Raw genomic sequence first — 43,216 nt, 5'->3', positions numbered from 1 at the left:
TGAATTATGTGTGCATACATTTTTGTAGTTCGATGCCAAATCATTGTAGAGACGTAGCAATGCTACGTCTCTACATACCCGTGAATTGTAAATTCATATCTTGATTCAGCAACGCCCTTAAGAATTATTCACCAATGCCATCAAGGTTTTTGCCTGCTGAGATATTGCCTGCCAATTACTAGTTTCTACAAACTGTTTGGGAAATAATTGACCACTCAAACCCACTGCGATCGCTCCTGCTTCCAAGAATTCCCGAGCATTTTCCAGGGTAACGCCGCCAGTGGGAATTAAGGGAATATGACCTAGTGGCCCTTGTAAACTTTTTATATAATTTGCTCCTCCCACCGCTTGCACGGGAAACACTTTCACGCAAGTTGCACCGCGATGCCAAGCGGTAACAATTTCTGTAGGAGAAAGCGCTCCTGGGATGATAGGTATATTTTCAGCAACCGCTGTTTGAATCATGTCTGAGTCAACGTGGGGTGTAAACAGAAATTGTGCCCCAGCGGCAATTGCTTGATGTAGATGTTGCAAATTTAACAGTGTGCCAGTGCCGATCGCACAACTGGGTAGTTCCGAACGGAGTTTAGCGATCAATTCTGGAGCATTAGCGCTGTTCCAGGTAATTTCAATGATCTGGATTCCCCCAGATGCCACAGCCAAAGCCATTTGGCGTCCCAGTTCTAGCTCAGGTGCGCGGATAACTGCGATCGCTCGGTGTTTTTTCACCAGTGTTAACCAAGAATGATTGGACATAATTCATAATCTATAACTAATAGTTAACCAAATTTTCTTTAATGTTTAAAATAACTAATCATTCTCTTTAAAAATTGACATTTTACAAATATAGTGCATCTGGATAAACATTAAGAAGTAAGAAGAACCACGTCAAAAGATTGTTGGAGACAGCAGCGTATGGTTGCACTCACTTCGTTGCTTGAAAATACCAAATCGCAAGGTCGCTTGACCATGCAAACAGTCGAGATTGGGACTGAAACAATAGCCATTTGCTCTCTTGATTGGGATCGCGATCGCTTTGATATCGAGTTTGGATTGCAAAACGGCACAACCTATAATTCGTTTCTGATTCAAGGTGAAAAGACTGCCCTCGTTGACACCTCTCACCGTAAGTTTCAGCAGTTGTATTTAGATGTGTTAAACGGGTTAATTGACCTCTCCACACTAGACTATTTAATTATTAGTCACACCGAACCCGATCATAGTGGATTGGTTAAAGAGGTGTTGCAGTTAGCTCCCCAAGTGACGGTAGTAGGGGCAAAAGTTGCTATCCAATTTCTAGAAAATATGGTGCATCAGCCATTTCAATCTCTAATAGTTAAAAATGGCGATCGCTTGGATTTAGGCAACGGGCATCAGTTGGAATTTGTTTCCGCCCCCAATCTTCACTGGCCCGATACTATTTTTACTTATGATGCCAAAACCCGCATCCTCTTCACTTGCGATGCGTTCGGGATGCACTATTGTGACGATCACACCTTTGATGAAGACCTAGATCTAATTGAAGCTGATTTTAAATATTACTACGACTGCCTGATGGCTCCCAATGCCCGTTCCGTGCTGTCTGCGATTAAGCGGATGGAAAAACTAGATGTTGGCACAATCGCTACAGGACACGGCCCTTTATTGCAACATCACCTGTCAGACTGGGTGAATCGCTACCAGCAATGGAGTCAGGAACAAGCAAAGGCAGATACTCTTGTTGCCCTCTTCTACTCTGAAGATTACGGATACAGCGACCAATTGGCAAGGGCGATCGCTCATGGCATCACGAGAAATGGGGTAGCGGTAGAATTAGTAGATTTAAGTACTGCTGAACCCCATGAAGTGCGGGAATTGGTAAACCAAGCGGCGGGTTTGGTAATTGGCATGCCATCCCAATCTCATCAAAACGCCCATGCAGCTTTAAGTACTATTCTCGCAGCCGCACACAATAAGCAAGCACCCCAAGCCAAGATTGTCTGTTCTAAACCCGCTGCTAATGTTGTGAAAACGACTTTCCCTGACTGGGAGTCGAACAGGCGATCAATTTGTTCTCAACATTCTCAAGGAAGGACGCAACCTGAGGCGACACTTTTCCTATCGCAGCATCCCAGGAGAGAATCCTTTTGCTCAATTAACAACCCAAACCGCTAACAATGGTTGCCTAATTCTTAGCGATGCCCTCGCCTATCTAGAATGTACTGTTCAAAAACGGATGGAATGTGGCGATCGCTGGTTAATCTATGCAACTGTAGATGAGGGGGAAGTTTTAGAACCAACAGGCATTACCGCAATCCAGCACCGCAAATCAGGTAGCCATTACTAACCAATGAAGGGAACTGGGTACTAGGGCATAAAAATTATGAATTATGAATTATGAATTATGAAATTTTTAGCATTCAGTATTCATCATTCATAATGTTCACCTAATTCTCAATTCCCAGTCCCCAATCCCCAGTCACCAATACCCATTTTCTATTCCTCATTCCCTATTGCCAACATTCACGAGTAATACCTATTTTGTCCAGCGACTTCATAGAATTAAGTCGCTAGTAGGATGGAAAGAAATAAATGAATTTTTATGCTGATAACATAGATGTTTTTAAAAATTTGGTAATAGCTATTATGCCTCTCTACAAACTTGCAGATTTTGATCCTAACTACCGAGATACTTTTGGTGGCGATGATATCAAAGGTTTGCCTCTCTATACTCAAGGACAAAATAGAGTTGGTACTGTGATAGATGCACTAGTAGATCCTGATGGACGTTTTCGCTATTTAGTCATTGATACTGAATTTGATGCTAATAGGAAAAAAATATTACTTCCAATTGGTCTTACTCGCATAGATTATAATGTTCAGCGCGTTTATGTTGATGGACTAAGTAGAGAACAATTGCAAAATTTGCCTGAATATAGAGATGACATAACTGTGGATTACGATTATGAAGAACAAGTACGCAGAGCGTATCGTACTCCAGGCAGCAATGTTACCTACGATCGCAATACATATAGTTACCAACAAGATGCAAATCTGTACAATTTGAACGAGCAAAACCATCAAAATTTGAAGTTATATGAAGAAAGGTTAATTGCTAACAAAAACCGCATCAAAACAGGAGAAGTAGCAGTTGGTAAGCACATTGAAACCGAAACAGCAAGGGTTTCAGTACCAATTGAAAAAGAGCGAGTTGTGATTGAGCGCGTTCCTGTTACAGAGGAAGGAATGGTAGTTGATTCTAATGAAGTTCAATTCCAAGAAGGGGAAGTAGCACGCATAGAAATCTACGAAGAAACGCCTGAAATTCATAAAGAAGCTTTTGTACGCGAGGAAGTGCATGTCAAGAAAGTTGTGGAACAAGATGTTGTTGAAGCTCAAGACACGATTCGTCGTGAAGAGTTAGACATTAAAACTGAAGGTGATTTACCTTTAAGTCAAAATGACATAAATGAAATTGATCGCACTTAATTTGCATCAATTTGTCCCAAATATTTCTACTGAATAAAAAATATCAGGCAGAGAGGATGCTCATCTCTGCCTGTATTTATTTTACTTGGATATAATAATTGGGAATTAATACTTCTAGACAATTAAGCAATACTCAATTAACTAAGTTGAGCCTGAAAGCAAATAGAAAAAATACACCTATTGATTCCATTCAAACTCGGCTAAATCATTCGTGAGAAAGAGAGAACGAATTAAAACTTTTACTAGTCTAGGATTGAAAACAAAAAAATAATTGTAGAGGAATTAGCATGGCTCTTTACAAATTGACAGATTTCGACCCTAACTATCGCGATAGCCTTGGTGGAAATGACATCAAAGGAATGAGTGTCTACGCAGAAGGCACTGATGAAAAGATTGGTACAGTATCCGACGTTTTAGTAGACGAAGAAGGTCGTTTTCGCTATTTCGTAGTAGATCTGGGCTTTTGGATTTTTGGTAAGAAAGTCTTGTTACCAGTTGGTCGTTCCCGCATAGATCAGCAGAGCGATCGCATCTATGTCGTAGGTATGACTAAACAGCAAGCAGAAAACTTACCTGAATACGACGAGCGCCAAACTGTTGATTACGACTATGAAGAACGGGTACGCGGTGTATACCGTACTCCTCCAGTAGAAGCATCAGCACCCCTAGAAGCATCAGCTCCTCTGGAAAGTGCTACAGGTGTAACTTCTACAGGATATACTCCCGCTACTCCTGCGGCTACTCCCACCTATGACCGCAACACCTATACCTACGATCGCGAACCGTCTTTGTTCGGGATGAATGAGCAGAATCATCAAACTCTCAGACTGTACGAAGAACGCTTGATCGCCAGCAAGCAGCGTCGGAAAGTCGGCGAAGTAGCAGTTGGCAAACATGTTGAAACAGAAACTGCACGGGTTGAAGTTCCGGTTGAAAAAGAGCGAGTAGTTGTTGAGCGAGTAACCCCACAAGACGCAGGTAGACCAGTTGCTCCAGGCGAAGCAACCTTCCGTGAAGGCGAAGTTGCTCGTATGGATATCTATGAAGAAACTCCTGACATTCACAAAGAAACTGTGGTGCGTGAAGAAGTCAGAGTTAGAAAAGAAGTAGACAGAGATACTGTTGAGGCTCAAGACACAATTCGTCGCGAAGAATTGGATGTAGACGCTCCTAATCGTCCAATTGATAGACGGGATGTGTAGGCCAATCCCTTGATTTAGCCTATGGTCAATAGATCGCGGCAAAACTTCCTCAACTTCTGCCGCAACTAAGTTGGGTGCAAATCGCCACTACAGGACCGGGGAATAGTGATTGGAGACTAGGTGAATTTTAGAAATTGTTTTCCCAGTACCTAATACTCGGTACCCAGTCTCCTTAAAAGGGTTACAGGTAAAGCTTCTTTATCAGCTTTGCCTGTACTAAATCATATAGACATCAAAAACAGCAAAGCAACCGCCTATGAAAATATTTATTTATTCTTGCTTTTGTTCAAATTTGAAATAATAATATTTTTATATATGAAAACTCATTTCAATGCACAATATCAAAGAAATCATAACAGTTTGCTGGAGAATTTGAGGAGAAAAATAAGAAACTTTGCTGTATTTGATCAGCAAGGTCAATTAATAGGAAGGGTGAAAGATTTGCTTATAGATGCTCATCACCAACTTAACATGATGGTTTCTCAGATTGGAGAACAGCAAAATCAGCAAGTCGAAGATAGCCATCGCTACTTTTTATTGCCAAGCAAATTAATTGGCAAAATCAACATAGCAACAAAATCGGTTTTACTAAATATAGACAAACTACTTACAGAGTATATGCCTGAATATCCACAATCAGAAATAACAGTCGGTAGCAAAAACCTAGAAATGCCTAACGAACAAGTAAATCTCAATAATCAAAACACTGCTGTAGAACAGTCTACTTCAGGAGCACATCCTCAAGAAGAAATCATTCGTTTACTAGGAGAAAGATTAAAAGTTGACCGGAACAAACGGAAAGTTGGTGATGTAATTATTCGCAAACAAATCGAAACCCGGATGGTACAAATTCCAGTCCGACGTGAAAAACTGATTGTTGAACAGGTTAGTCCAGAACGCAAACAGCTTGCAGAAATTAATTTAGGTCAAGAAGAACTGCCTGAGGAACTTAGTAGTGTCGAATTAACTACACCAGAAAGACTGGAACACGAGATTTATGATGGTGCACTAACTGTCAGCGGTGAGTTCAATTCGCCTAAAATTGCTAGTTTACTTTTAAATGCGATCGCCCTAGAGAAAAATCACGGATGTCAGAAGGTGCAAGTCACTATTACGGTTGAAGATGAGGAACAAAAGAAAAAATACCAAGAATGGTTTGAACGTACATCAATTAGTCCAAAACACAATTAAAGGGGAATAGGGACTGGTGACTGGGTACTGGTATTGAAGAAGAATCTAACGAGAGCATCCCAATTTTTGAAAATATGTTTGTCATTCTGAGCGTAACAAAGTGGAGCGTAGACGCGTAGCGGCTTCTCGCAGAGTAGAATCTCAAGCCTAGTTCACGACTTGAGATGCTTCATTTCGCTATTGCTCCATTCAGCATGACAGTCAATTTAAACATTTGGGATGCTCCCGAATCTAACTCAGTAATCTGTCCTTGCTGCTTTCTGCCTTCTGCCTTTCTTCAAAAAATCCCTTTCACCTTTCACCTTTCCCCTTTCCCCTCTACTCACAACAAAGGCAACAAGATTTCAAACTCAGTACCTAGACCTACCTTTGAAATCAAATTAAATTTGCCTCCATGTCTTGCCGTAATAATTCGATAACTTACTGCTAGGCTAGTTTCTTTATTAGCCCTTTTTTCTACAGAAAAAGATTCAATAATTTTTTGTTGTAATTCCTGAGGCATTCCTGGGCCATTATCAGTAATACGAATTGAAACCCAACGAGAATCCGGAGCGTGTGGAGTAGTAGCTGCTTGAGAAACTACTGATGTAGTAATTTCTATTTGTGGTTTTTCAAGTTTATTTATAGAATCTGAATTAAACTGTTGTCGCACTGCTTCATCGAGCAAAAAATCGATAGATTGACTAAAAATATTCATAAATACTTGATGTAATTGTCCAATAAAACAATAGACTGGAGGGAGATTACCGTAGTTTTTAATAATCTCAATTTCTCCTTTGATTCGGCTATTTATTAGTAATAAAATATTATTTATACAGGCGTGTAAATCTGCGGGTTTTGGATAAACTTCATCAATATGACAAAAATTTTGCAAACTAATTACCATTTTTTTTAAACGTTCTGTGCCAGTACGGATACTAGCAAGAGTTCTTGATAAGTCTTGTTCTAAAAAATCAAACTCTATCTCTTCTTTAAGAGAAACGATTTCTTCAGATAGGACTGGCAATTTTTTTTCGTAAGCTGCGATTAGCTTAAGCAAGTCTTGGCTGTAATTAGAAACATAAGTTAAGTTACCCCAGATAAAACTTACTGGGTCTAAAATTTCATGGGCAATTCCGTCTACCAAACGCCCTAAACTCGCCATTTTATCATTCTGAATCATTTGGGCTTGGCTGCGTTCATAACGCACTTGAGTTTCTATACCGCGAATTTGCCAAGAAGCAATATTTAATTGCTGCACATCTAACAATTGGTAGGTATTGTATGCAGTTTGCACAACTAGCGGTTCTGCCACCAATTCAGGCGATCGCCTCAATGTCAGTTGCATAGCTGTCAAAATTGGTGTTGTCTCAGGAAGCACCAAAATCGACGTACGAGCATAACTGTAGAGAATACTTAAAGCCTGGTTAAAAAATAACTCTTGTCCGTAAGGGCGAATTAAAAATTCCAGCAGTCGTCGCCGCGAAATCATACCAGCATATTTTCCTTGTTCTACCAAGATTGCTCCTGGCAGTAGCGGATATTTTTCAAAAACTTTCGCCACTTCCACGCCTGTACAGCTTGTTTCTACCTGGAAGTTGTAAAGCTGTAACTCCTGAAGAGTGGACTCTAAATAGAGATCGCGATCGCTACCAGCAGACAATAATGGTGGTGATATTTCCGAACGAAATTCCTGTACCACTGGACACCCTAGCTTTTACAAAACACGCAAATCGATCAGCTAACATTCTAGCCTCTGTAACCTCTTCTCGGGGAGATTGGATAAAAAGGACACAGGATATACGGTAAAAAGGTTAACTCTTAACCTGAGATTTATTTTATAGTACTAATGTACTAACACAAATTTACCTTCAATCAATGTCAACAGGCGATCGCTCTGCCTTCATCTTTGTTGCTCCACTGTTGGACTTTACGATCGCGATTTTTGAGACAGTACGCACTCAAGCGATCGCCCCTGCAAGCCTGCTAGCTCAAAGTTAGTAACTCACTAGCCCTCATATAGATGGCGTAGTGGTCTATCGCATTAGTTTTGATAAGTTGCGAAAGTTCGTAGTTAGGGCTTTAGCCCTTGAAATTGAGCGATTTATCGCTCACTACAAACCTCTGATAATTAGTGCGATGAATCAGTAGTCAGGCAATTCGATGAGTACAGGAATTACGAAGGGTTAAAGGGATTATTTCCCCTTTCCCCCTTAACCCTATTATTGAGTACGGCAGAATTTCCGTTCGTTATCATGTTCCGGGTCTTGCCAAGAATAAGCAAAATGGCTCACTCCCCTTAGTTGGGATGCAAATGGACGCATTGCTTGCATTTGTGCTTCTAGTGGTGGACGACCATTTATACTCTTACCCCACTGGCCAGCTATGGCAGGAATAACTTGAGTCCCTGGTTTTGCTTGGGACAACACTTGCTGTACTTGCGTCGCAATACAACTGACATTACCGCAACTAGCATAGGACATGGGATGCCACTCTAGCGAACTTGGGAACCTATCCCAAGGCTGCAAGCGGGAATCGTAACCTTGTCCAACAGTTTGATTGCCATCTGGGAAAAACACTACCCCTGCGGGAATACCAAGCTGCTGGGCTGGATAAGCAGCCAAATTGACAAAATCTAGAATACCTTGCATGGCGTGAGCTACAGAGAGTTGCCATAACTCCGATTGCAGTTGTGGTTGTCTTTGTTGTGGAGGAATAATTGCCTTTTGTTGTGTCGGCGGCTTTTGCCCTGTAGATGCTGCTTGTGCTTGCCCCGGTGCTGGCGTTTGCGCTACTGGTGGCATGCGACCCTGCCACATGGGTTCTCCTTCTTGGGGATAAAGTTTATCAACTTCACCGATATCTCCCGCTGTTACGTATCCCTTGCTTAAAAAGCGGCGAATTAATTCTAGCCCTTTGTTATTCTGTGCTCTTTGAAATAATGCTTGTTGGGTGCCTTCACTATAAAGCCACAAATCTGTAACTTTGGTGGCGATCGAATCACTTCCCGCTTGTCGTGGATAGCGCACGTAGTCAAATAGCACTCCATCCGGACGACGGCGCATTATCTCCTGTACCATCTGATAGTAGTCGCTTTTTGCTTGCAAGTTGTAGGGGTCGATAAATACTTGCGAGCCATCTTCTACAACATATAAGCTTGTTTGACCCTTGCCATTGCGGGCGATCGCTCCTTCTCTGTCCTGACGCTGAGCGTAAGTATAACCAAAATTGGTCGTAAACATCCAGGCGTAAACCTTTAAACCTCGTTCTTGCCCTTTTTGAATTGCTTTTAAGAGCAAATCGTTGTTCTCCGCCCCTGGTGTACGAATTACAGAAGGCCAAGCCGTAGGGTTATTCGCTGCTGGCAACAGTACTTGTCCGTCGTAAAAAGCTTCTAAATAAACTTGGTTATAACCTCGGTTGACAATCCGATCCATAATTCTCTCGATTTCTCCTGCCTGAGTATCGCAGGGATACAAACGCAACCAGATTGCTTGGACTTGAGGCCAATTGCGACTTCTGCATTCTTGCAAAGTTTGTGCGTTTTGTCGCAACATTTGCTGATAACGGTTTTGTGCCTCCTGTTCGCCTTTTAGGGCTGACAAACGTAATTTATCTTTTTCTTGTGCCTCTGCTGCTGATATCTGGCAAGACTGGTTAACTTCTTGCGCCTGTGCGGGTTGACTCCCAATGTATGGCATCAGGAAAGCACTGTTGAAAACAGCCGCGAAAAGGCATCGCCAACAGAATATTAGTTTTGCAACATTCAAGGGACAGTTGGACATACGTAGAATTAGAATGACAAAGGATCATCAATTCCAACCCCAATTCAGATGATTTTGGGAGATGTATAGATTGCTGCTTTAGTAATAGGGGCTTTGAAGCCTATTTTTCTTACAGACTCCCAAAACCCCATTTCTGTTGCCGCATTTTGTTATTCAGTTTGGTGACAGTAGCTTATCACACAACGTCCCGATGTGCTGCTTGTTTGCTTGATCGCCAATCAAGACACAGTGATATCCCACAGATAGCTGTGGTATCAAGCTTAACAATATTTAATAGTCATTAGTCAATAGTCATTAGTCACTACTTTTGACTATTGACCATTGACTCTTGACTTTGGACTTTTGACTCTGCGTAGCAGAGGTTAAGCGCCACGCTTAAGCGCCGCCTCAACCTGATCGAACTCCAACTCTAAACGTTCCTTAAGCTTTTTTGGAACAGGACGATTGGGGTAAGAACTGTAATGTCCGGCTAGGGAGTTTAAAGCGGTTCGCATGGTAGTAAAGGAAGCTAAACCAGCAACAGAACTATCCCGTTGGTAACGAGCTGCAAAAGTATTAATTTGTTGACGCGCTTGTGCTTGCGCTGCTGTTTTGTTTGGCGAATTGTCTGGTAACTCTAGAGCTTGCCTCAAAGTATTTACTACACTCAAGGTATCTTGGCGATAATCACCAGACAAACCATCCGGACTGCCGGAACAACCCATTAAGCCGATAGTAACAACTAAAAGCAAGGCTAGCAGACGTGACCAATAGCGCTTCATATGCATTTATGTGAAACAATACCTAAATCAACGTCCATCCTATCCTGGATTGGTATCTTGGGGATCATTTTAAGGGGGGTAGTAGTTAGTGGATAGTGGTCAACTACCAACTACTAACTACTAACTACTAACTACTAACTACTAACTACTAACTACCAACCACTAACCACTAACTTTTTGATAAAGAGTATCCCGTTGTTGGTAAGCTCTTCCCAGAGAAGCGATCGCATTTTGCAAGCTTTCTACTTCCATACAGGTGCCACCAACTGCACCTGCCATTGTGGTGATATGTTCTTCCATTAATGTGCCACCGATATCGTTACAGCCCCAATTTAGAGCTTCAGTGGCTCCCGCTAGCCCCAGTTTTACCCAACTTGGTTGATGGTTTGGTATCCAGTTTCCTAAGTAAATCCTAGCCACTGCGGTGAGTAAAAGTGCATCAGCTAACACAGGTTGATCCCGTCCGACACGGCGACGTAAGGGTTTGGGCGCTTCTTGTCCAACAAATGGTAATAAAATAAACTCAGTAATGCGGGCTGAATATTCCCGATGAATGGCGGTTTGTTGGAGCGATCGCAATTTTTCTAAATGCCAAATTTGTTGTTTTGGTGTCTCTATGTGTCCTGATAACATAGTGCTTGTGGTACACAAACCTGATTTATGGGCCGTACTCACAATTTCTAACCAAGTTGCCGCATCAATTTTTTCGGGACATAGAATCCGCCGCACTTCATCATCTAACACCTCAGCTGCTGTTCCTGGCATCGAATCCACACCAGCATCTCGCAAGGCAGTTATTACCTCCGCATAACTCAGCCCATCAACTCTAGCGATGAATTGCACTTCTTGCGGAGAAAAAGCGTGTAGATGCAGTTGGGGAAATTCCTGTTTAATAGTTTCTACTAGCTTGAGATAATAAGGCAAAGATTTGCCGTTAATTTTTGCTGCTGGATTCAATCCCCCTTGCATACAGATTTCTGTTGCACCCCGCTGCACAGCATCTTTGGCTTTCTCCAAAATTTGCGCCCAATCCAACCAGTAAGCACCAGCCTCACCTTCATCTCGCCGGAAGGCACAAAAACTACAGTGCTGTTCGCAGATATTTGTAAAGTTGATATTACGGTTAATTACGTAGGTAACAGTTTCGCCTGTTTGTCGCTGACGCAGTTTGTCAGCTGTAGCACGAATGGCAGTAATTAAACTTGCGTCTGTTTGTTGTAACAATGTTACTCCCTGTTCGGGAGACAAATCGTAACCCATGAGGGCACGCTCAAGAATAGCATCAACAGTTGCAGTCACCACAGATTTTTAAAAGCTAACCAATATTATTATTTTTGCAATCATATGGGAGAGCCAGAGGAGCTAGTTCTCGTTACCAGGTTGAATCTGGTAACGAGGATGGTGGGCTGCTGCCTCCAGGCTGTTGCATAAGCGTGTAAGATATGAATTACTCTTTTTTTCCGATTATGCTACTAAATACTTTGTATAGATTAAACCTAATAATTGCTTGATATTTCTTTCAAGTTCATAGCTACCTTGTAGTAAATATTACAATAACGTCGAAAATAAGGTAACGAAACATCAACGTACAAGAATTATAGCTGGTGGCTGACGATCGCAGTCAAACTAATCTGAGTAACTATTAGAAAATAAATACTTTGACTCCGGCAGAGCAATCTGCGATCGGAAAAATGCAGAAAAACTGTTCCCTCTAATCTTTGGTAAATGAGCATTATTGAACCAAATTCACTTTTGTCAGTACCAACTGGTCAGTTACAAATTTCTGAATTGCCGCCTAGTACTGTCGGTGTAGATAGTTCGCCAATCTTTTTTTCTCTAGTAATTCCGACTTACAACGAAGCTGGAAATATCAAAGCCATCATCAGGATATTGAGTACCTTGCTAGATGAGTCCATCCCAGGAGAGTACGAACTGATTGTTGTAGACGATGATAGTCCTGATGGTACTTGGGAAGTTGCACAGTCTTTGATGTTGGAGTACCCACAGTTGCGAGTGATGCGACGTCAGGACGAAAGAGGTCTTTCCTCAGCTGTGATTCGCGGTTGGCAGGTAGCGAGGGGAGATGTTTTAGGGGTAATTGATGGCGATTTGCAGCATCCACCACACGTACTGCTGCAACTTTTACATGCAATTCAAAAGGGAGCGGATTTGGTAGTTGCCAGCCGTCACGTCGAGGGTGGTGGAGTCAGTAGTTGGAGTTTCATTAGGCGTTTTTTGTCCCGTGGTGCTCAATTATTAGGATTGATTATTCTGCCAAATATACTAGGCCGAGTTTCAGATCCAATGAGCGGTTATTTTATAGTACGTCGGAATTGCATAGTAAATGTTACCCTCAATCCCGTAGGATACAAAGTTCTGCTTGAGGTAATCGGGCGAGGCCAGATAAAGCAAATAGCTGAAGTTGGTTATGTATTCTGCGAACGTAAAGAGGGTGAAAGCAAAGTCACAGGGAAGCAATATCTAGATTACATCCACCACTTATTGCGGTTGCGGCTTTCTACAGGATATATAGGAAGATTTAGTCAAAACTTCCCCATTGGTCGATTTATGCGCTTTGGCTTGGTGGGATTGAGTGGAGTATTTGTGGATATGGCGGTGCTTTATTTGCTCAGCGATCCGACTACATTAGGATTGCCCCTGACTCGCAGTAAAATTTTGGCTGGGGAAATTGCTATTTTCAATAATTTTTTGTGGAATGACGCTTGGACTTTTGCTGATGTCGCCATGCAACAGCGATCGTGGCGTCAGAGATTGAAGCGATTTTTGAAATTTAATCTTATTTGTCTGGCGGGGTTAGTATTGAATGTGCTGGTGTTGAATTTAGTATTTAATTTCATTATTCATAACCGCTACATCGCTAACCTCATCGCGATCGCCATTGCTACAATCTGGAACTTCTGGGTTAACCTCAAACTCAGTTGGCGTGTAACACAAGTAAAGTGAGTATATATATTATGTTGTATGGTTGAGGGCTACCAAGAGGATCTTGCTTACATTCTTGACACTCTCAGGTCTAAAGACGCTGAGTTTCCCGCATACCGCGAAGTCTTATGATGGCGATCGCCCAAGTCATTAATTGTGATGCCAATACTGGCTGTGATATGAATTGTGTTGCCTTCTAAACAGAAGGGTTTTGCCAGCGTACTCAGCAATAACTGGGATAGCTTGATCACACTCTCAAAAGAAGAAATGTCTGTTCTGGCGATCGCCAGAATTAAAGTATCAAATATTAACCGGGCTTGCGTACACAAACCCGGTGATGCTTGACCATTAGGCTGAATTGATAATCGCAATCTCTTTTTATTAGGATGTGCTGTAAACTCTGCCAAATCAAGTAATAATGCTCACTTTTCCCGTATCCAAATCATAACGACCCCCAACAATTTTCAATTTGCCAGACTGCAACTGCTCATTTAAGAGCTTTGATAGCTTCAGCCTTTCAATTTGATAGTACACATTTGCAATTACAGCGTTCTCAACCACGTCACCTGGCTGACCTTTGACCTTTGCCACAGCTGGCTTAATTGCCTTCACAAAACTACCAATCTCACCAAGCAGAGATTCTTGCTGTACAGCTGCGGTTACTGCCCCGCAGCGTTCATGACCTAGTACCATCAATACAGGAGTGCCTAAAAGAGCAACAGCATATTCAATACTGCCGATTGCTTCCCGCGTGGCAATATTACCAGCAATACGAACATCAAAGATATCTCCTATACCTTGATCGAAAACAATTTCTGCTGGCACTCGCGAATCTGCACAACTCAGGATAGTTGCAAATGGATGTTGAGCTTGAGCAACTTCTTGCAAACGCGCCTGAGATTGATCGGGATATTGGGGTTTATGCTGGACAAATCGCTGATTTCCCTCCATCAGCTTTTGCAGCGCTGCATCGGGAGTAAGAGGTTGAGGAGTTGTCAGAGACAATTCGGCAGCTTGAACCTGTTCAACCTGCCAGAGTAAATCGCTGGCAGTTGCCACTATACCAAATGCCCCAATGGCTCCCAACTTTAGAAACTCACGACGTTCTATCAAACGCTTCATTGGGTTCATCATATTTTTACAGCGAGGCGATGCATTTTACAGAGCGAATCTCCATCACATCTGAGATGTAACAGGTTCCTCCAAACTTATTGAGTAGGGGTCTAATATTTTCTACAACAGGCTTGAGTTGTTCTGGTTGGCAGAACGCGATGATGTAAACATTATCAAGCATGGTCATGTCTAAATCTTCTGTCATTTCGCCTCGCAACCCTTTGCCAGCAACATTGCGAATCACGGCATGACCATGTACACCTGACTTGTCCAAACTATCTAAAATTTTGCCCAGTTCAAACGAGTTGGCGATAATTTCTATCTTTTTAACCAGGTGCATATTAATTACCTCCACAACAGGTTAATTCCGTACAGGTATAGAGGAATTCCTACTATAATATTGAACGGAAATGTCACTGCTAGAGCAGTAGAAACATACAGGCTGGGATTCGCTTCAGGAACGGTCAACCGCATAGCTGCTGGGACAGCAATGTAAGAAGCACTGGCACACAGCACAGCAAACAAAAGTGCATCTCCCTGAGGCATACCAATAAATCTGGCAATTAGTAATCCAATGCCTGCATTAAGTATTGGAATCAGTATGGCAAATGAGATCAGAAAAATTCCGGTTTTTTGCAAGTCTTTAATTCTTCTAGCAGCAACCAGTCCCATATCCAGCAAAAAGAAGGTGAGAATGCCATAGAACAGTCCTTGAGTAAAGGGTTCTAAGACCTGCCACCCGTGTTCTCCCGTCAAGAAACCAATCAGGAGGCTACCAACCAGTAAAAAGACTGAACTGTTTAAAAATGCCTCTTGCAATACTTCAGACCAGGCAAAGTCCCGCTTGCCATCGGTGGTGAATAGATTCACTAGGATCAGACCAACAATAATAGCTGGAGATTCCATCAGGGCAAGGGCTGCCACCATGTAGCCATCAAAAGCAATGCCAAGTTCAGTTAGAAAGGCACTCGCTGTGATGAATGTAACAGCGCTGATCGAGCCATAGGTTGCCGCGATCGCCGCAGCATCGTAAGTATCTAGCCTTAACCTGAGAAGAAAAAAGGTGTAAATTGGGACAAAACACGCCATCAACATCGCTGCTAAAAGCGTCAAAATTACTTCCTGTGTGATACCACTTTTGATCAGCTCTACTCCCCCCTTAAACCCAATGGCAAACAGCAGATAAAGCGAAAGGAGTTTGGGTACTGGTGCAGGAATTTCTAGATCGGACTTGACAAAAACAGCAGTCATGCCCAAGAAAAAAAACAAGACTGGCGGATTCAGGATGTTGGATACAATCAAACTGCCATCCATGTCCATCCCTCCTCATACGGATAAAACCGTAAATTAAACAAACTTTGCATTGCAGAAATTTATTATCATCATTGAATCATGATGTATCGTGTCCCGTTACCCAATGTCAATTGGGTGATGAAGCATTTCAACAACCATCAAAATCAAATATCCGTTGTTTTGAGTGCAACAGCAACCGCACTTTTACGTGACACCACAGCTATCTTATACAAACAAGCGATCGCCTGCCGATACCAAACTTCTTAACGCTAGATTTAACAGTAGAGCAGGTTTTTGGGTGGCTGAAAGTCGGTCAATAAAACTACAACCCACTCAAAATTATTCCATCTGTTGAAAATAAACCTCACCCCGTCCTATCGGACACCCCTCTCCTTAGCAAGGAGAGGGGAAAGGGGAAAGGTGAAAGGTGAAAGGGGAAGAAGAATTTTCTAACTCTTTCCCTTTTTCTTCTGTATGGCGCACAGCAGTGCGCCCGTACTAAAAACCACTAACCACCAACCACTAACCACCAATAACCAACAACCAACAAACTTAAAATCTTGTTTCAAACTGAATTTCTCCTCGACTTTCATCACTTAAATTCGTAGAACCTCGCAAAATAAATTGGTCATTGAGTTCATAAAGCAGGTTGTAACGGAAGGATTCATTCGCATAAAAAACCCGCGATACAGAAAAAGAAGCATTGTTAGAGATAGCGATCGCTGCCTCTGCTGCTAAACTCAGTACAGAAGCATCCCCCCTGGCATTAGTCTCGATAGTTGGAAACACTTGGAACGACCTCAAGCCAATCGTCTCAGCAAATTGACTAACAGCTCCTTGGAATGCTGAAAAGAAAGGAGAACTAGTCAGGGTAGCAATTCCTATGCTTGTTGGATCTGCTTGACCGAAGACATTGAGAAAAGAACCTCCCAATAAAGCAACTATTTCTTCTTGTGTACGAGCAGGTTCACTAGTCAACTCCAAATTTTCAGATATTTTACTGGCAGGGCCGTCTACACTTGCTTGAATGCGAACTGTCTTAAAAGTGCCTAAGGTATTTGCCGAAGTATCACTAATCTCGCTAGAGAAAGGTGTGGTTGGTAAGCGACTACCCCTTGTTTCTGGGATAAATGTGACTAATCTTACATCTAAATTCGGGTCAAATCCCTGTTTAGGAGTAAATGTTGCAGTTTGTTCGTAACCATGAGCTAAGGTAAATTGAGTGACAAATAAATTCACTTGACCTCGTTGCAGACTAATTACTCCTTGAGGACGAGGATTAGCCAAAGTGCCATTGAGGGTAACATCTCCTTTTGCCACAAAGCTGAACAATGGCTGTTGAGTAACGCGAACATTATCTTCTAGGATGACTTGGAAATCTGCAAATTCTACAGGCAAATTAACTAGTGTTTGGTTGGGAGGAGTTGGAGAATCAGCGGCAGGTGCGGTATTATTAGTTGGAGAAACAACCGTAGGCTTTTGCAGAGATACCTCACCATTCGTTACAGCATCAGCAGGAGGTGTTGCACCTGTGGTTGTAGAAGCAGCAGGATTTTCTCCTAGAAATATTTCGCCTTGTTTGAGCCGAACATTTCCGCCAAGTTGGGGGGCTTGCACTGTTCCTCTTATCGTGACATTACCACTAACTCCCCCTTCATACAATTGAGGTAAACTGAGCCTGAGGTTTTCTAACATAACCGTGAGCGGATTTGTGGCCGCTTGCTGTAGTGCGTTCTGAGTGGCAAAAATAGGCAGAATTCCCGCCGCAGTTAATTGTCCTTGACTGTATTTTCCTTGAAGACCTGTAACTATAAAGCGATCGCCTTCAAACCGAACTGTCCCCGTCACATTTGTCACGGGTTCAGAGAGATTTTGAGCTTTAAACGTAGCGTTTTCAACCTTAGCGATGCCATTAGTACTCGGTTGGTCTAAAGTACCCTGAATTTGTAAGTTTACTTGTCCCTGACCTTTGACCCAGTTCACTTGATCGGTAAAGGCGTTTAATATTGCTAAGCCTTCATCTTGCACATTTGCTTGGATATCAATTTGATTGTTATCTGGTTCAACCTGAGCGAAAGGCAACGCCAATGGGATGCTACCTGTAATTTGCACTGGTTCTGTACCTGTCCCTGCTACTGAAACAGTGCTGCCAAAATTTAAACGAGCATTATTATAGTTCAAGCTTACTTGCGCGTTCTCAACAGACTGATTGTTGATGCTTCCATTCACCAGCGCTATCTCTCCAATGGCACTGGGATTGTTCAAACTACCCGCAAGAGTAACCAGCGCATTGAGCCTACCCGCAATTTCTACAGGTAAATTTGGTAAAAAAGGCTCGATTAGTTCCACAGGGAATGCTTCTACTCGCGCTTGTCCAGATAATTGTTGCTGACTCAACTGTCCTGCGAAAGCTAGGAGTGATCCGTCCAAATTCACCCGCAGGGGAAGTAATCTGAAAACACCATCTTCAAAATTGCCGTTAGCAATAACTTCATCAATTTTATAATCGCCCCATACCCAGTCAGAACCAGTAAAATTAAAGCTGGCGTTCAACCCTGTTTGCAAAGAGCCTGTGACGGCAATTTGACCGTCGATCGGGCCGCTTAATTCTGCCAGTGTAGGTATGCGAGCCTGTTGTTGCTGTTGCTGTGTCTGCTGCTGTGCTACCCGGTCTAGAATTTTTGAGAAATAATCTAATTGTGTCAGTAAAGGCGCATCTGGCAAACTTACAGGTTTTGTTTGCAGTGCTTCTGCACCAGCAAAATCCGGAGGTTCCAAACCAGTTGCCAAATCTTCAAAACCGAAGATATTCAGGGCTTGCAAGATATTCTCAATTCTGCCTTGGTCGAGACTCAGCTGAAATTGCAATGGTTGCTGACCTGTAGTTGGCAACTCTCCACTGAGTAAGTAACGGCTCTGACCTTGCCGCAATTCACCCTGTTGTAAGCTAAAAGTACCATCAGCAAAACCAACACGTCCTCGGAATTCATCGCCTGTAATTCTGCCAATTCTGGGTTGAGCTATGGCTACATCTCCGATAACGTTAAACTCTTCTAGATTAATTGTCAAGTTCCCAGATAATTCTCCAGTCACAGGCCTTAAATTTGCGTTAGCAGGGAGAAAACTTCTCAGCGCTGCTACGGGAAACTCTCGAACGTTAACCAGCAGGTTGTCTCCTTCAGTTCTGCCAGTAGCTACACTTCCATCTCGTCTAATCAAAAATGAAGTCGGGCGATTATTGGGATCGAGATTAAAAGTAATTCGGTCTTGTTTGCCAGTTAGTTGCAGTTGGGTTCCTTGCTCTGGTTGATAGTTTACCTGACCAGTTAATACCGGATCAAATGCCAAATCGTTGACTGCAAAGTTCTCTAGCTGGATATTTCCAGAAGCGACGGGAGTAGTGGGAGTACCTGTAGCTTTGCCAGTGAAATCAACTGTACCTGCAACTGCAACATTACCAGGCAGTTGGAAGGGAAGATTTTGCAGGTTATAATCCCGTGCTGTTACATCCAAGTTAAATCCTGTCACCTGGGGTGTTTCCTGCGTTTGAACTGCCACAGTACCCGCAGCCCGCAAACCAGGCGCAGTCGCTTGTATAATTCGCAACTGTTCACCATTCCAATTAAATTGCGCGGTCAATGGTTGTTGGAGTTGTGCTAAACCTTGAGAAAGGCGTACTTGTCCGGCGGCTTGAATATTTACGAGTTGGAATGATTCAGTAGTCCCAGCTATACGCACTTCACCATTGAGCCTTCCCCGCAACTGTTCTGATAAAGTATTGAGTTGAACTTGGGAAATATTGGCTAAAGTTTGCCAGCGACCTTCATCTAAGCGAATATTTCTCAGATTCACAGTGCCATCTGCTACACGCAAGTTTGCCTGTCCTGTGGCTTGAATATCTGCTAGTTGGAAAGAATCAGTAGTGCCTGAGACATTAAACTCACCGTTGACAACTCCCCGATACTGAGGTGGTACTTGGGGAAAACGGCTCAGTTGAATGCCATTAGCAGCAACAACACCCTGCCAGCGTTTTTGGATGAGTTGTCCTCTGGCCGTGACTGTACCCCCCGCTACTTTGGCAACAGCATCCTGTAATCGAACGATTCCTTGATTAGTGTCGATCGCTGCTTGGAGTTGAGCAGGGTAGGTAGCAGCAGGTGCTTGCAACTGTACTACCGTTTGGAGATTATTAGGAACACCAGAAATCTGAGTGTTTGCTGATACACTGCCGATTTGAATTCCAGGTGAAGCATTGTAAGTTTTGGCGATCGCATCTCCTGGTAGATTTTGTCCCTGCAAATTGACAGCAATCCTATTTTGATTTCCTAACCCCACTCGACCACTACCTGTAATTTTGCCTCCGACATTTGGACTTGCTTGGATGTTGGCAAAGACAAGCTCATTCGGAGTCAGCCGTAAGCCAGTGCTAATGTTATTAAATATCAGACGGTCAATTTGAGCAGTTTTGACAGTATTAACAGTTCCTGTCACAACTGGTTTTTGCAGCGCTCCCTGCACATTAAAATTTGCTTGCACTGCTCCAGCCACAGGAACAGGTAAATTCACTTTGAAACTATCTACAACGTTCTTCAGATTAACTGGTTTCACCTCAGCCTTGAGATTGTAACCAGTTTGAGTATTTATCGTCCCCTGAGCTTGGATTGGAACGCTACCGTAGCGCGCAGTAATATTTTTGAGGTCAATCTTTTGACCTTGGAAATTAATTTTACCTGTAGTATTAGTAATTTTACTAGGACTGTTAGGAATTTGTGCAATGATTTGATTTAGTCCTACAGTTCCGAAAAGAGCAATATCTGGCTGAGTGGGTTGTAATTGGATTGTTAAATTGCTATCGACACGACCGCCTTGTATATCTACTGGCGACGCCACTAACCGAGAGAGATCGGAGGCGAGTAAATTAGAAGCGTTAATTTTGAGGTTAGCTTGTCCCGCATTTGGGCGCGTGTTACCAGTGATTTGCAAATCGCCTCCCCTAGCAGGTTGGCTGTTAAATCTAAAGGTAATCAGTTGGTTTCGTTCTAAAAAGCGAGCTAAGCCGTTGACCTGATTAAACCCTACAACAGCTTTAGGTTTGTTTGGTTGGGAAGTTGGTTGTAAAACAACATCTCCATTTTCCACCTGAATACTGTTCAATTCTGTTTGAATGAAACCAGGCTTTTCTTCTGGACTAGCCTTAATTTCTGTCGTCAGCCAACGACCTTGTTTATCCTGTTCAATGTAGACATTGGGCTGGATTAACCTTACATTTAACTTTAAAGTCCGCTGCAACAGCAGTTGCCAAGGATCAAACTGTACTTGCACAGCCTCAGCTTTAAGATTGTCTGGATCTGTAGGAGTTGCAGGTACTGAGGATGGGCCAAACCGCAGGCTATTTAAAGAAAAATCTTCGACTTTTCCTACCTGTACAGGTCGTCCGAGTAATTGCTGAAGGTTTGTTTCTACTAGCGGTGCTAATCTTTGGTTGATAAATATCCAAACCCACCAAGCACCTCCGACAATTCCAACTAACAAAATCACACCTAGAGCAATACTGGTGCGACTTAATAAGACGAACCAGAAACGTCTGCTGTAATTAGACTGGGGTTGATTACCCGGATCGGGAGAACCTGTCATCTTTGTTCTGGGGGTGTTGCTCTAGACGTATAGCTAGGAATACTCCTTTGTGAATCTACAAAACATCTATCAAAAGCTAGGGAAGTAGAAACACAGAAGTAACGCCTGCGTAGGACTTGGGACGCACCTGACACGGGGAACCAATCAAGGTGCAGCACAACTTGCGATCGCACGCGATCGCCGTTGCTCACCTATATTAGTAGGATCATACGCTGTCAGCACCACCTCACCCCGATTGTTGAGTATCCATCCCCTAGCTGGCACTATCTTGTTGATAGTTGCAGTTGTGGGAGTTGACTTTACAGTCATACTAGCAGCATTTGCTGTACTAATAGCTGGTGCGATTAAATCTACTCGCACATTGTCGCTGCTAATAATCTGATTGGGGTTTGAAGGTAATCCACCCCGTCCAGAGATGATGAATTTACTTTCTGTACCACGCTGACAGGGATTTTGGGCAATTTGTTGAGTGGGATCTACAAAATTTTCTGGTAATTCAACTAACCCGCGATTGGGTTCAGCCTCTGGGGTATTAAGTTGCACCGTGCCACTAAACTGTGGGCCAAGCTCAGATGAAGCAGTGATTTCGCTATCTGGTGACAAGAAGATGCCTTGAGCGTTAACTGTGACGTTTCCACCAAAGCCTTGTTCGGCATTAGCGCTAATTGTACTATTCTCCAACCCAACTAAACTGCCAGTATCGATAGTGATGTTACCCCCTGTAGCCGTTCCTGTGGCGTTGGTTGTGATGTTGCTATTACGACGCAAGATTAAGTCGCGGGAGTTGAGGATAATATTGCCTTGTCCACCACTAGTATTAGCACTGATAGATGCCTGGTTGTCCAGTCGAATGTCTTTAGCTGTTGTAACTTTAATATCGCCTGCTGCACCATTTCCTGAATTACTAGTAGAGAGTCTAGCGCTATTAGTTAGAGAAAGCGATCGCGCAGTGATATTAATACCACCAGCATTACCTACAGCTGATGAGTCAACACCGCTATAAATTCCACTGTTGAATCCTTCTGTATCTGCACCATCGGCGGAGATGGAACCAGCAGCATTAATGATTACACTTCCAGCATTCCCTTTGCCAAAGGTGCTGGTACTGATTACAGCGCCACCGGTCAGAGAAATGTTGTTAGTGTCTATTTTAATACCTCCAGCATTTCCCTCAGCTTGTTCTCGGGCCACTTGACTAAAAACTCCACTGTTGAATCCATTCTTAGCCTCACCATCTGCGGAGATAGTACCGTTGGCATTAATGATTACACCTCCGGCATCTCCCTTTCCAAGGGTGCTGGCATTGATGGTTCCACCATTGGTAAGAGAAATGTTGTTAGTGTTTATTGTGATACCACCAGCATTGCCCACGCCTGATGAGTTAACAGTGCTAAAAATTCCACTATTAAATCCATCCTTATCCTCACCATCTATGGAAATATCACCGGTACTATTAATAACTATACTTCCGGCGTTCCCTTGACCAAAGGTACTGGCACTGACTACTGCACCATTGCTAAGAGTGAGATTATTCGTGTTTATTTCGATACCACCAGCATTACCTATATCTGATGTTTCAACATTGCTAAAGATTCCACTGTTGAATCCATCCTTACCTTCACCAGATGCAAAGATGGTACCAGTGGCATTAACGATCACACTGCCAGCATTCCCTTTTCCAAGGGTGTTGGCATTGATTTGAGCACCATTGGTGAGAGAAAGGTCGTTGGTGTTTACTTTTACACCACCAGCATCTCCCTCAGCTTGTTCTTCCACTGTTGCAAAGATTCCGCTATTGCCTCCACTGTTATCCTCACCGTCTGCGGAGATATTACCAGTAGCATTAATACTTACACTACCAGCATTTCCCTTTCCAAAGGTGCTGGCATTGATTTGAGCACCATTGGTAAGAGAAAGGTCGTTGGTGCTTACTGTTACACCACCAGCATCTCCCTCAGCTTGTCGTTCCACTGTTGTAAAGATTCCGCTGTTGACCCCACTGTTATCCTCACCATCTGCGGAGATATTACCAGTAGCATTAATACTTACACTACCAGCATTTCCCTTTCCAAAAGTGCTGGCACTGATTTGTGCGCCATTAGTCAGAGAAAGGTTGTTGGTGTTTACTTCGATACTACCTGCATTTGCTTGTCCAGAGGTAGTGGTTAACAATAAAGCACCATTGGTTACAGAGAGATTACGCGCTTTGATTGTAAGATCGCCACCTTTGCCAGTGCTGGATCTGCCTACAGAAGTGCTTACTAAAGTGTTTGCCCCATCAAAAGAAACAGCAGCATTTTCAGCTTCAATAATTATATTGCCTGCATTTCCTCTACCAAAAGTAGCGGCTTGCAACTGGGAGCGATCTCCTACAGAAATAGACTCAGAAGCATTAAGTTGGATATTTCCCGCATTTCCTTGTCCCGCTGTGGAAGTAATTAGAGCGGCATTGGATAAAGAAAGGGAGGGCGTGTTGATAATCAGGTCAGCACCATTGCCTATACCTGATGTCCCCACAAAACTTGCTACAAAGGCGAAGCTATTTGCAGGTTCGCTTATTAAGGAGACTTTATCCTTAGCTGTGATGATGACCTTTCCTGCATTTCCTTCTCCGTTAGTCGAAGAACTTATCAAAATATTGCCGTTCCCTTCCAGGGTTCCTGTGTTAATGACTACATTTCCTGCGTTTCCAGGTTCTCTGATGTTGGAACTGTTTAATGAAAAGTTACCTGTTGAGTTCAAGATTCCACTATAAGAGTTAGTTGTTCCTTCGATTCTCACCTTCTCTGTAGCATCAATTCTAATATCGCCTGCCTGAGCGCCTGGTGTTCCTAAACCTGGGTCTATACCCGCACCAAGCAGACTTCCTCCCACAATCTCTAAATTTCTGGCATTAACTGCAATATTACCTCCCCCACCAGAACTTACACTAACTATCGCACCATTGGTGAGTGATACATCCCCTCGTTGCACTCCTACAGGAAAACTCAAGCTCCCATCATCATTGAGTTCTACTGTTCCAGCTGCTGTCAATCCTCCTAACTCTACGCGTCCTCCTGCTGCAAATAGTCTCCCGCCATCTAAGCGAACATCACCACCCACCAATGACAAGGATTTCCCTTCAGTAACCTGAAGAGCAGAAGATTGATTGGTGAGAGTTCCGGGATTATCCCGAAACCTCAAGCCAGTAGGAATATTTACTGTTAACAGCGGCGGTGCCTGTGGATTTTTAGCATCAAACTCAAAACCATTGTCAAATATCAGACTGTTGGCTGTACTAGCAAAAAACGAACCTCCTACATCCAAACGAGCATTTGATCCAAAGAAAATCCCGTTGGGATTGATGAAAAACAAATTGGCATTTCCCAATACTCCCAACCTTCCCAGAATGTTGGATGGGTTTGCTCCTGTTACGCGCGTCAGAATGTTGCTAATTCCAGCAGGATTAGAAAAATATGCACCTCTATCTGGGGCAACATTAAATTCTTGAAAGCTGTGGAATAGATTAGCGCCGCGAATTGCTCCTCCATCAATGCGATCGCTTTGAATATCCCTAATTACCTGATTAGAAGTGACTGTAGAACTTTCTGCACCAAGACTAGTATCAGGTGTGATTTGGGCGTTTGCAGTGGTGGCTATTACTGAAATACTAGCTATGGTAGCAATTGGTAAAGCAAGGAAAACCAGTGTTTGCTGCATGTGGTTGGTTAGTAAATCTTACTTAACTCCTTATTATTTAGGAGAAAACCTAATGTGACTGTTGTCAATAGGCTTTGAAGGGTAAGCAGATGTAGTGAAACAAAAAAAATTAAATTGCCTTTCTGAGAGCGGACGTGGTTACTCTTTGCCCACATTTTATAAAAGTAACCTTCGCAAAAGGTCTGCTGTATAACCCAGAAAGCAATTTTAGTATATTGCATTACATTGCATTACCGTACAGCTATTATTTGCTTATTCTCTAATTTTTGTTATATTTATTTACATAATTTTACAAACTAAAATGCAAGCATGCATTAATATCGCGATCATGGATGCTGATGACCTTCTCAAACACTATGCTGCGGGCAATAGGCAATTTTTACAGGTGAGGTTGCGACAGGCTAACTTGAGCGAAACATGTTTAGCAGGAATTAACCTGGGTCAAGCAAATCTGAGTGGGACAAACCTATCAGGAGCTTGTTTGCGAGGAGCGAATTTAAGTGAAGCGACTCTAGAAGAAGCAATCCTGTGGAGAACAGATCTTAGGGAAGCCTTATTGATTTGGGCTTGTTTAAGCAGAGCGTGTTTAATTCGGGCAACTCTGAGGAAAGTGGATTTGCACAAGGCTGTCCTGACTAGGGCAGACCTGCGGTTAGCCGATTTGCGCTACGCAGATCTGGGCAATGCAAATTTGGAGGGTGCGGATTTGCGCTATGCTGACCTCACTGGTGCTAACTTGGCGGGTGCTAATCTGAGCAAGGTCAACTTAACAGGTACAAATCTGAGTAAGGCAGACCTGTACAACGTCAACATGACTAAAGCCATTTTGTCAAGAACCGATCTGCGCCATACAGACCTCAGCTACGTTAACCTGGATGGGGTTGATCTGTGTAATGTCAATTTCAACGGTGCTTCTTTACCTGAATCATTCCTGAATATGGCAGGTTGACGTAACGAGTTTCTTTACTTTTTTGCTGGGGTTTTTTGATGTTTTTACCTAGACCCTTGCAGATGTTTATGGAAGAAGCGTGTGAGTTCGCGCCAAGAATCTTCGGCCGCCAAGCGGTTGTAGGAAGAACGCTCGTCACAAAAAAAACCGTGGTCAGCATCAGAATAAACCTTCAACGTGTACTCTTTGCCAAGTTCCTTGAACCGGGACTCAATTTGTCTGACTCGTTCGAGAGGAATGAATGGATCGACACCGCCGAAGAATAAGTATACAGGCACCGTGATGTTATCCACCGCGTCGATCCACTCATCGTAAACCATACCGTAGAAGGGAGCAGCTGCCGCGATCTCGTCCGACAACTTGCAAGCAGTGAGAAAGGTCAGTCCGCCGCCCAGGCAGAAACCAGTAACGCCAACTTTACTTGGGGACACGTCCGATCGCGATTTAACATAAGCCAACGCCGCCCGAATATCCTCCTCCACAGACTTGAGATCGAGGCGGTACATCATCGCCATCGCTTGCTCAACCTCATCGTATCCGAACTTGTTGTTTGGCAACTCCCGATAATATAGATCCGGCGCGAGAACCACATAACCTTCCTTGGCAATCCGGGCTGCTACGTCTCGAATGTGCGGCGTTAAGCCAAAGGCCTCCATCAGAAGGATGATAGCTGGCTTCTGGGCATCCTCAGCAGGTGTACATAAGAAAGCGGGCATCTGTCCGTCAGATGTCGGAATCATCACCTCTGTCTGTTCGATTTGCACGTTATATTACTCCTGTCTGTTTGATTTACGTGTTAGCGTCGGACATTGAGATTGGGCTTAATCTATTTTGATTAAGCCGTCACATTATTCAAAGACTGGACAGAGAAATTTAGGCAATTTCTGCGGTAAAAATCATGGTAGCAAGTTTCATTTTACATAGGCGATCGCTGAGTGTATCCGATCCTATCAAACTCACTTAGTACAGAATTTCATAAATTCGTAGCCAATAAAACTCGGAAAAACTCTGCTACCTGGTGCGGTTGCCTTTGCGAGCCTCTGCGTTTAAAAAAGTTACTATTTTATGCAGATTTGTACTTAGCAGAAACGCTACTACAGCTTACCTACCTACACCAGGATTAAGCTGAATCAAAACCCAAGTCAAATAAGTACCGATAATACCCCAAATAGCATAAGGCAAAAATAACCAAGATGCAGTTCGAGAAATTGGCTTCACCAAAAATGCCAGAATGTAAACCATAAGAGTAGCCAAGCCACCAACAATCATTCCACCGAAGAGACTGCGGAATTCTACCACTATCGGACTGTAAGCTGAGGTAAGAATGGCGATCGCTGCATACATTCCCATCAACAACCAAGGACGAGACTGTTTTGAGCTTTTCTCCCACACCAAAATTGCAGAGATTGTGGTGCAAATCCAAATAAAGATCCAGATAAAGGGGATGAGGAACTCAAAGGTTAACCAATTGGGACGTTGTAACCCCTGAAACCAGGGATCGCGCAAAGATGTAAACAGGCTACCGCCAAAAAACAGTGCAGCTGAAACTGCGGTGATCATCCATCTAGCTTTCACAATCAGCACCTGTATAACTTAGATATTACTTGTAGTTTAGATTTTTCTAGAGATTTGCCACACCTATCTTGAGTTTCAAAGCTTCTTATAAATACAACTTCTTACTAGTCCAGCACGACATAAATAACAAGACAAATAGACAAAAAAGTAAACTTTACGAGCATTACTACCTTCTACTTTCTGCCTTCTTGTAATATCACCTGAACTGGTGAACCAATTGCATGATGTCAATCGCTAGTATCTCTACTTAAGATGATGACTATAGAACAGTAAAGAATTTCATCAATAAAAATTTGGAGGAAATAGTGCTTAGGATTTTTCCAAAGCATTGGTTTACTTGGAACAGTGAAGTTCTAGAAAACGATATATCAATTGCAAGTATTGAATTTTTGGCTTGGGGCGAGAACGGTGAAATTATTACTCACGATTGTTGCTACAAAGTCTATCGTGAACCTGGGTTGAGTGCAAGCTTTTTTCTGGAAGAGAACGGCAAACGCATTGCTTGGGCTATTAAACCCAATCCTTTCTATAAATTGTTTGAAATTAACTATGCTGGCACAGAATACGAACTGAAAGCCGAGTCTCCCTTTTTGAGGCAGTTTATATTGCAAGAACGCGGACTAATAATTGGTGCAATCAGCCCTAACCATGCTTTCACTCGTCGGGCGATCGCAGAATTGCCTGCAAATATTCCATTGCCTATCAGACTTTTTATGATTTGGCTGGTGCTGCTGTTATGGCGGCGAAATGAACAGGCGAGTGCTGTTACCTCTGATGCTATGAGTACATAAAATCTCAGAATAACATTAAGATTATGCACAAACTTTTCTATTTATTAGCGATCGCAGTATCGTTGGTGTTGTGTTTATTGGTGAATATAATGGTAAAGCCTTTTGGGCTGTACAACATTACCCAGTCGAATTTGGCGATGGTTTTGAGCCTTTAGCAGGAAAAATCCTCAGTAATTTACAATTGAGAAGCTAAGACAATGCCTCGGCACTCTCCAAAACCGATCCTGGCATAGCCTTCTTTCTCACAGTAGCCGCGCATGATGACTTCATCGCCATCGCAAAGAAAAGACCGTACTTCACCAGTTGGCAGCTCGATTGGCTGAACACCACGCTGAGTAATTTCTAGCAAACACCCTTGCGAGCCTTTCTCTGCACCAGAGATTGTTCCGCTAGCCAGCAAATCGCCAGGACGGAGGTTACAACCATTACTGGTATGGTGGGTAAGCATTTGCGCCACTGTCCAATACATCTGCTGAAAAGAACCACGGCTTAAGCGCAAAGGTTCCATCCCCGCCGCACGCATTTGGGCTGAACGCACCAGGACTTCCACTGTAATATCAATACTACCAGATTCAGTATTTACCGAAGAAGAGAGATAGGATAGCGGTAAGGGGTCGCCCTCGGCACGCTCAAAAGCTGGACTGCGGAAGGGTGCTAGAGCTTCCAGAGTTACCACCCAAGGCGAGATAGTAGTAGCAAAGCTTTTGGCTAAAAACGGGCCAAGAGGCTGATATTCCCAAGCTTGGATATCTCGCGCCGACCAGTCATTCACCAAACACAACCCAAAGATGTGTTCTTCAGCATTATCTATAGGAACAGGTTGTCCTAACTCATTTCCAGCACCAATAAAGAATCCAACTTCCAATTCGTAGTCCAACATCTGAGTTGGTTCAAAACTGGGGGTTGGCGCTTCCGGTTTTTTGATCTGCCCCTTGGGGCGCTGGATGGCGGTATCACTAAGCACAATTGAAGAAGCGCGTCCGTGGTAGGCAATGGGAACGTATTTGTAGTTGGGAAGGAGGGGATTGTTCGGGCGGAACAAATTTCCGACATTGGTAGCATGAAAAATTGAAGCGTAAAAATCAGTGTAATCGCCAATGTTGGCAGGTAATAAAAGCTCAACATCAGACATCGGAACGATCATTGCTTGTGCTGAAGGCGATCGCTCGTCCCATTGCAGTAGTTTGCTTAAGTGGCGGCGCAAAATCAATGCAGCCTCACTCCCCATCGCCATTAGTAGATTTAAGTTAGATGTTACACAGACTGCTTGCAGCTTTTCCGGGAGTTCTTGCAGCAGTCCAGCTTTACAACAAAGGAACAAATCTAATATTTGATCGCCAATAGCAACACCGATGCGTGAGGTTTCGCCGCTACTTGGAAATCGAAATACACCAAAGGGCAGGTTCTGAATTGGGAAATCAGTACCTAGCTGATTTGCAGATTCCACCCAACTACGCAAATTTGGGTTGTGAGTGGTATCAATAGGACGGCTCATAAACAATTAAAAAATTGAAAAATCGGCCTTGCTGAATCGAGGCATGAATTTTGTAGAAGCAATTCATGAATTGCTTCTACGCCAGTAGATTGTCAATCTGATGTTAACAGTTTCAGTTCTTTGATCTCGTCTATCGGCTCTTGAAATGAGCAGGAACCAAAAGAGCGGAAAAAGCGTTGTCGAGCCTGCTTAATTTCTGCAATATTGAGGTAATAATCGCGCCAAGTAATAGCGTCGGTTGTGAATTGGAAGCTATTGCTGGCAGAGTCTTGGAGAACTTCTAGCGCTACTTGGGGCGTTACTTTTTGCCAATAAACTAATGCTGCCAACACAGCAACATTCAGAAAGCCGTGCATGAGAGTAGAAGGACTATCTGACTCGTATGTGACACGATAGTTCCCTGGTAAGGGATGATGCAAACCTGCGGTTGCTTTAAAGGCGACTTGAGCATCAGCAAACAACAATATGCACTGACAAAGTTCGGTAATAGAGGGAAACGCTTCGGTAGTGATTCCACCAGTGCGAATTTTAACAGCGGCTTTAGTATGTTTCAGCACCGCTAGATATGGCTGTACGTCTGCGTTAAGGGGAATTTCAAAAAATGCTTCTACGCCATCAGGCAAATAGGGAATGGCTCTCTCTATCTCTAGGGGCGAAAGTAGTGGAAATTCTAAAGACGTGACAGTGATATGATTTTTGCTATCGAGCTTGCTGGAGAGCGATCGCACTATTTCTATCTCCGACTCCCAATCTTTTGAAATAATCAAACTAAGCGACCACTGCTTTAAGTCTAATGTTGGTACTAATGCTGCAAACTCATTCAATCGGGACACTGGCAGCACGAAGCGATTCAGCATCCAACTGTAGGGCGTTAATTGATAATTTGCATAATTTACCATCGCTTCTTGCATACTCAGCTTGGCTGGAGGAAACAGTCCAGCATAGTCCACAATTGATGCGAGAAGTGCTTTTACTGATGGAAGCATGGGTTTTACCTCCTTGCCTAAACTTCCCCCAATGGTAGTGAGGTTGAAGCTTTGATTTCATTCAGAACAATACTGGTACGTACCTTATGAACACCTGGAATTTGCGTAATTTTCTCACTCAGTAATTTTTCCAAATGCTGATGGTTAGTGACGACAACTTTCAACAGGTAATCAAATTCGCCAGTGAGATGGTGGCATTCCAGAACTTCCGGTAACTCCTTTACCAGTTCGCAGAAGTGTCCGACACACTCAGGTTGATGGTGAGCAAGAGTAACTTGTGTAAAGCACAGCAAGTCTAAGCCTAGTGCCTCACGATTCACCAAAGTCACGTAACGGTCAATAAAGCCATTTTCTTCCAGCTTTTTCAATCTTTTTTGCAGCCCAGGCGCAGTCAGGTTAACTTGGCGTGCCAATTCAGCGTGAGTAATGCGGCTGTTCTCTTGCAAAAGACGTAATACCAGTCGGTCTTTTTCATCTAGTTGTTTGAGCGGCTCCAAGTTCTTACCCTTAGTGGTTTGATTTTTGGGCAACTTATCTCTCCAGGCGTACTCGTTCAGCATGTTTTATTGATAGCTTAATTTATAATAGATACTAAATCAAGCCTCTGAGTTAATAAAATCATGAATATGAACTCTAAAAATTAATTTTATAATCTTATTAGATACTTTTGGTTAAAAATAAAAACTAAAAGTATTGAACCCAAGTTGCAATTGGTCGTTAGTCATATCAACAATCGATAGCTTTACAAGGTTTTGTCTCAGTTCTCAATATTTCCTCTAGATAGGGAGGAATTGAAATGAATGATTTTTGCCCCATAAAGCGTTTCGACCACCTTGAGTTCTATGTAGGGAATGCAAGGCAGGCTGCACTGTTCTATTCCAAGTTTTTCGGATTCACCAATACTGCATATCGAGGTTTAGAAACTGGTAGCCGAGAAGTAGCATCTTACGTGATGCAGCAGGGGGATATCTGCTTTGTTTTGAGTACAGCACTCTTTCCCGAACATCCCATCTCCCAAAGCGTGTTTAAGCATGGTGATGCAGTTGCCGTCATCGCCTTAGAAGTACCGGATGCTGTCAGTGCCTATAAAGAGACAACTAAACGAGGTGCCCTAGGAGCTATAGAACCGACAGAAGAAGAGGACGGATACGGAGTGTTGCGCTACGCTGCTATCCACGGCTACGGCGACACGCTCATTAAATTTGTGGAACGAAACGATTACTCTGGGGTATTTGCCCCTCACTTTGTGACTCGACAGCAGGCTAACAACAGTAATTTTGCAGGTCTTCATAGCATTGACCATATCGTCGGTAACGTCGAATTTGGTGCAATGGACAGATGGGTGCAATTTTTCGCCGAGACAATGGGTTTTAGCCTGTTAGTACATTTTGACGATCGCGCAATTTCCACAGAATACTCAGCATTAATGTCTAAGGTAATGCAGGACGGTACAGGCAAGATTAAATTGCCAATAAACGAGCCAGCCAAAGGTAGACGCAAGTCACAAATTGAAGAGTACTTGCAATATAACAACGGGCCTGGAGTACAACACATTGCTTGCGCTACCAATAATATTATCGAGACGGTTTCTAAGCTGAAGAAAGCCGGAGTCGAATTTCTGCACGTACCAAAAACGTATTACGAAAACTTGGAAGAACGGGTGGGGAAAATCGATGAACCGATCGAACAGCTACAAGAACTGGGCATCCTGGTAGATAGAGATGAAGACGGGTATTTGCTCCAAATTTTCACTCAGCCTGTGCAAGACCGACCAACACTTTTCTTTGAAGTGATTGAGCGACATGGCGCACAAGGCTTTGGTGAGGGCAACTTCAAATCTTTGTTTGAGGCGATCGAGCGTGAACAAGCACTGCGGGGCAATTTATAACGCCAAAACCCTCAGAGCAGAGGAGATGGAACTATGACTTATTACTATAAGTTGGGAAATATTCCCCATAAGCGGCACACCCAGTTTCGTCAACCTAACGGTTCTTTGTATCACGAAGAATTGATGGGGATACGTGGTTTTTCAGGCATTCAATCCCTACTTTACCATTTGCGTCCACCCACCCAAATACACAAAATTTTGTTAGAGAGAACAGTAGAGATTGCCTATGAAGAACCAGGCCCCTTGCGTCACCGCCATCTACGTACAGCAACTGTAGAATCAGGAGGAGATGCTGTCCAAGCGCGTATCCCACTTTTGACGAATGCAGATGTTTGTATTTCAGTTGCTCGACCAACTGAATCAATGTCGTATTGGTATCGGTTTGCTCACGGTGATGAGGTGATTTTCATCCATGACGGCACTGGTGTATTAGAGAGCCAGTACGGTATTCTTCGCTATCGTGTGGGCGATTATTTAGTAATTCCCACAGGAGTCATGTGGCGCATAATACCTGATGCCGGCACAGAGCAACGAATGCTGGTAATTGAAGCAAACGGACACATAGAGCCACCAGCACGTTACCTCAATCGTTACGGGCAATTTCTCGAACACGCCCCTTACAACGAACGCGACATTCGCCCACCGGATGAGCTTGTTACCTATGATGAAACAGGAGAGTTCGAGGTACGAGTCAAAGCTAGGGACAGAATTACCAGTTACCTCTATCACCATCATCCCTTAGATGTCGTCGGTTGGGATGGACATCTCTATCCCTTTGCATTCAACATTGAGGACTTTGAACCTATTACAGGTCGAATTCACCAACCCCCTCCGGTACATCAAACCTTTGAGGCTCCGGGCTTTGTTTTGTGTTCCTTTGTGCCGCGCCTTTTTGATTATCATCCCCAAGCAATTCCTGCTCCCTATAACCATTCCAACGTCGATTCCGATGAGGTTATCTATTACGCTGCGGGCAATTTCATGTCCCGTAAAGGAATAGAACGGGCATCAATTACCATTCATTCCAGTGGTATTCCCCACGGCCCCCACCCAGGCATGTATGAGGGATCGATTGGCAAGGAACGAACTGATGAACTAGCCGTAATGATTGATACTTTTCGTCCTCTGCGGCTCACAAAGCACGCCGTACAGCTAGAAGACAAAGACTACGCCTACAGTTGGATTGCTTAACCATAGCAAGCATCCTGAATTATTACCTGACTTTGTGGTTACCTAAAAAACTAAATACAACATTGCATAAATTTATAGCGAAACTTCTGTACCAACACTCTGCGACCCTCTGCGTTTACCTCCGCGCTCCTCTGCGTTTCAAAATTTACGCAAAACCGTACTAAGATTTTTTGGCAGGCACTATATATGACACTTACACTTGCAAATAACTTCAGTAATATTACTATCTCCTCACGCATTGAAGAACGCTTGCGTCGAGGCAAACTCACCCAGAACCAAGTAGACAATTTTCAAAACTTCCTCACCGAAGTTGACCGGGAATTCTTACAACATCGCATCATTACCAACAACACCTATACTCGCTGGTTCCGTAAAGGCACTGCGACAGATGAAGAACTGCGACACTTCATCCGGCAATTCTCGGTTTTCTCCAACCAGTTCCTAATTGCCGCACTTTTGAAAGTCATCAACTCATCCACCCTCCAACAGTCGCGTGCTAGTCGTGAGATATTGCTCAACGAACTGGGCGTGATTTACCGCCAACCTGGACAGCCAAGTAGCAGCAACCTTGCTCAAACTGAGGAAGAAAAAGACCGGGAAGGCGATCCTGAATTAGTCAGTACTGAGGGTACAGTAGACGGAGGTATCTGCCGTTTTCGCGCAGCGCATTTTGAATGGTTGCTTGGTGTTGCTGAGGGATTGGGATTGCACTATGAAGACATCGGCAAACGCAAGCACGGACGCCCCACAACTTTGCACTTTTGTGACGAACTACAACGTCTCTACGGTAGCGACGATCCGCAAATTGCCGAGGGCGCTAGTTTTGCAGTCGAAAACTGGGCAGCGGCTGGCTTTTGGCAGGAATTGGAAGACGGACTCACACGCATTAAGCAAACACGATACCCACACCTGCGCCTAGCGTTTTTCACTTGGCACAATCGCGTTGAGGCACAGCACGCTGGCCATACATTGGAGGAACTGGAAGAAGTTTACTTTCACCCGGACTTTGACCAAGCCAAGTTTATTCAGGGAGGGCGAGAGATTCTCGAAGCTATAGCCGTTTTCTGGGATGGATTGAATAGCGATCGCCTTAACCACATCTACACATAATATAAAGGTGAAGGGCAATGGCAAAACGACTACCCGTTTGGTTTCCCTCTAATGAGCAGATTCAAGCAACCAATATTGCTGCGTTGATGAAGGAACTCAAACTAGATTCCTACCCAGAACTACACGCCTGGTCAGCACAGCATCGCGCTGAGTTTTGGGAGATGATGATTCAACGTTTGGGTATTTACTTCCGGGAGAAATACACTCAAATTGTTGACCTTACAGACGGTGTAGAATCTCCGCAATGGTTGGTGAATGCTCGATTTAACATTGCTGAGAGTTGTTTTCTGGCACCAGCAGACGCCCCCGCCATTATCTTCCAGGCAGAAGGGGGTTCAATTTCAACCCTTACTTATAGTGAACTCTACGCCCTAACTAACCGAGTCGCGAATGGACTTGTGGATGCTGGCTTTCAAACAGGCGATGCCATTGCTATTGCCATGCCCATGATTGCCGAATCTGTGGCGATTTACCTGGGAATTATCAAGGCTGGCTGCGTGGTAGTCTCCATTGCTGACAGTTTTTCTGCTGCTGAAATTGCTAAGCGGCTGCACCTGTCCAAAGCTAAAGCAATTTTTACCCAAGACTATATTTTACGCGGTGGTAAGCAGTTGCCCCTCTACACCAAAGTAGTTGATGCCAATGCACCCACATCCATTGTCCTGGGGTCGTCTGTAGAACTGCGTCCTGGTGATTTGACTTGGGAGGAGTTTCTCAGTAGCAACGACGAATTCAATGCCATTCCAGCCCATCCCGACGCTTACACTAACATCTTATTCTCCTCCGGCACCACCGGAGAACCTAAAGCTATTCCCTGGACACACACTACACCAATCAAATGTGCTACTGATGGGCATTTGCACCACGACATCCATCCAGGCGACGTAGTCGCATGGCACACCAACCTAGGATGGATGATGGGGCCGTGGCTGATTTATGCCAGTCTCATCAATAGGGCGACTATAGCCCTTTACTGTGGGACACCTACAGACCGAGGATATGGACAGTTTATACAGGATGCAGGCGTAAATATACTTGGTGTAGTACCTAGTCTGGTTAATACTTGGAAAACAACTGCTTGTATGCAAGGGCTAGATTGGAGCGCTATTAAAGCGTTTAGCTCGACTGGTGAGTGTTCCAAGCCAGAGGATATGCTCTATCTAATGTCCTTAGCTGGATACAAACCAGTTATTGAATATTGCGGCGGTACAGAAATTGGTGGAGGCTATATCACAGGTACTTTGGTACAGCCTTGTGCCCCCTCGACTTTTACTACACCTGCCTTGGGGCTGGATATTGTTATTCTCGACGCAGACGGTCATCCGGCAGACAAAGGCGAAGTATTTATTATTCCTCCATCGATCGGACTCTCCACTGAGTTGTTAAACAAAAACCATCATCAAGTCTACTTCGCCAATACTCCCCCACTCCCCATCTCCCCATCCACTACCCTGCGCCGCCACGGCGACCAGATGGAACGGTTGCCCAACGGCTACTACCGCGCTTGTGGTCGTGTTGACGATACTATGAATCTAGGAGGTATCAAAGTTAGCTCGACTGAGATTGAACAAGTCCTGAATGAGGAGGAAGGAGTATGTGAAACTGCTGCTATTGGTGTTTCCTCTCCCAACGGGGGGCCGAGCCAATTAGTCATCTATGCAGTGGTAACACCGAATGTTCAAGACAATAAAGCCACACTTATGACAACCTTACAAGCAGCAATTAACCAGCGTCTCAATCCCCTATTCAAAATTCACGACATTGTCATCGTTGATGCTTTACCTCGCACTGCTTCTAACAAAGTTATGCGTCGCGTATTGCGCGATCGCTATCGGGATATCTTAGCTCAACCTGCGAGGTTGTCTAAATCCTAGAGAAAATCTAGCAAAACCGCGTGGTAATTGTCTGCTTACAGTCTTTGATTTGAGTGGAAAGTATGACAACTATCAAACCCGAAAAAAGAAGTTTAAATGCCTTCAAGCTTGAAGATTACGATGTGAGTCGGGAATCTGGTTTTTTACCGATACATTCTCCTGCCCAAGCTCAATTGCCGCAGGTGTTCTGGCAGGCGCAAGAGACTGCTGCCTTGCTGCCCAAGTTGTTAGCTGCTGGAAAAATTCGCCAGGTGATTAAGAACCTCTTGGAAGTAGACGTGGAGCGAGAAACGTTAGATGATATGCAGTTGCGTCGAGCCATGCAGGTGTATTCCTACCTGACTCATGCCTACGTCTGGGGTGAACCAACACCCACCAAGATACTGCCGCGTAATATTGCTGTACCTTTCTACAATATCTCTCAAAAACTGGGAAGACCTCCAGTCTTGTCCTATGCTTCCTATGCGTTGGATAATTGGGTGCGAATTAACGAAACCGAACCGATTGAAATCGGCAATATTATGGTGTGGCAGAATTTTTTGGGCGGTTTGGATGAAGACTGGTTTATCCTCATTCACATCGAAATTGAAGCCAAAGCTGCACCTGCACTAGCAGCCATTCCCATTATTCTGGAGGGGATTGCTGGTGATGACACCACCACGGTAGTTGATGGTTTACGGGATATTAGACAGGCATGGACAAACATCAACAACAGCATGAGTCGGATGCCAGAAGGCTGCGATCCCTACATTTACTATAATCGGGTGCGTCCCTACATTCACGGTTGGAAAAATAATCCGGCATTGCCAGAAGGACTCATATATGAAGGTGTAGAGGCTTATGGCGAAAAGCCTCAGCAATTTCGCGGCGAGACAGGCGCGCAAAGCACTATCTTACCTACTATGGATGCTCTGTTCAATATCACACACGAACGCGATCCCTTGTGGGAATTTTTGATAGAAATGCGAGACTATATGCCAGCGAAACACCGTGGCTTTGTGGAGGCAGTCGAAAAACGTTCAACACTGCGGGATTTCGTTCAGAAACGTTTGGATAGAGCGCCCAAGCTGAAAGATTTATATAATGATTGCGTTTCTCTTATAGAAAATTTCCGTAGCAAACACCTAGAATTTGCTGCCCGCTATATCTACCAGCAAACTGCCAGGTTCAACAATAACACCGCTATTGGTACGGGTGGCACGCCATTCATGCAGTATCTGAAAAAACATCGTGATGAAAGCAGTCAGCATATGTTGAAATCATAGTGTAGGTGCATACCGATAATACTAAGGTACACTGATACACCTTCATCAGCTTTTCAAAGCCCATAGGAGTCATTCTGGGTACAGTCTTAAGCTACTGAAAAGCTGATTGGAAAAGTCTGAAAATCTGGAACTTTATCGGTTCACTTTGTAGTTAACTATATTCCTGAAGGTGAACTCTAAATAATTAATGTAGGAATCAAAAAGGGTTATTCGCTAATTTTCAATCACAAGAAGGTGATGCATCATGACATCCCTGAGTCGCTATGGTTGGATGCGTCGCTCAGGAACTATCTATGCAAGTGTAGCACTTATACTTACAACTTTATTCTCTTGGTCGCTGCCTGTTGTGGCTGTATCCAGTTCTTTCGGTAAAAACAGCGCCACTGTATCTAACCTCAAGCAAGAAGAACAAACTCGGTGGATTGAAATTGACTTGTCTGAACAACGGTTAAATGCGTGGGAAGGTAAACAACTTATTTACTCATACCGAATTTCTACAGGCAAAGCATCCACCCCCACACCCACAGGTAAGTTTTTGATTGCTTCTAAGTATCGCTATAACCGGATGCGGGGTAGGGACTACGACATTCCTGATGTTCCTTACGCTATGTATTTTTACAAAGGCTATGCCATTCACGGTGCTTACTGGCATAACAAATTTGGTACGCCAGTCAGCCACGGTTGCGTGAATTTACCAGTTAAAAATGCTGGCAACTTGTATAAATGGGCAAATATCGGGACATTAGTAGTAGTACATAAGTAGAAACTGGTTAGTGGTTAGTGGTTAGTAGTTGGTGAAGAAAAAGAAGAAAGAAAAGAAAGAAAGAAAGAAGTAGAAACTGGTTAGTGGTTAGTGGTTAGTAGTTAGTGGGGAATAATAAACAACTAACCACCAACAAACAACAATAAACAATCTCTAACTCAACTGCGCTACAAGTTGATTTTCTAACAGGGTTTCATTCGTCAGCAAATCCTCAACGGTAATTCGCAAAAAGCGCTGATCGTCAACTAAAAACTGGATTTTAATGCGATCGCTCCCTGGAAACCCTGGTGGTGTCAGGTTGGCAATTGTTCTCGCCCCATCTTTATCGTTGAGGGGTTTAACGCTAGTTACACCGCTATCGAGACGGCGAGTAATTAGGCGATCGCCATCAAAATAAACTTCCGTACCGCCCGTATCTGCTCCCAATTCCCCCATAATTAATTCTATGCTGGACTGGCTTTCCACAGAAGCACCCAAAACTAACTGCACTGGTTGACTCATCGGATAAGGTTGCCCAGCTCTAATGATCGGATGCCAACTGTGACGATGATTACGTCGATCCCAGTAGCGAATGCCGTAGCTGTGGTAAAGAAAATCTTTGATTTCAACGCCTTGAGTAACCTGTAAAGCGCCTTGGGCAATGGCTTCAAACGGGCGATCGCAACGAATTTTTTCTGGTTCAAAATATTGCCTTACCCATGTCTGCACTGACGGTATTTGTACCGTGCCACCCACCAACAACACAGCATTAATATCTGCAACTTCTATGCCTTGGCGTCGTGCTTGCTGCAATAGCTGAGTCATCGAATCATCAAGCCGCTCAAAAAAGGCGTGTTCTCTAAGGATACTTTCTAAAGTCTCGCGGTTTAATTCCAACTGGTAACTTTCAAACGTTTCATCATTAAAATAAACTTCACTCGCCTGGGTTTGCGCTGACAATTGAATCTTCACCTTCTCAGCCAGTCGCATTGTCAAAGGACTGACTGTTAAACCTTGAGTTTTGGCAAAGTAATCAACTATCCAATTGTCTAAATCGGAACCACCCAAATTTTGCCCAGCTTTTGCTAAGACGCGGGCAGTTTTTACTTTTTGCTTCGAGTCTTCTGCTAAAGATTTATTTCCAAATTTCAGCAAAAACCCAACAGGTTTACTAGCTAATTTGACACTTTTATCCAACTGTACCAAGGACAAGTCCAACGTACCGCCGCCAAAGTCAATCACCAAGATAATTTCTTGGTCTGCCATACCATAACCCAAAGCGGCGGCTGTGGGTTCATCCAGCATCCGCACTTGTTCTACTGGCAATGCTTGACAAACTTTGCCCAACCAATAACGATAAGCTTCAAAGCTATCTACGGGTACAGTTAAAACCAGTGATTCTACCCCCCCTTGCATTGGTGCTAATTCTTGAATCACTTGGTTAAGGAACCATTGCCCGACTTGTTCAAAAGTAACTATTTGCCCATCTAATTCAGGTAAAAAACCTTGGATATCCGTGCCAATCCCGCGTTTGAAGGTACGGAAAAATCGCGGATCGTTTTTTAAGTCTAAACCGCGATCGCGCACTTGTTGTCCTACTAAAACTTGCGCTTTCGCAGCATCTTCCACATATACCAAACTGGGAATCAGTGGGGGGTTGAGACTTTGTTGCACTGATAAACCCGGTATATTTAACGTTTCTGGCTCTTGGGTGATAGGATTCCAACGAGCAATAACTGTGTTGCTTGTACCAAAATCGATTGCGATCGCCATATTTAATAAATTCGCGCTTCTCTTACCAAGACGCAAACAGCTACTTTACTTCCAAGAAAAATTATTGTTTATTAACCACCAAGAGCGCAAATGGGTATCATCAACGATTTTTCGTCATTCCACCAGATGTACCAGACGCGTACGCCGCAGGCGTCCCGCAGGGTAATTTTGCGTCTGGTACAAACCAATTTGTGGTCGAATCAAGGGTCAGACCCACCATTTGCTAACAGTCGTAATGAACTGTGTACACCAGCACGCATGAAAATCTTTTTTCCCTTCCTTGTGCCCTCTGCCTCACTTTCAAGCTAGCATCCTTTGAGAAACCGGGGTTCTGATACCCTCGATATTCACAAATCAATAGGATTGCTATATTATTCGGTAAGTGTCGTTGGCTTGAAGACGACATCGACCCAGTAATTGCTGCTACGATAGGTCTGGTTAGGAAAGCCGCCCTCTATACCTACGTCGTAAGTGTATACACCATTGCCGCTTTTTTCATCATCGGGCAGTGTGTACAGTGGCCCATTCTTGATAGTAGCGTTATTGAAGAAGTTTTCAGTCACCGTATACTTGCCTTGACTTGCATAGTAGGAAGCAATGAAGCTTTGCCCTGCCTTGATCGGAATTGGTGAGTACAACTGAACCGTCTGCCAACCAGGAGTGGGTGCCTGGCCTTCGATGAGTGCTCCTTTACCCAGCAAATCACCTGTTTCACTCCAAATATGAACCTTATAGCCACTGCTAATCGGTACAGCCCGGTAGAACCGGACGGCGCTGATTTCGCCGTCCACATCACTACGCAACTTTACTCCTACTTCTACGGGTTTGGTATCGGGGTCAACTGAATTGCTCGGCGAACCCCACAACGAATAAGTCTGCGTATCTGCAAATGCCGACTGTGAGTGCAAACCATTAGGTAATAATCCAGCCAGCAGAACTATACCAACAATACGCATGATAGTGCGTCGATTTCGCCACTGAGCGTGTAGCATTTTATTCTCTTTATTTAGGATTGAAATTTGAAAGTTTGTTCTTAATGTATCATCAACAGTTGTGTCAAAAAAACTAACGAACAAAAAAACTTTCAAGCCAACCAAGATACTGTTAATGTGCCTTACCTGCTCCCAGATACAATTCGCCTACTTTCGGGTCATTTAATAATTCCAGACCAGGGCCTGTAATTGCGTCACGTCCAGACTCCAACACGTAACCCCGGTGAGCCATTTCTAAAGCCTTACGAGCATTTTGCTCTACCAGTACAATTGCTGTGCCTCCCCGGTTAATTTCTTTAATCTGCTCAAACACCTGAGTTACCAGAATGGGAGACAAAGCGGCGGAAGGTTCATCCAAAAGCAGCAAGCTGGGTTCTAGCATCAAAGCTTTACCCATCGCCAACATCTGACGTTCACCACCCGAGAGAGTACCAGCACGTTGGCGACGGCGATCGCTAAGCCTGGGAAACATGGTAAATATTTTGTCTTTGAGTGGTTGCAGAGGCACATCACGCACAAAAGCACCCATTTCCAGGTTTTCTTCCACTGTCAGGGAAGGAAAGACATTAGCAATTTGCGGTACGTAACACATCCCCCGCTGCACGATTTGATTCGACTTTAGCCCGGTGATATTTTCTCCTTTGAAGGTTATTGTGCCTGTATGGGGAGTTAATAACCCAAAAATGGCTTTTGCCAAAGTTGATTTACCTGCACCATTGGGGCCAATCACTGTCACCAGTTCCCCATGGTAAACACAAAAATTTACACCTTGCAGAATATCTACATCTTTTATATATCCAGCATGGACATTTTGAACTTCTAATAAATAGTCATTAGTCATTAGTCAATGGTCATTGGTTAGTAGTTAGTGGTTAGTGGTTAGTGGGTAGGGGCGAAGCATTTGTATGGGTATCTTTCCATGAAAACGAAATATCTTCGTACAAATGCTTCGCCCGTACAGTAGTTAGTGGTTAGTGGTTAGTGGTTAGTAGTTAGTGGTTAATAATATTTAGTCAATAGTCAAGCCAAAAATAACTATTGACTATTGACTATTGACTATGGATTATAATGGCGTTTTTTGCAAATCTGGTCTTTCTTCTGGGACGATCGCCCCTTCTACTGGGCAAACCTGGATGCATATGCCACAGTCAATGCAGGTGGCAAAGTCAATCCAGTACCAATCGGTTCCTTTGACATTTTTGCCCGGCCCAGGATGAATACATGCAACTGGACAGGCGTCTACGCAATCAGCGACGCCTTCACAGACCTCGGTAACAATTGTATGTGGCATAAAGTTCCCCTCTTTTTAGATCGCGATCGCTGTACTGAGTACAGTTGTTTCTACACTAGCAACAATGGTTAGTCATTAGTCATTAGTCATTAGTCAAGAGTTAGTGGTTAGTTGTTAGTGGTTAGTTGTTAGTGGTTAGTTGTTAGTGGTTAGTGGTTAGTTGTTAGTGGTTAGTTGTTAGTGGTTAGTTGTTAGTGGTTAGTGGTTAGTGGTTAGTGGTTAGTGG

35 protein-coding genes and 1 pseudogene are annotated in these 43,216 nt (G+C 43.6%); 16 read left to right on the top strand and 20 right to left on the bottom strand.

The window, feature by feature from the left end; genetic code table 11:
• Positions 1 to 117: 117 nt before the first annotated feature.
• Positions 118 to 756, bottom strand: coding sequence for a bifunctional 4-hydroxy-2-oxoglutarate aldolase/2-dehydro-3-deoxy-phosphogluconate aldolase (locus HXY43_RS03100; protein WP_290879864.1), 639 nt, complete (start codon positions 754 to 756; stop codon positions 118 to 120).
• 159 nt (positions 757 to 915) lie between these two features.
• On the opposite strand from HXY43_RS03100, the pseudogene HXY43_RS03095 reads away from it, so the two are divergent.
• The 4 genes and pseudogenes from HXY43_RS03095 to HXY43_RS03080 all read left to right on the top strand — a co-directional run bounded on the left by HXY43_RS03095 (position 916) and on the right by HXY43_RS03080 (position 5,861).
• A pseudogene (locus HXY43_RS03095) lies at positions 916 to 2,326 on the top strand (diflavin flavoprotein).
• A 299-nt stretch (positions 2,327 to 2,625) separates the two neighbouring features.
• A complete protein-coding gene (locus HXY43_RS03090) occupies positions 2,626 to 3,468 on the top strand; it encodes a DUF2382 domain-containing protein (protein WP_290879871.1) in 843 nt (280 codons plus the stop codon).
• 287 nt (positions 3,469 to 3,755) lie between these two features.
• Positions 3,756 to 4,670 carry a DUF2382 domain-containing protein gene (locus HXY43_RS03085; protein ID WP_290879862.1) on the top strand — a complete coding sequence of 305 codons (915 nt, stop codon included), beginning with the start codon at positions 3,756 to 3,758 and terminating at the stop codon, positions 4,668 to 4,670.
• Between the two features lie 315 nt (positions 4,671 to 4,985).
• Positions 4,986 to 5,861: a PRC-barrel domain-containing protein gene (locus HXY43_RS03080; RefSeq protein ID WP_290879860.1), complete on the top strand. Its 876-nt coding sequence runs from the start codon at positions 4,986 to 4,988 to the stop codon at positions 5,859 to 5,861.
• Positions 5,862 to 6,183: 322 nt separating this feature from the next.
• Here HXY43_RS03080 and HXY43_RS03075 read toward each other — a convergent pair whose 3' ends face one another.
• The gene (locus tag HXY43_RS03075) at positions 6,184 to 7,542 is read right to left on the bottom strand and encodes an ATP-binding protein (protein WP_290879857.1); all 1,359 of its coding nucleotides are present in this window, start codon (positions 7,540 to 7,542) and stop codon (positions 6,184 to 6,186) included.
• 176 nt (positions 7,543 to 7,718) lie between these two features.
• Between HXY43_RS03075 and HXY43_RS03070 the strand changes: the two genes are divergently transcribed.
• Entirely contained in the window at positions 7,719 to 7,841 is a 123-nt protein-coding gene (locus HXY43_RS03070) for a hypothetical protein (protein WP_290879855.1), read from the top strand.
• A gap of 221 nt (positions 7,842 to 8,062) precedes the next feature.
• Here HXY43_RS03070 and HXY43_RS03065 read toward each other — a convergent pair whose 3' ends face one another.
• The 3 genes from HXY43_RS03065 to cofH all read right to left on the bottom strand — a co-directional run bounded on the left by HXY43_RS03065 (position 8,063) and on the right by cofH (position 11,688).
• Positions 8,063 to 9,625, bottom strand: coding sequence for a family 10 glycosylhydrolase (locus HXY43_RS03065; RefSeq protein ID WP_290879852.1), 1,563 nt, complete (start codon positions 9,623 to 9,625; stop codon positions 8,063 to 8,065).
• 362 nt (positions 9,626 to 9,987) lie between these two features.
• Positions 9,988 to 10,386, bottom strand: coding sequence for a photosystem II protein Psb27 (gene psb27, locus HXY43_RS03060; protein WP_026732450.1), 399 nt, complete (start codon positions 10,384 to 10,386; stop codon positions 9,988 to 9,990).
• A 162-nt stretch (positions 10,387 to 10,548) separates the two neighbouring features.
• A complete protein-coding gene (cofH, locus tag HXY43_RS03055; RefSeq protein ID WP_290879848.1) occupies positions 10,549 to 11,688 on the bottom strand; it encodes a 7,8-didemethyl-8-hydroxy-5-deazariboflavin synthase subunit CofH in 1,140 nt (379 codons plus the stop codon).
• A gap of 423 nt (positions 11,689 to 12,111) precedes the next feature.
• Here cofH and HXY43_RS03050 point away from each other — a divergent pair, with 423 nt between their 5' ends.
• A complete protein-coding gene (locus HXY43_RS03050; protein ID WP_290879846.1) occupies positions 12,112 to 13,350 on the top strand; it encodes a glycosyltransferase in 1,239 nt (412 codons plus the stop codon).
• Positions 13,351 to 13,397: 47 nt separating this feature from the next.
• Here HXY43_RS03050 and HXY43_RS03045 read toward each other — a convergent pair whose 3' ends face one another.
• Genes HXY43_RS03045 through HXY43_RS03030 form a run of 4 tightly spaced genes read right to left on the bottom strand, consistent with a single transcriptional unit; the run spans position 13,398 to position 15,756 of the window.
• Positions 13,398 to 13,700: a hypothetical protein gene (locus tag HXY43_RS03045; RefSeq protein ID WP_290879873.1), complete on the bottom strand. Its 303-nt coding sequence runs from the start codon at positions 13,698 to 13,700 to the stop codon at positions 13,398 to 13,400.
• 37 nt (positions 13,701 to 13,737) lie between these two features.
• Entirely contained in the window at positions 13,738 to 14,460 is a 723-nt protein-coding gene (locus HXY43_RS03040; protein ID WP_290879869.1) for a carbonic anhydrase, read from the bottom strand.
• A gap of 7 nt (positions 14,461 to 14,467) precedes the next feature.
• Positions 14,468 to 14,782, bottom strand: coding sequence for a P-II family nitrogen regulator (locus tag HXY43_RS03035; protein ID WP_026732456.1), 315 nt, complete (start codon positions 14,780 to 14,782; stop codon positions 14,468 to 14,470).
• A 5-nt stretch (positions 14,783 to 14,787) separates the two neighbouring features.
• A complete protein-coding gene (locus HXY43_RS03030; RefSeq protein ID WP_290879841.1) occupies positions 14,788 to 15,756 on the bottom strand; it encodes a sodium-dependent bicarbonate transport family permease in 969 nt (322 codons plus the stop codon).
• A gap of 78 nt (positions 15,757 to 15,834) precedes the next feature.
• Between HXY43_RS03030 and HXY43_RS03025 the strand changes: the two genes are divergently transcribed.
• Complete coding sequence (locus tag HXY43_RS03025) at positions 15,835 to 16,002, top strand: hypothetical protein (protein WP_290879839.1); 168 nt, start codon at positions 15,835 to 15,837, stop codon at positions 16,000 to 16,002.
• Between the two features lie 285 nt (positions 16,003 to 16,287).
• Here the strand turns inward: HXY43_RS03025 and HXY43_RS03020 are convergent, their stop codons facing one another.
• Both HXY43_RS03020 and HXY43_RS03015 read right to left on the bottom strand, forming a co-directional pair.
• Positions 16,288 to 21,369 (bottom strand): translocation/assembly module TamB domain-containing protein, encoded by a 5,082-nt coding sequence (locus tag HXY43_RS03020; RefSeq protein WP_290879837.1) that lies wholly within the window; start codon positions 21,367 to 21,369, stop codon positions 16,288 to 16,290.
• Between the two features lie 144 nt (positions 21,370 to 21,513).
• Positions 21,514 to 25,068 carry a filamentous hemagglutinin N-terminal domain-containing protein gene (locus HXY43_RS03015; RefSeq protein ID WP_290879835.1) on the bottom strand — a complete coding sequence of 1,185 codons (3,555 nt, stop codon included), beginning with the start codon at positions 25,066 to 25,068 and terminating at the stop codon, positions 21,514 to 21,516.
• 328 nt (positions 25,069 to 25,396) lie between these two features.
• Here HXY43_RS03015 and HXY43_RS03010 point away from each other — a divergent pair, with 328 nt between their 5' ends.
• A complete protein-coding gene (locus tag HXY43_RS03010) occupies positions 25,397 to 26,017 on the top strand; it encodes a pentapeptide repeat-containing protein (protein WP_290879866.1) in 621 nt (206 codons plus the stop codon).
• A gap of 44 nt (positions 26,018 to 26,061) precedes the next feature.
• On the opposite strand, the gene HXY43_RS03005 is transcribed toward HXY43_RS03010, so the two are convergent.
• Together HXY43_RS03005 and HXY43_RS03000 are read right to left on the bottom strand one after the other, a co-directional pair.
• Positions 26,062 to 26,781 (bottom strand): dienelactone hydrolase family protein, encoded by a 720-nt coding sequence (locus HXY43_RS03005; RefSeq protein ID WP_290879833.1) that lies wholly within the window; start codon positions 26,779 to 26,781, stop codon positions 26,062 to 26,064.
• 337 nt (positions 26,782 to 27,118) lie between these two features.
• The gene (locus HXY43_RS03000) at positions 27,119 to 27,592 is read right to left on the bottom strand and encodes a TspO/MBR family protein (RefSeq protein WP_290879831.1); all 474 of its coding nucleotides are present in this window, start codon (positions 27,590 to 27,592) and stop codon (positions 27,119 to 27,121) included.
• A gap of 305 nt (positions 27,593 to 27,897) precedes the next feature.
• Here HXY43_RS03000 and HXY43_RS02995 point away from each other — a divergent pair, with 305 nt between their 5' ends.
• Complete coding sequence (locus tag HXY43_RS02995; RefSeq protein ID WP_290879828.1) at positions 27,898 to 28,383, top strand: hypothetical protein; 486 nt, start codon at positions 27,898 to 27,900, stop codon at positions 28,381 to 28,383.
• 23 nt (positions 28,384 to 28,406) lie between these two features.
• Positions 28,407 to 28,538, top strand: coding sequence for a hypothetical protein (locus tag HXY43_RS02990; RefSeq protein ID WP_290879825.1), 132 nt, complete (start codon positions 28,407 to 28,409; stop codon positions 28,536 to 28,538).
• A 20-nt stretch (positions 28,539 to 28,558) separates the two neighbouring features.
• On the opposite strand, the gene fahA is transcribed toward HXY43_RS02990, so the two are convergent.
• From fahA to HXY43_RS02975, 3 genes are all read right to left on the bottom strand, one after another.
• The gene (gene fahA / locus HXY43_RS02985) at positions 28,559 to 29,878 is read right to left on the bottom strand and encodes a fumarylacetoacetase (RefSeq protein WP_290879822.1); all 1,320 of its coding nucleotides are present in this window, start codon (positions 29,876 to 29,878) and stop codon (positions 28,559 to 28,561) included.
• Between the two features lie 92 nt (positions 29,879 to 29,970).
• A complete protein-coding gene (locus HXY43_RS02980; RefSeq protein WP_290879819.1) occupies positions 29,971 to 30,864 on the bottom strand; it encodes a hypothetical protein in 894 nt (297 codons plus the stop codon).
• Positions 30,865 to 30,881: 17 nt separating this feature from the next.
• Entirely contained in the window at positions 30,882 to 31,424 is a 543-nt protein-coding gene (locus tag HXY43_RS02975) for an Lrp/AsnC family transcriptional regulator (protein ID WP_290879816.1), read from the bottom strand.
• A 236-nt stretch (positions 31,425 to 31,660) separates the two neighbouring features.
• Between HXY43_RS02975 and hppD the strand changes: the two genes are divergently transcribed.
• The 6 genes from hppD to HXY43_RS02945 all read left to right on the top strand — a co-directional run bounded on the left by hppD (position 31,661) and on the right by HXY43_RS02945 (position 38,955).
• Positions 31,661 to 32,752: a 4-hydroxyphenylpyruvate dioxygenase gene (gene hppD, locus HXY43_RS02970; protein ID WP_290879813.1), complete on the top strand. Its 1,092-nt coding sequence runs from the start codon at positions 31,661 to 31,663 to the stop codon at positions 32,750 to 32,752.
• 33 nt (positions 32,753 to 32,785) lie between these two features.
• Positions 32,786 to 33,943 carry a homogentisate 1,2-dioxygenase gene (locus tag HXY43_RS02965; protein WP_290879810.1) on the top strand — a complete coding sequence of 386 codons (1,158 nt, stop codon included), beginning with the start codon at positions 32,786 to 32,788 and terminating at the stop codon, positions 33,941 to 33,943.
• 186 nt (positions 33,944 to 34,129) lie between these two features.
• Positions 34,130 to 35,053: a hypothetical protein gene (locus HXY43_RS02960; protein ID WP_290879808.1), complete on the top strand. Its 924-nt coding sequence runs from the start codon at positions 34,130 to 34,132 to the stop codon at positions 35,051 to 35,053.
• A 17-nt stretch (positions 35,054 to 35,070) separates the two neighbouring features.
• Positions 35,071 to 36,927: an AMP-binding protein gene (locus HXY43_RS02955; RefSeq protein WP_290879806.1), complete on the top strand. Its 1,857-nt coding sequence runs from the start codon at positions 35,071 to 35,073 to the stop codon at positions 36,925 to 36,927.
• Between the two features lie 62 nt (positions 36,928 to 36,989).
• Positions 36,990 to 38,192 carry a hypothetical protein gene (locus HXY43_RS02950; protein WP_290879803.1) on the top strand — a complete coding sequence of 401 codons (1,203 nt, stop codon included), beginning with the start codon at positions 36,990 to 36,992 and terminating at the stop codon, positions 38,190 to 38,192.
• A 244-nt stretch (positions 38,193 to 38,436) separates the two neighbouring features.
• The gene (locus tag HXY43_RS02945; protein ID WP_290879801.1) at positions 38,437 to 38,955 is read left to right on the top strand and encodes a L,D-transpeptidase; all 519 of its coding nucleotides are present in this window, start codon (positions 38,437 to 38,439) and stop codon (positions 38,953 to 38,955) included.
• 153 nt (positions 38,956 to 39,108) lie between these two features.
• Here HXY43_RS02945 and HXY43_RS02940 read toward each other — a convergent pair whose 3' ends face one another.
• The 4 genes from HXY43_RS02940 to HXY43_RS02925 all read right to left on the bottom strand — a co-directional run bounded on the left by HXY43_RS02940 (position 39,109) and on the right by HXY43_RS02925 (position 42,990).
• Positions 39,109 to 40,707, bottom strand: coding sequence for an Hsp70 family protein (locus HXY43_RS02940; protein ID WP_290879799.1), 1,599 nt, complete (start codon positions 40,705 to 40,707; stop codon positions 39,109 to 39,111).
• Positions 40,708 to 41,078: 371 nt separating this feature from the next.
• Positions 41,079 to 41,699 carry a DUF4082 domain-containing protein gene (locus HXY43_RS02935; RefSeq protein ID WP_290879798.1) on the bottom strand — a complete coding sequence of 207 codons (621 nt, stop codon included), beginning with the start codon at positions 41,697 to 41,699 and terminating at the stop codon, positions 41,079 to 41,081.
• A gap of 112 nt (positions 41,700 to 41,811) precedes the next feature.
• Positions 41,812 to 42,540, bottom strand: coding sequence for an ABC transporter ATP-binding protein (locus tag HXY43_RS02930; RefSeq protein ID WP_290879797.1), 729 nt, complete (start codon positions 42,538 to 42,540; stop codon positions 41,812 to 41,814).
• Positions 42,541 to 42,762: 222 nt separating this feature from the next.
• Entirely contained in the window at positions 42,763 to 42,990 is a 228-nt protein-coding gene (locus HXY43_RS02925) for a ferredoxin family protein (protein ID WP_290879796.1), read from the bottom strand.
• Between the last annotated feature and the right edge of the window lie 226 nt (positions 42,991 to 43,216).

This window comes from Fischerella sp., from assembly GCF_013388695.1.
GTDB lineage: Bacteria > Cyanobacteriota > Cyanobacteriia > Cyanobacteriales > Nostocaceae > PCC9605.
The sequence above is the reverse complement of the archived record's forward strand: the minus strand, read 5'-3'. Positions and strand labels throughout refer to the sequence as shown.

Coding starts and splice junctions, on each gene's coding strand:
- HXY43_RS03100 (WP_290879864.1), bottom strand. CDS start 756: ATGTCCAATCATTCTTGGTTAACACTGGTGAAAAAACACCGAGCGATC.
- HXY43_RS03090 (WP_290879871.1), top strand. CDS start 2,626: ATGCCTCTCTACAAACTTGCAGATTTTGATCCTAACTACCGAGATACT.
- HXY43_RS03085 (WP_290879862.1), top strand. CDS start 3,756: ATGGCTCTTTACAAATTGACAGATTTCGACCCTAACTATCGCGATAGC.
- HXY43_RS03080 (WP_290879860.1), top strand. CDS start 4,986: ATGAAAACTCATTTCAATGCACAATATCAAAGAAATCATAACAGTTTG.
- HXY43_RS03070 (WP_290879855.1), top strand. CDS start 7,719: ATGTCAACAGGCGATCGCTCTGCCTTCATCTTTGTTGCTCCACTGTTG.
- HXY43_RS03065 (WP_290879852.1), bottom strand. CDS start 9,625: ATGTCCAACTGTCCCTTGAATGTTGCAAAACTAATATTCTGTTGGCGA.
- psb27 (WP_026732450.1), bottom strand. CDS start 10,386: ATGAAGCGCTATTGGTCACGTCTGCTAGCCTTGCTTTTAGTTGTTACT.
- HXY43_RS03050 (WP_290879846.1), top strand. CDS start 12,112: ATGAGCATTATTGAACCAAATTCACTTTTGTCAGTACCAACTGGTCAG.
- HXY43_RS03040 (WP_290879869.1), bottom strand. CDS start 14,460: ATGAACCCAATGAAGCGTTTGATAGAACGTCGTGAGTTTCTAAAGTTG.
- HXY43_RS03035 (WP_026732456.1), bottom strand. CDS start 14,782: ATGCACCTGGTTAAAAAGATAGAAATTATCGCCAACTCGTTTGAACTG.
- HXY43_RS03030 (WP_290879841.1), bottom strand. CDS start 15,756: ATGGATGGCAGTTTGATTGTATCCAACATCCTGAATCCGCCAGTCTTG.
- HXY43_RS03025 (WP_290879839.1), top strand. CDS start 15,835: ATGATGTATCGTGTCCCGTTACCCAATGTCAATTGGGTGATGAAGCAT.
- HXY43_RS03020 (WP_290879837.1), bottom strand. CDS start 21,369: ATGACAGGTTCTCCCGATCCGGGTAATCAACCCCAGTCTAATTACAGC.
- HXY43_RS03015 (WP_290879835.1), bottom strand. CDS start 25,068: ATGCAGCAAACACTGGTTTTCCTTGCTTTACCAATTGCTACCATAGCT.
- HXY43_RS03010 (WP_290879866.1), top strand. CDS start 25,397: ATGGATGCTGATGACCTTCTCAAACACTATGCTGCGGGCAATAGGCAA.
- HXY43_RS02990 (WP_290879825.1), top strand. CDS start 28,407: ATGCACAAACTTTTCTATTTATTAGCGATCGCAGTATCGTTGGTGTTG.
- fahA (WP_290879822.1), bottom strand. CDS start 29,878: ATGAGCCGTCCTATTGATACCACTCACAACCCAAATTTGCGTAGTTGG.
- HXY43_RS02980 (WP_290879819.1), bottom strand. CDS start 30,864: ATGCTTCCATCAGTAAAAGCACTTCTCGCATCAATTGTGGACTATGCT.
- HXY43_RS02975 (WP_290879816.1), bottom strand. CDS start 31,424: ATGCTGAACGAGTACGCCTGGAGAGATAAGTTGCCCAAAAATCAAACC.
- hppD (WP_290879813.1), top strand. CDS start 31,661: ATGAATGATTTTTGCCCCATAAAGCGTTTCGACCACCTTGAGTTCTAT.
- HXY43_RS02965 (WP_290879810.1), top strand. CDS start 32,786: ATGACTTATTACTATAAGTTGGGAAATATTCCCCATAAGCGGCACACC.
- HXY43_RS02960 (WP_290879808.1), top strand. CDS start 34,130: ATGACACTTACACTTGCAAATAACTTCAGTAATATTACTATCTCCTCA.
- HXY43_RS02955 (WP_290879806.1), top strand. CDS start 35,071: ATGGCAAAACGACTACCCGTTTGGTTTCCCTCTAATGAGCAGATTCAA.
- HXY43_RS02950 (WP_290879803.1), top strand. CDS start 36,990: ATGACAACTATCAAACCCGAAAAAAGAAGTTTAAATGCCTTCAAGCTT.
- HXY43_RS02945 (WP_290879801.1), top strand. CDS start 38,437: ATGACATCCCTGAGTCGCTATGGTTGGATGCGTCGCTCAGGAACTATC.
- HXY43_RS02940 (WP_290879799.1), bottom strand. CDS start 40,707: ATGGCGATCGCAATCGATTTTGGTACAAGCAACACAGTTATTGCTCGT.
- HXY43_RS02935 (WP_290879798.1), bottom strand. CDS start 41,699: ATGCTACACGCTCAGTGGCGAAATCGACGCACTATCATGCGTATTGTT.
- HXY43_RS02930 (WP_290879797.1), bottom strand. CDS start 42,540: ATGACTAATGACTATTTATTAGAAGTTCAAAATGTCCATGCTGGATAT.
- HXY43_RS02925 (WP_290879796.1), bottom strand. CDS start 42,990: ATGCCACATACAATTGTTACCGAGGTCTGTGAAGGCGTCGCTGATTGC.